The 56,462-nt window shown below is 69.6% G+C and carries 54 protein-coding genes (2 of these 54 running past the window's edge); 39 read left to right on the top strand and 15 right to left on the bottom strand.

The genetic code is table 11. The features are described 5' to 3' along the window. Positions 1–599: the 5' portion of a pyroglutamyl-peptidase I gene (locus F6A08_RS09725; protein WP_151459352.1), read on the bottom strand. Its footprint begins 28 nt before the window's first position; the window shows 599 of its 627 coding nt (coding positions 1–599); the start codon lies at positions 597–599; the stop codon falls past the left edge of the window. Between the two features lie 77 nt (positions 600–676). Here F6A08_RS09725 and ispG point away from each other — a divergent pair, with 77 nt between their 5' ends. From ispG to F6A08_RS09740, 3 genes are read left to right on the top strand one after another with little or no spacing between them, the layout of a single operon-like run. Continuing rightward, on the top strand, positions 677–1,807 hold the full coding sequence (gene ispG / locus F6A08_RS09730; protein ID WP_017203108.1) for a flavodoxin-dependent (E)-4-hydroxy-3-methylbut-2-enyl-diphosphate synthase: 1,131 nt from the start codon (positions 677–679) through the stop codon (positions 1,805–1,807). Positions 1,808–1,820: 13 nt separating this feature from the next. Then, positions 1,821–2,153, top strand: a complete 333-nt coding sequence (locus F6A08_RS09735) for a nuclear transport factor 2 family protein (RefSeq protein WP_017203107.1) — start codon at positions 1,821–1,823, stop codon at positions 2,151–2,153. Positions 2,154–2,203: 50 nt separating this feature from the next. Then, positions 2,204–3,067: an alanyl-tRNA editing protein gene (locus tag F6A08_RS09740; protein WP_151459353.1), complete on the top strand. Its 864-nt coding sequence runs from the start codon at positions 2,204–2,206 to the stop codon at positions 3,065–3,067. 173 nt (positions 3,068–3,240) lie between these two features. Here the strand turns inward: F6A08_RS09740 and F6A08_RS09745 are convergent, their stop codons facing one another. Continuing rightward, on the bottom strand, positions 3,241–4,656 hold the full coding sequence (locus F6A08_RS09745; protein ID WP_151459354.1) for an RNB domain-containing ribonuclease: 1,416 nt from the start codon (positions 4,654–4,656) through the stop codon (positions 3,241–3,243). On the opposite strand from F6A08_RS09745, the gene F6A08_RS17670 reads away from it, so the two are divergent. From F6A08_RS17670 to F6A08_RS09755, 3 genes are read left to right on the top strand one after another with little or no spacing between them, the layout of a single operon-like run. Further along, complete coding sequence (locus tag F6A08_RS17670; RefSeq protein ID WP_164479503.1) at positions 4,636–4,797, top strand: hypothetical protein; 162 nt, start codon at positions 4,636–4,638, stop codon at positions 4,795–4,797. The genes F6A08_RS09745 and F6A08_RS17670 overlap by 21 nt on opposite strands. A 48-nt stretch (positions 4,798–4,845) precedes the next feature. Next, positions 4,846–5,616 (top strand): isocitrate lyase/PEP mutase family protein, encoded by a 771-nt coding sequence (locus tag F6A08_RS09750; RefSeq protein ID WP_124895350.1) that lies wholly within the window; start codon positions 4,846–4,848, stop codon positions 5,614–5,616. 40 nt (positions 5,617–5,656) lie between these two features. Next, positions 5,657–7,417, top strand: a complete 1,761-nt coding sequence (locus tag F6A08_RS09755; RefSeq protein WP_151459355.1) for a proline--tRNA ligase — start codon at positions 5,657–5,659, stop codon at positions 7,415–7,417. 19 nt (positions 7,418–7,436) lie between these two features. Here the strand turns inward: F6A08_RS09755 and F6A08_RS09760 are convergent, their stop codons facing one another. Beyond that, entirely contained in the window at positions 7,437–7,940 is a 504-nt protein-coding gene (locus tag F6A08_RS09760) for a pyridoxamine 5'-phosphate oxidase family protein (protein ID WP_151459356.1), read from the bottom strand. Between the two features lie 114 nt (positions 7,941–8,054). Here F6A08_RS09760 and F6A08_RS09765 point away from each other — a divergent pair, with 114 nt between their 5' ends. The 6 genes from F6A08_RS09765 (at position 8,055) to F6A08_RS09790 (ending at position 16,167) form a co-directional block, all read left to right on the top strand. Next, positions 8,055–9,095 carry an LOG family protein gene (locus tag F6A08_RS09765; RefSeq protein WP_151459357.1) on the top strand — a complete coding sequence of 347 codons (1,041 nt, stop codon included), beginning with the start codon at positions 8,055–8,057 and terminating at the stop codon, positions 9,093–9,095. Between the two features lie 185 nt (positions 9,096–9,280). Then, positions 9,281–10,264 carry a transcription termination factor NusA gene (gene nusA / locus F6A08_RS09770; protein WP_151459358.1) on the top strand — a complete coding sequence of 328 codons (984 nt, stop codon included), beginning with the start codon at positions 9,281–9,283 and terminating at the stop codon, positions 10,262–10,264. A gap of 62 nt (positions 10,265–10,326) precedes the next feature. Further along, positions 10,327–10,581: a YlxR family protein gene (locus F6A08_RS09775; protein ID WP_083391685.1), complete on the top strand. Its 255-nt coding sequence runs from the start codon at positions 10,327–10,329 to the stop codon at positions 10,579–10,581. Between the two features lie 94 nt (positions 10,582–10,675). Continuing rightward, entirely contained in the window at positions 10,676–13,426 is a 2,751-nt protein-coding gene (infB, locus tag F6A08_RS09780) for a translation initiation factor IF-2 (protein ID WP_124895353.1), read from the top strand. 83 nt (positions 13,427–13,509) lie between these two features. Then, positions 13,510–13,935, top strand: coding sequence for a 30S ribosome-binding factor RbfA (gene rbfA / locus F6A08_RS09785; protein WP_017203096.1), 426 nt, complete (start codon positions 13,510–13,512; stop codon positions 13,933–13,935). A gap of 162 nt (positions 13,936–14,097) precedes the next feature. Further along, positions 14,098–16,167, top strand: a complete 2,070-nt coding sequence (locus tag F6A08_RS09790; protein ID WP_151459359.1) for a helix-turn-helix transcriptional regulator — start codon at positions 14,098–14,100, stop codon at positions 16,165–16,167. A 4-nt stretch (positions 16,168–16,171) separates the two neighbouring features. Here the strand turns inward: F6A08_RS09790 and F6A08_RS09795 are convergent, their stop codons facing one another. Next, complete coding sequence (locus F6A08_RS09795) at positions 16,172–17,068, bottom strand: HhH-GPD family protein (protein WP_017203093.1); 897 nt, start codon at positions 17,066–17,068, stop codon at positions 16,172–16,174. 96 nt (positions 17,069–17,164) lie between these two features. Between F6A08_RS09795 and truB the strand changes: the two genes are divergently transcribed. The 6 genes from truB to F6A08_RS09825 all read left to right on the top strand — a co-directional run bounded on the left by truB (position 17,165) and on the right by F6A08_RS09825 (position 23,463). Beyond that, positions 17,165–18,058 carry a tRNA pseudouridine(55) synthase TruB gene (gene truB / locus F6A08_RS09800; protein WP_017203092.1) on the top strand — a complete coding sequence of 298 codons (894 nt, stop codon included), beginning with the start codon at positions 17,165–17,167 and terminating at the stop codon, positions 18,056–18,058. Continuing rightward, positions 18,055–18,423 (top strand): hypothetical protein, encoded by a 369-nt coding sequence (locus F6A08_RS09805; RefSeq protein WP_017203091.1) that lies wholly within the window; start codon positions 18,055–18,057, stop codon positions 18,421–18,423. Before truB ends, F6A08_RS09805 begins: the two co-directional genes overlap by 4 nt. A 58-nt stretch (positions 18,424–18,481) precedes the next feature. After that, the gene (locus F6A08_RS09810) at positions 18,482–18,919 is read left to right on the top strand and encodes a hypothetical protein (RefSeq protein ID WP_225855801.1); all 438 of its coding nucleotides are present in this window, start codon (positions 18,482–18,484) and stop codon (positions 18,917–18,919) included. Then, positions 18,916–19,866: a bifunctional riboflavin kinase/FAD synthetase gene (locus tag F6A08_RS09815; protein ID WP_017203089.1), complete on the top strand. Its 951-nt coding sequence runs from the start codon at positions 18,916–18,918 to the stop codon at positions 19,864–19,866. Before F6A08_RS09810 ends, F6A08_RS09815 begins: the two co-directional genes overlap by 4 nt. Before the next feature lie 223 nt (positions 19,867–20,089). Continuing rightward, entirely contained in the window at positions 20,090–22,234 is a 2,145-nt protein-coding gene (locus F6A08_RS09820; protein WP_017203088.1) for a DEAD/DEAH box helicase, read from the top strand. 200 nt (positions 22,235–22,434) lie between these two features. Beyond that, a complete protein-coding gene (locus tag F6A08_RS09825) occupies positions 22,435–23,463 on the top strand; it encodes a 6-phosphofructokinase (RefSeq protein WP_017203087.1) in 1,029 nt (342 codons plus the stop codon). A gap of 325 nt (positions 23,464–23,788) precedes the next feature. Here the strand turns inward: F6A08_RS09825 and F6A08_RS09830 are convergent, their stop codons facing one another. Together F6A08_RS09830 and F6A08_RS09835 are read right to left on the bottom strand one after the other, a co-directional pair. After that, entirely contained in the window at positions 23,789–24,631 is an 843-nt protein-coding gene (locus F6A08_RS09830; protein WP_124895358.1) for a DUF559 domain-containing protein, read from the bottom strand. Positions 24,632–24,857: 226 nt separating this feature from the next. Beyond that, on the bottom strand, positions 24,858–26,963 hold the full coding sequence (locus tag F6A08_RS09835) for a S9 family peptidase (protein ID WP_151459360.1): 2,106 nt from the start codon (positions 26,961–26,963) through the stop codon (positions 24,858–24,860). A gap of 155 nt (positions 26,964–27,118) precedes the next feature. Here F6A08_RS09835 and F6A08_RS09840 point away from each other — a divergent pair, with 155 nt between their 5' ends. From F6A08_RS09840 to F6A08_RS09855, 4 genes are all read left to right on the top strand, one after another. Further along, positions 27,119–28,489 carry an inorganic phosphate transporter gene (locus F6A08_RS09840; protein WP_017203084.1) on the top strand — a complete coding sequence of 457 codons (1,371 nt, stop codon included), beginning with the start codon at positions 27,119–27,121 and terminating at the stop codon, positions 28,487–28,489. Next, positions 28,486–28,821, top strand: coding sequence for a hypothetical protein (locus F6A08_RS09845; protein WP_017203083.1), 336 nt, complete (start codon positions 28,486–28,488; stop codon positions 28,819–28,821). Before F6A08_RS09840 ends, F6A08_RS09845 begins: the two co-directional genes overlap by 4 nt. A gap of 79 nt (positions 28,822–28,900) precedes the next feature. Next, positions 28,901–29,821 carry a phosphodiesterase gene (locus tag F6A08_RS09850; RefSeq protein ID WP_151459361.1) on the top strand — a complete coding sequence of 307 codons (921 nt, stop codon included), beginning with the start codon at positions 28,901–28,903 and terminating at the stop codon, positions 29,819–29,821. A 61-nt stretch (positions 29,822–29,882) separates the two neighbouring features. After that, positions 29,883–31,343 carry an aspartate ammonia-lyase gene (locus tag F6A08_RS09855; protein ID WP_124895361.1) on the top strand — a complete coding sequence of 487 codons (1,461 nt, stop codon included), beginning with the start codon at positions 29,883–29,885 and terminating at the stop codon, positions 31,341–31,343. A 68-nt stretch (positions 31,344–31,411) separates the two neighbouring features. Here F6A08_RS09855 and F6A08_RS09860 read toward each other — a convergent pair whose 3' ends face one another. Next, positions 31,412–32,281, bottom strand: coding sequence for a fumarylacetoacetate hydrolase family protein (locus F6A08_RS09860; protein WP_124895362.1), 870 nt, complete (start codon positions 32,279–32,281; stop codon positions 31,412–31,414). 89 nt (positions 32,282–32,370) lie between these two features. On the opposite strand from F6A08_RS09860, the gene F6A08_RS09865 reads away from it, so the two are divergent. From F6A08_RS09865 to F6A08_RS09875, 3 genes are all read left to right on the top strand, one after another. Next, entirely contained in the window at positions 32,371–33,663 is a 1,293-nt protein-coding gene (locus F6A08_RS09865; RefSeq protein ID WP_225855802.1) for a PrsW family intramembrane metalloprotease, read from the top strand. 210 nt (positions 33,664–33,873) lie between these two features. Continuing rightward, complete coding sequence (locus F6A08_RS09870; protein WP_017203077.1) at positions 33,874–34,242, top strand: FKBP-type peptidyl-prolyl cis-trans isomerase; 369 nt, start codon at positions 33,874–33,876, stop codon at positions 34,240–34,242. Positions 34,243–34,421: 179 nt separating this feature from the next. After that, positions 34,422–34,976 (top strand): YceI family protein, encoded by a 555-nt coding sequence (locus tag F6A08_RS09875; RefSeq protein ID WP_017203076.1) that lies wholly within the window; start codon positions 34,422–34,424, stop codon positions 34,974–34,976. Between the two features lie 29 nt (positions 34,977–35,005). Here F6A08_RS09875 and F6A08_RS09880 read toward each other — a convergent pair whose 3' ends face one another. Then, on the bottom strand, positions 35,006–36,298 hold the full coding sequence (locus F6A08_RS09880; protein ID WP_124895363.1) for an MFS transporter: 1,293 nt from the start codon (positions 36,296–36,298) through the stop codon (positions 35,006–35,008). A 186-nt stretch (positions 36,299–36,484) separates the two neighbouring features. On the opposite strand from F6A08_RS09880, the gene rpsO reads away from it, so the two are divergent. From rpsO to F6A08_RS09895, 3 genes are all read left to right on the top strand, one after another. Beyond that, entirely contained in the window at positions 36,485–36,754 is a 270-nt protein-coding gene (gene rpsO / locus F6A08_RS09885; protein WP_017203073.1) for a 30S ribosomal protein S15, read from the top strand. 170 nt (positions 36,755–36,924) lie between these two features. Continuing rightward, on the top strand, positions 36,925–37,794 hold the full coding sequence (locus F6A08_RS09890; RefSeq protein WP_151459362.1) for a hypothetical protein: 870 nt from the start codon (positions 36,925–36,927) through the stop codon (positions 37,792–37,794). Beyond that, on the top strand, positions 37,778–38,116 hold the full coding sequence (locus F6A08_RS09895; RefSeq protein ID WP_124895365.1) for a transcriptional regulator: 339 nt from the start codon (positions 37,778–37,780) through the stop codon (positions 38,114–38,116). Before F6A08_RS09890 ends, F6A08_RS09895 begins: the two co-directional genes overlap by 17 nt. A 6-nt stretch (positions 38,117–38,122) precedes the next feature. On the opposite strand, the gene F6A08_RS09900 is transcribed toward F6A08_RS09895, so the two are convergent. Next, positions 38,123–39,127, bottom strand: a complete 1,005-nt coding sequence (locus F6A08_RS09900; protein ID WP_124895366.1) for an isopenicillin N synthase family dioxygenase — start codon at positions 39,125–39,127, stop codon at positions 38,123–38,125. A 150-nt stretch (positions 39,128–39,277) separates the two neighbouring features. Here F6A08_RS09900 and efeU point away from each other — a divergent pair, with 150 nt between their 5' ends. Genes efeU through efeB form a run of 3 tightly spaced genes read left to right on the top strand, consistent with a single transcriptional unit; the run spans position 39,278 to position 42,788 of the window. Further along, positions 39,278–40,219: an iron uptake transporter permease EfeU gene (gene efeU, locus F6A08_RS09905; RefSeq protein ID WP_151459363.1), complete on the top strand. Its 942-nt coding sequence runs from the start codon at positions 39,278–39,280 to the stop codon at positions 40,217–40,219. Further along, positions 40,216–41,448: an iron uptake system protein EfeO gene (efeO, locus tag F6A08_RS09910; RefSeq protein ID WP_124895368.1), complete on the top strand. Its 1,233-nt coding sequence runs from the start codon at positions 40,216–40,218 to the stop codon at positions 41,446–41,448. The genes efeU and efeO overlap by 4 nt, the downstream gene beginning before the upstream one ends. Before the next feature lie 35 nt (positions 41,449–41,483). Then, a complete protein-coding gene (gene efeB, locus F6A08_RS09915) occupies positions 41,484–42,788 on the top strand; it encodes an iron uptake transporter deferrochelatase/peroxidase subunit (protein ID WP_192576744.1) in 1,305 nt (434 codons plus the stop codon). 3 nt (positions 42,789–42,791) lie between these two features. Here the strand turns inward: efeB and F6A08_RS09920 are convergent, their stop codons facing one another. Both F6A08_RS09920 and F6A08_RS09925 read right to left on the bottom strand, forming a co-directional pair. Beyond that, on the bottom strand, positions 42,792–43,673 hold the full coding sequence (locus F6A08_RS09920; protein WP_124895369.1) for a serine hydrolase domain-containing protein: 882 nt from the start codon (positions 43,671–43,673) through the stop codon (positions 42,792–42,794). Beyond that, positions 43,670–44,818, bottom strand: a complete 1,149-nt coding sequence (locus F6A08_RS09925; protein WP_151459364.1) for an acyltransferase family protein — start codon at positions 44,816–44,818, stop codon at positions 43,670–43,672. The genes F6A08_RS09920 and F6A08_RS09925 overlap by 4 nt, the downstream gene beginning before the upstream one ends. A 113-nt stretch (positions 44,819–44,931) precedes the next feature. Here F6A08_RS09925 and F6A08_RS09930 point away from each other — a divergent pair, with 113 nt between their 5' ends. Together F6A08_RS09930 and F6A08_RS09935 are read left to right on the top strand one after the other, a co-directional pair. After that, positions 44,932–46,158, top strand: coding sequence for an LLM class flavin-dependent oxidoreductase (locus tag F6A08_RS09930; RefSeq protein WP_017203064.1), 1,227 nt, complete (start codon positions 44,932–44,934; stop codon positions 46,156–46,158). A 1-nt stretch (position 46,159) separates the two neighbouring features. Beyond that, the gene (locus F6A08_RS09935) at positions 46,160–46,804 is read left to right on the top strand and encodes an FMN reductase (protein ID WP_017203063.1); all 645 of its coding nucleotides are present in this window, start codon (positions 46,160–46,162) and stop codon (positions 46,802–46,804) included. Positions 46,805–46,869: 65 nt separating this feature from the next. Here F6A08_RS09935 and F6A08_RS09940 read toward each other — a convergent pair whose 3' ends face one another. From F6A08_RS09940 to F6A08_RS09950, 3 genes are all read right to left on the bottom strand, one after another. Further along, positions 46,870–47,535: a phosphoribosyltransferase gene (locus F6A08_RS09940; RefSeq protein ID WP_151459365.1), complete on the bottom strand. Its 666-nt coding sequence runs from the start codon at positions 47,533–47,535 to the stop codon at positions 46,870–46,872. Positions 47,536–47,607: 72 nt separating this feature from the next. After that, positions 47,608–47,784, bottom strand: a complete 177-nt coding sequence (locus F6A08_RS09945; RefSeq protein WP_017203061.1) for a DUF5302 domain-containing protein — start codon at positions 47,782–47,784, stop codon at positions 47,608–47,610. Positions 47,785–47,815: 31 nt separating this feature from the next. Beyond that, on the bottom strand, positions 47,816–48,400 hold the full coding sequence (locus F6A08_RS09950; RefSeq protein ID WP_124895372.1) for a DedA family protein: 585 nt from the start codon (positions 48,398–48,400) through the stop codon (positions 47,816–47,818). 140 nt (positions 48,401–48,540) lie between these two features. On the opposite strand from F6A08_RS09950, the gene F6A08_RS09955 reads away from it, so the two are divergent. Beyond that, positions 48,541–50,481 carry a GDSL-type esterase/lipase family protein gene (locus F6A08_RS09955; RefSeq protein WP_151459366.1) on the top strand — a complete coding sequence of 647 codons (1,941 nt, stop codon included), beginning with the start codon at positions 48,541–48,543 and terminating at the stop codon, positions 50,479–50,481. Between the two features lie 12 nt (positions 50,482–50,493). On the opposite strand, the gene F6A08_RS09960 is transcribed toward F6A08_RS09955, so the two are convergent. After that, complete coding sequence (locus F6A08_RS09960) at positions 50,494–50,958, bottom strand: hypothetical protein (protein ID WP_151459367.1); 465 nt, start codon at positions 50,956–50,958, stop codon at positions 50,494–50,496. Positions 50,959–51,316: 358 nt separating this feature from the next. Between F6A08_RS09960 and F6A08_RS09965 the strand changes: the two genes are divergently transcribed. The 5 genes from F6A08_RS09965 to F6A08_RS09985 form a co-directional block, all read left to right on the top strand. Then, positions 51,317–53,593, top strand: a complete 2,277-nt coding sequence (locus F6A08_RS09965; protein WP_124895375.1) for a polyribonucleotide nucleotidyltransferase — start codon at positions 51,317–51,319, stop codon at positions 53,591–53,593. 316 nt (positions 53,594–53,909) lie between these two features. Beyond that, positions 53,910–54,839, top strand: a complete 930-nt coding sequence (locus F6A08_RS09970) for an aldo/keto reductase (RefSeq protein WP_017204391.1) — start codon at positions 53,910–53,912, stop codon at positions 54,837–54,839. A gap of 69 nt (positions 54,840–54,908) precedes the next feature. Next, entirely contained in the window at positions 54,909–55,511 is a 603-nt protein-coding gene (locus F6A08_RS09975) for a histidine phosphatase family protein (RefSeq protein ID WP_017204392.1), read from the top strand. 116 nt (positions 55,512–55,627) lie between these two features. Then, positions 55,628–56,368, top strand: coding sequence for a 4-hydroxy-tetrahydrodipicolinate reductase (dapB, locus tag F6A08_RS09980; RefSeq protein ID WP_017204393.1), 741 nt, complete (start codon positions 55,628–55,630; stop codon positions 56,366–56,368). Further along, positions 56,368–56,462: the 5' portion of a hypothetical protein gene (locus F6A08_RS09985; RefSeq protein WP_017204394.1), read on the top strand. 340 nt of this gene lie beyond the right edge of the window; 95 of the gene's 435 nt are visible here — the first part of the coding sequence; it begins with the start codon at positions 56,368–56,370; its stop codon lies beyond the right edge, outside the window. The genes dapB and F6A08_RS09985 overlap by 1 nt, the downstream gene beginning before the upstream one ends.

The raw sequence follows: 56,462 nt of genomic DNA on the forward strand, positions 1-56,462 counted from the left end.
ACCTCGGCGTCGAAGACGTGATCCACGATGAGGCGAACGGCCAGGGCCAGCTCCTCCTCCGGCAGGTGCGGTGCGCCGTCGGGCGCGGTGCTGGTCGACCAGGGCAGGTGCACGAAGCCGGCGACGGCGTCGGTGCGGACCGCCCCCAGTGCGGTGTACAGCACGTGGTTGCAGACGTATGTGCCGGCGGAGAGGGAGACGCGCGCCGGGAGACCGGCGAGCGTGAGCTCCTTCACCAGGAGCTTGGCGGGGAGAGTGGAGAAGCGCGCGGCCGGCCCGCCCGGTTCGCTGGGCGCGTCGACGGGTCGGGCGCCGTCGTTGTCGGGGATCCGCGCGTCGATCAGATTCACCCCGAGGCGTTCGATCGCGATCTGCGCGCTTCCCCCGGCGAGGCCGGTGGCGACCACGGCATCAGGAGAGTGCTGCGCGATGAGCTCCCGCAGATGCCGCGCGGAGGTGTCGAAGGCGACCGGCAGGGTCGCGACGACGAGGTCATGGGGGCCGTCGTAGCCCTGCGCCACGGCTTCGACGGCCTCTGCCGACGGGTTGCGGTCGGAGCCGGCGAACGGTTCGAAGCCGGTGAGCAGGATGACGGGCATGCTCTCAGGCTAGGCGCTTCCAGCCCGCATGCATCCGAGCGGCGTAGGCTGAGGGGGTGCCAGCAGTGAACCTCGGAATGCCGAAGATCCCCGAAGTCCTCGCCCCGCGCCGGAAGTCTCGGCAGATCAAGGTGGGCAAGGTGCTCGTGGGTGGTGACGCCCCCGTCAGCGTGCAGTCGATGACGACGACGAAGACCACCGACATCAACGGGACTCTGCAGCAGATCGCCGAGCTGACGGCGTCGGGCTGCGAGATCGTGCGCGTGGCGGTTCCGTCGCAGGACGATGCCGACGTGCTGCACATCATCGCCAAGAAGAGCCAGATCCCGGTGATCGCCGACATCCACTTCCAGCCGAAGTACGTCTTCCAGGCGATCGACGCGGGCTGTGCTGCCGTGCGGGTCAATCCCGGCAACATCCGCAAGTTCGACGACCAGGTCGGAGAGATCGCGAAGGCTGCCAAGGACGCCGGTGTCTCGCTGCGCATCGGCGTGAATGCGGGCTCGCTCGACCGCCGTCTGCTCGAGAAGTACGGCAAGGCGACCCCGGAGGCCCTCGTGGAGAGCGCCGTCTGGGAGGCGTCGCTGTTCGAGGAGCACGATTTCCACGATTTCAAGATCTCCGTCAAGCACAACGACCCCGTCGTGATGGTCAAGGCGTACCGCCAGCTGGCCGAGCGCGGCGACTGGCCGCTGCACCTCGGCGTCACCGAGGCAGGACCGGCGTTCCAGGGCACGATCAAGAGCGCCACGGCGTTCGGCATCCTGCTCGGTGAGGGAATCGGCGACACCATCCGCGTGTCCCTGTCGGCGCCGCCCGCCGAGGAGGTCAAGGTCGGACATCAGATCCTGCAGTCGCTCAATCTGCGCGAGCGCAAGCTCGAGATCGTGTCCTGCCCCTCGTGCGGACGCGCCCAGGTCGACGTGTACACGCTCGCCGAAGACGTGACCGAGGGACTCAAGGACATGACCGTGCCGCTGCGCGTCGCCGTCATGGGCTGCGTCGTGAACGGACCCGGTGAAGCCCGTGAGGCCGACCTCGGCGTGGCATCGGGCAACGGCAAGGGGCAGATCTTCGTCAAGGGCGAGGTCATCAAGACGGTGCCGGAGGCCGACATCGTCGCGACCCTGATCGAAGAGGCCAACCGGATCGCCGCCGAGATGGGCCCGGAGGCGCCGCTCGGCACAGCCCAGGTCGTCACCGCCTGAGCGGAGGAGCACCGTGTCCGACTTCCTCCTGCCAGCGCCGGTCCAGACGATGATCGATGCGATCAACGCCGGGGACACCGCGGCCTTCGTCGACGCATTCACCGCGGACGGTTTCGTGAACGACTGGGGCACCGTCAAGGCGGGTGCTGACGGCGTGCGCAGCTGGGCGGACACCGACGCGATCGGCGCGGGGGCACGGATGACGGTGCTCTCCGCCGCGACGGACGGCGACACGACGCGCATCCGATTCGGATGGTCCAGTCGCGTCTTCAACGGAGAGTCCGACGGGATCTTCGTCGTCGAGGGCGCCAAGCTCGCCAGCTTCACGATCCCGCCATCGCACTGACACCGCCCACCGCATCGGCCCCGTCGAGGGAGCCCTTTCCGAGGAGACCCATGACCACGCCCACGATCGTCACCTTCCCGGACGGCACCCTCCGAGGAGACGCCGTCGTGACCCGCGTGGCCGACGACCCCGAGGGGGCGGTGGTCGTCGTCGACGCCACGCCGTTCCACCCGGTCGACCACACCTGGCCCGACCAGCCCGGTGATGTCGGTGTGCTGACGGCCGGCGGCGGATCCGTCCGCGTGACCGAGGCGCTCATGGCGGCTGTGTCGGACGAGGGCGAGTTCGCGGTCGGAAGCGTCATCCCCGTCAAGCGCGGAGCCGAGGGATGGACCTGGCTGGTCGGCCATCGACTCGACGGCGCTGCACCGGCCTGGCTCACGCAGGGTGCGGGAGTGTCTCTCGCGGTCGACGAGGGTCACCGTGCCGGGCTGAGCCGCGGCCACACCGCATGTCACCTCGCTTCTCTCGCCCTGGATCTCGCAGTCGCGGACCTCTGGCGCAAGGACCCGGGGGAGGATGCGCTGGGCAATCCCGACTTCGAGGGGCGCGCGAACCAGTCCAGCCGCATCCATGAGGACGGCGCGGTCGACGAGTACCGACTCGGCAAGAGTCTGCGTCGTGCCGGGTTCGACACCGAGACGTTCGCTGCCACGCTCTCCGATCGGGAGCAGCGCATCAATGCTCAGCTCGCGGCCTGGGTCGCCTCCGGCGCGGCGAGCCTCATCGAGGTCGAGGGCCCGACGATCGTGGACCGTCGACGCTGGCGCTGCGACCTCCCTGAGGGGGAGGCCGTGATCCTGTGCGGCGGGACGCACGTCGCCTCGCTCGACGAGTTCGCCTCGATCTCGGTCTCGCTCGACCTCAGCGACCCTCAGCTACTCGTCATGACCACGACCGCGACCCGCGCCTGACCCCGTGACACCCGGAGGCTTCCTCGGGTGACGGCCCACCCGCATCAGGCAACCCTGCGGAATCAGGCGCTTCTGGCGGGAAACTGCCTGACCCGGCGGGATCGCCTGATCCGGCGAGGTCGCTCGGCGAGTCCCGCGTGATCCATCCGGTCAGCGTAGCGGCCGGGGAGGGCTCAGACGGCGAACTCGACCACTCCCTCGGAGATGTCCGCGCGGACGACGCGCAGCCGGAGGATGTCACCCGGCTTCGCGTCGGCGGGCACGGGCGCGGTGGCTGTGACGGCGGGGTCTGCGATCTGGATGGCTGCCCGGTCGCCCCGCAGCTCGATCACGGTCGCCTCGAGGCTTCGCCCGACCAGAGGCGTCAGGAGCGCCGCCTCGACCCGATTGATCGTGGCCGCGTCCAGTTGCGAGGCGCGCTGTCCGGATTGCTGCATCAGGGCGGGGAGATCGCCGAGGGAGGAGCGCACCCACGGCGGCACGGGTTCTCCTGCCGATGCGGCGAGGCAGATCGCGAGGGCCCACCGGTCGACGAGGCGGCGCAGGGGAGCGGTCGCGTGCGCGTACGGGGCTGCGATGGCGGCTTGAACGGCGTCTTTCGGCGCCTCCCCGTCGAACACCATGTATCCGGCGCCGCGGAACAGGGACGCCGCCGCCTCGAGCACGGGCAGGGTCATCGGGTCGGCACGGTCGAGACCACGAAGGTACTCTCCGTAGGTCCCGCCGACCCAGGGACGGCCGAGCGCCGCCGTCTGATGCCGGAACGCCTCGAAGGCCGCCTCATCCGGCTCCGGCATCGTTCGGATGATGCCCACACCCGCGTCGAGCATGAGCGATGCGGCCGCCATGCCCGTCATGAGCGAGAGCTGCGCGTTCCATTCCTCGACCGGCAGGGGGCTGCGCCGCTCGATCGCGTACCCGCCGTCGGGCGTGCGCACCACCTCCTCGTCCGGCAGATTCAGACTGGCGCCCCCGCGTCGACGCTCCTGTTCGAGACGCAGGGCGCCGATCTCCGGCAGCAGGGCAGCGGGACCGCCTTCTCCGGCGTCCAGGGCCCGTTGCGTCGTCGCGTAGTCCAGTTGCGCCCGGGACCGGATGAGCGCGCGCTGCAACCGGAAATCGGTCACGGCGCCGTCGGAGTCGAGGGTGAACGTCCACACGAGCGCAGGGCGGTCGACGTCGGGCAGCAGCGAGGCGCGATCCTCGCTCAGTGTCGGCGGATGCAGCGGGATGGTGCCGTCCGCCGCGTACAGGGTCTGTCCGCGGCGACGCGCCTCGGCGTCCACCGCGCCTCCCGGCACGACGAAGCCGGGGACATCCGCGATCGCGTAGCGCACCAGGTAGCCGTCGCCGTCACGCTCCAGGTGGAACGCCTGATCCAGGTCGCGTGCGCCCGCAGGGTCGAGCGTCGCGAACGGGAGATCCCGGAGATCGAGCTCCGGCGCCGGAGCCGTCAGCGTCTCCGCCTCGGCGAGCACCTCCACGGGGAAGTCCGTCGGAGCCTCCAGGGTCTCCCGCAGGGCGGCGAGGGCCGCGGCGAGCTCGGTCTGGGCGGCGGAGGGGGCGACGTGGGATCGGCGCTGCGGCATGGCTCCACCCTAGGCGGCCGGCCTCCGGCACCGGTCGCGCTGAGCGGGCACCGCTTCGCGCTCGATGACATCCAGGACGCGTACGACACCTTCAGCCGCGCCGCCGAGACCAAGGCGCTCAAGGTGGTGCTCAAGGCCTGACCCGTCGAACACGGCCCCGTCGAGGACAACCCGCGTTAGCGTGGAGGCATGACCACTGCAGCCAAGGCACAGACCCTCGTCGGACTCTATGACGCACCGGAGATCCTCCGCGTCGTGAACGTGTGGGACGTGGTGTCCGCTCGCGCGGTCGCCGCTCTTCCCGAGACGAAGGCGATCGCGACCGCGGGCCACGGGGTCGCGGCGTCCTTCGGCTTCGAGGACGGAACGACGCCGCGCGAGATCATGATCGACATGGTCGGGCGCATCGCCGCCGCCGTGCCCGTGCCCGTCACCGCCGATCTGGATGACGGGTACGGCGACGCGGGGGAGACCACGCGGCTCGCGATCGGAGCCGGTGTCGTCGGGGCGAACGTCGAGGACCGGCTCAAGCCGCTCGCCGAGTCCGTCGCCGCCGTCGAAGCCATCGTGAAGGCGGCGGAGGCCGAGGGCGTGCCGTTCGCGCTGAACGCCAGGACGGATGCCTTCGTCCGTGCGGGCCATCGTCCGGTCGAGGAGAGCATCGCCGATGCGATCCAGCGCGGACGCGCCTTCCTCGACGCCGGAGCCACCGCGGTCTTCGTTCCCGGCATCCTCGACATGAACGTGACCCGTCAGCTCGTGGAGGGCATCGGCGAACGCAAGGTCAGCGTGATCGGGATCCCGGGTGCGCTCGCGGCGTCCGAGTATGAGAAGCTCGGCGTCGCGCGCATCTCGTACGGCCCTCTTCCTCAGCGGGTGGCTCTGACCGCGCTGCAGGAGCTCGCCGCCGACCTCTACGCGGGCGGCGTCGTCCCGGCGAACCTCCCCGCGCTCAACTGAGCGTCCGGGACGGGTGGCCGCGGTTCACTAGACTTGCTCCGTGGTCACTCGTCTCTCGAACTTCTTCCTCCGCACGCTCCGCGAAGACCCTGCCGGCGCAGAGGTCGCCAGCCACAAGCTGCTGATCCGCGCCGGTTACATCCGACCGCAGGCGGCCGGCATCTTCGCGTGGCTCCCGCTGGGCCTGCGAGTGAAGTCGCGGATCGAGACGATCGTCCGCGAGGAGATGGCCGCGGCAGGCGCGCAGGAGGTCCATTTCCCTGCCCTCATGCCCCGCGAGGCCTATGCGGCGACGGGGCGGTGGGACGAGTACGGCGACCTGCTGTTCCGCCTGCAGGATCGCAAGGGCGGCGACTACCTTCTCGCGCCCACGCACGAGGAGGCGTTCACGCTGCTGGTGAAGGACCTGTACTCCTCGTACAAGGACCTGCCCCTGACGATCTACCAGATCCAGGACAAGTACCGAGACGAGGCTCGTCCGCGGGCGGGGCTGCTCCGCGGGCGCGAGTTCACGATGAAGGACGCCTACTCCTTCGACTCCTCGGACGAGGGGCTGGACGCGAGCTACCAGGCGCAGCGCGACGCGTACGAGCGGATCTTCCAGCGCCTCGGACTCGAGTACGCGATCGTCCAGGCCGACGCCGGGGCGATGGGCGGATCCCGCAGCGAGGAGTTCCTGCACCCGACGCCGGTCGGCGAGGACACGTTCGTGCGCAGCGCCGGCGGTTATGCGGCCAACGTCGAGGCGTTCACGACCGCTGTACCCGAGCCTGTCGCGTTCGACGCCGACGCGTCGCCCGTGATCTTCGACTCCCCGGACACGCCCACGATCGAGACGCTCGTCGCGCATGCCAACCGCGTCCTCGACGGCGAGTTCACCGCGGCAGACACCCTCAAGAACGTCGTGCTGGCGCTGAAGCACCTCGACGGCACGCGGGAGCTCGTGATCGTCGGCATCCCCGGAGACCGCGAGGTCGACGAGAAGCGTGCCGAGGTGGCCTTCGCGCCGGCCGAGGTCGAGACCGCCACCGCCGAGGACTTCGAACGGAACCCCCTGCTCGTCAAGGGATACATCGGGCCCTGGTCGCCGACGGGAGCCGTCCTCGGTGAGGAGTCGGCGACCGGCATCCGCTATCTCGTCGACCCCCGCGTGAGCGAGGGCACCAGCTGGATCACGGGTGCGAACGTCGATCAGAAGCACGCGCACTCGGTGGTGGCCGGCCGTGACTTCGAGGCGGACGGGATCGTCGAGATCGCGAACGTCCGCGCCGGTGACCCCGCGCCCGACGGGAGCGGTCCCGTGGAGCTGGCACGCGGTATGGAGATCGGTCATGTCTTCCAGCTCGGCCGCAAGTACGCCGAGGCTCTGGGCCTCAAGGTGCTCGATGAGAACGGCAAGCTCGTCACCGTGACGATGGGCTCCTACGGGATCGGCGTCACCCGCATCCTGGCGATCATCGCGGAGCTGAACAACGACGACAAGGGCCTGATCTGGCCGTCGTCGGTCGCGCCCTTCGACGTGCAGGTGGTCGCTGCCGGTCGCGATCAGGTCGCCTTCGACGTCGCCGAGGACCTCTCCGCCCAGCTCGAAGCCGCAGGACTCGACGTGCTCTACGACGACCGTCCGAAGGTGTCCCCGGGTGTCAAGTTCGGCGATGCGGAGCTCGTCGGCGTGCCGAAGATCGTGATCGTCGGCCGGGGAGCCGCCGACGGCCAGGTCGAGTTCTGGGATCGTCGCACGGGCGAGCGCGAGGCCGTCTCGGTCGCCGACGCGGTGGAGCGGCTCAGCTCCACTCGCTGACGCCCGCTGTGCCTGCCGCTCAGCAGGTGATGCGGCCGTGGTTCATGGTGTCGTCGTCCGGGGTGTCTCGGGTCACCAGCGCCTTGAGCGCCCCGGCGGCCATCGCGACCTTCCCCTTCGCGGGCTCCCAGAACTCGGCGACGACCGGTGTCACCTTGAGCAGCGCGATTCCGGGCGTGTCCAGCCCGTCCTCGAACCAGATGTCGAGCGAGGGGGAGTAGAGCTCCTGCATCTTCGCGCGATCGTGCACGATCTCGGCGGTACCGGCGACCGACACGTAGCGCATGCCCTTCGCGTCGCAGTAGGCCAGCCCGACGTCATGATGACGGCGAGCCTCTTCGACCTTCTCGGTGTCCTCGGCAGTGAAGAACCAGATGGCGCCCGCGTCGTCCATCTGTCGTGTCGACATCGGACGGCTGACGAGGTTGCCCTCCGGGTCGGTGGTCGTGAGCATCGTGAAGTCGATGTCCTCCACGAGCTCGGCGACGCGGGCGAGGGCTTCGGGTCGGGTGATCTCTGTCATGCCGCCATGATGCCGCGTGCGGACGCGTCGGGCACGGGCGTTGACACCGCTCATCGCGCGTGCTCCCTCGGCGTTGCGCGTCGCCCACTGCACGCCCCATGGGACGCTGGGATCATGACCGAGGAAATGCTGCCGGCAGCTCTGAGCGACGAGATCAACCATGTGCTGGACGAGGCCGGCGTGTCCACCGACCGTCGGCTCGTGATGCGGATGCTGCGGACCGCGCTGCTCCTCGGGGAGGACGGCACCGACCGCCTCGATCTCAAGATCGCCTCCGCCGCTCTGGCCGAGATGCGCGATGCCTTCCGTCTGTTCGCGCCCTTCCGGGGTGTGCCCAAGGTGACCGTGTTCGGCTCCGCGCGCACCCGCCCCGACGACCCCCTCTTCCGGCAGGCACGCGACGTCGCCGCGGCGCTCGCGAGCGACGGCTGGATGGTCGTCACGGGTGCAGGGCCCGGGATCATGCAGGCGGCGGCCGAGGGCGCTGGCCCCGCGCTGTCGCTCGGCGTCTCGATCCGGCTGCCCTTCGAGGAGAAGGCGAACAGTCTCGTCGCGGGGAGCGATCAGGTCGTCGCGATGAAGTACTTCTTCACCCGCAAGCTCATGCTCATCAAGGAGTCGAGCGGCTTCATCTGCCTCCCCGGCGGGTTCGGCACCCTCGACGAGATGTTCGAGCTGCTCACCCTCCAGCAGACGGGCAAGGCCGAGCCGACGCCCATCGTGCTGCTCGACGAGAAGGGCGGATCGTTCTGGGAGGGGATGCGGCGGTTCGTCGACGAGCACCTCGCCCCGATGGGGGTGATCTCCCCGGGGGACTTCGATCGGGTGGTCATCACCGACTCCGTCGAGGCGGCGCGCGCCGAGATCACCGGTTTCTGGCGCAACTACGACTCGCTGCGCTGGGTCGGGGACACGCTGGTGCTGCGTCTCAAGGCCGAGCCGACGGATGAGGAGATCGAAGAGCTGAACACGGAGTTCGCAGCGATTCTCTCGACCGGCCGCATCGAGCGGACCGTGCCCCGGTCGCCCGAGGTCGCCGACGACGATCGCCTCGACCTGCCGCGCCTCGCCCTGCACCTGGATCAGCGCCAGGTCGGCAACCTCTTCCGCCTGATCGGCGCGATCAACGCCCTCTCCTCCGCACCGAAGGACTGACCCCGCGCCGGTTCAGGCGTTCCCGCCGGTTCAGGCGGTTTCTGCGTCCGCACGCCTGATGCGGCGCGTCAGCCTGCGTGCGCGGGTGAGGCGGCGGCGTGGCAGTGCCGCCGGGACGCAGGGTATCGTTGTACGGATGTCGCGCGTGCGAACAGGCGCGACGAGAGCTGAATAGGGAGGCCGTCATGGACATCGAACTGAGTCTGCTGCGAGGGATCGAGAAGGAGAAGGCGATCCCCTTCGACGAACTCGTCGCGATCATCGAGCAGGCGATCCTGACCGCGTACTCCAAGCACGTCTCCGCAGACGGCGCCACCCCTGAAGGCGTCCGGGTGCACCTCGATCGCAAGACCGGCCACGTCGCCGTGCTGCAGGTCGTCCGTGACGAGGAGGACGCGATCATCGGCGAGGAGGACGCGACCCCGGACGACTTCGGACGCATCGCCGCCTTCGCCGCGAAGCAGGTCATCAGCCAGCGTCTGCGCGACATCGCGGACGACGCCGTGCTGGGCGAGTTCAAGGGCAAAGAGGGCGACATCGTCGCCGGCGTGATCCAACAGGGTCCGAACCCGCGCATGATCCACGTGGATCTGGGCTCGGTCGAGGCGATCCTGCCCCCGGAGGAGCAGGTGCCCGGCGAGGAGTACGCGCACGGATCGCGTCTGCGCGTCTACGTCACGAGCGTGGCCAAGGGCCTCAAGGGTCCGCAGATCACCGTCTCGCGCACGCACCCCGGTCTCGTCCGCAAGCTCTTCGCCCTCGAGGTGCCGGAGATCGCCGCAGGGCTGGTCGAGATCGTCGCGCTGGCTCGCGAGGCGGGCCACCGCACCAAGATCGCGGTGAAGGCGAACGACCCGTCCATCAACGCCAAGGGCGCCTGCATCGGCGAGCTCGGCCGTCGCGTGCGCGCGGTGACCGAGGAACTCGCGGGGGAGAAGATCGACATCGTCGACTACGACGCCGATCTGCCGACCTTCGTGGCCCACGCCCTCTCGCCCGCCAAGGTGACGAGCGCGTTCGTGCTCGATGCCGGCACCAAGGCCGTGCGCGCCCTGGTGCCGGACTATCAGCTGTCGCTCGCCATCGGCAAGGAGGGCCAGAACGCCCGACTCGCCGCCAAGCTGACGGGCGCGAAGATCGACATCCAGCCCGACAGCGTCCTCGACTGACCGGGCTCCGGCCTCCCGCCACGCCCGTCCGCGGACGAGGCGGGGTGAAACGCAGGTGTAAGATGGAACCCGTACGAACGTGCGTCGGTTGCCGCACGCGTGCTCCCCGCTCCACTCTGCTCAGGGTGGTTGCCCAGAACGACACCCTCATCCCCGATGAGCGTGCTGTCCTGCCGGGGCGCGGCGCGTGGGTGCATCCGACACCCGAATGCATGGAGGCCGCTCTGCGGCGACGGGCTTTCGGACGAGCACTGCGTGTGACCACTCAGCTGGACACACGGACCTTCGAACAGCACCCACCAAGAAACAAAGGCTGAACAGCTATGGAAACAAAGTGAACGGCTCGAAATGAGACCCGTCCGCGACTAGTGGTCTGCCCTGTCTGGGTGGACCGACTCAGACAGGAGAATTGTGGCTGGTAAACCACGCGTACATGAGATCGCCGCCGAACTCGGCGTCGACAGCAAGGTCGCTCTTGCGAAGCTGAAGGAACTCGGCGAGTTCGTGAAGAGCCCGTCCTCGACCATCGAGCCGCCGGTGGCGCGCAAGCTGCGTGCGGCGATCGAGGCCGACGGTTCGCTCAAGGGTTCGGCGGAGTCCGCTCCCGCCGGCAAGCCCGCTGCGGCGAAGCCCGCACCGAAGCCCGGCGCGAAGCCTGCGCCGACCCCTGGCCCCAAGCCCGGACCGAAGCCCGCCCCGGAGGCGGCTGCTCCGGCAGCACCGGCGCCTGCCGCTCCCGCTCCCGCGGCACCGGCTCCCTCCGCGCAGGCCCCGGCGGCTCCGGCTCCCGGTGCCCCGAAGCCCGCAGAAGGCGGCGCACCGACGCCCGGCGCCCCCCGCCCCGGGAACAACCCGTTCTCCTCGGCACAGGGTATGGGCCAGCGCCCGGCCGGCCCCCGTCCGGGTAACAACCCCTTCGCCTCGGCGCAGGGCATGGGCCAGCGCCCGACGCCCGGCAACATCCCGCGTCCGCAGGCTCCTCGTCCCGGCGCCCCGCGTCCGGGTGCGCCTCGTCCCGGCTCGCCTCGTCCCGGAGCGCCTCGTGGCGGTCAGGGCGGTCGTCCCGGTGCTCCGTTCCAGCAGCGTCCCGGCGGCCCCGGTCGTCCCGGCGGTGCCGGTGGACCCGGTGCCGGTGGACCCGGTGCTCGTCCTGGCGGCGGCTTCGCCGGTCGCCCCGGCGGTGGCGGCGGCCGTGGTCGTGGTCCCGGCGGTGGTACCGCTGGTGCCTTCGGCAAGGGCGGCGGCAAGAGCAAGCAGCGCAAGTCGCGGCGGGCGAAGCGGCAAGAGTTCGAGATGCGGAGTGCTCCGGTCGTCGGTGGCGTCAACGTCACCCGCGGCAACGGAGAGATCATCCGCATGCGTCGCGGCGCATCCATCGCGGACTTCGCCGACAAGATCGAGACGCTGACCGGTTACACGGTCCAGCCCGGAACCCTCGTGACGATCCTCTTCAACCTCGGCGAGATGGCCACGGCCACCGAGTCGCTGGACGAGGCGACGTTCGAGGTCCTCGGCGAGGAGCTCGGCTACAAGATCCAGATGGTCTCTCCCGAGGATGAGGACAAGGAGCTCCTCGAGGGCTTCGGTCTCGACCTGGAGAAGGAGCTGGAGGAGGAGAGCGAGGACGACCTCGAGATCCGTCCTCCGGTGGTCACCGTCATGGGTCACGTCGACCACGGTAAGACGCGACTGCTCGACGCGATCCGTCAGACCAACGTCATCGAGGGCGAAGCCGGCGGCATCACCCAGCACATCGGTGCGTACCAGGTGTGGACCGAGCACGAGGGCATCGAGCGAGCGATCACGTTCATCGACACCCCCGGTCACGAGGCCTTCACCGCCATGCGTGCCCGTGGAGCGCAGGTCACCGACCTCGCGATCCTCGTGGTCGCGGCCGACGACGGCATCATGCCGCAGACGGTCGAGGCGCTGAACCACGCCCAGGCGGCGAACGTGCCGATCGTGGTCGCGGTGAACAAGGTCGACAAGCCCGACGCCAATCCGTCGAAGGTCCGTCAGCAGCTCACCGAGTACGGTCTGGTCGCTGAGGAGTTCGGTGGCGACGTGATGTTCGTCGACGTCTCCGCTCGCGCCGGCACGGGTATCCAGGAGCTCCTGGACGCCGTGCTGCTCACCGCGGACGCCGGCCTCGATCTGACCGCGAACCCGAACAAGGCCGCTCGCGGTGTCGCCATCGAGGCGAAGCTCGACAAGGGTCGTGGTTCGGTCGCAACGGTGCTCATCCAGTCCGGAACGCTCCGGGTCGGAGACGCGATCGTCGCGGGTACGGCGTACGGCCGTGTGCGTGCGATGGCGGACGAGAACGGCGAGCAGGTCCTCGAGGCCTACCCGTCGCGTCCGGTCCAGGTGCAGGGTCTGAACTCCGTGCCCCGCGCAGGCGACGTCTTCATCGTCACCGAGGAAGACCGCATGGCCCGCCAGATCGCCGAGAAGCGTGAAGCGGTCGAGCGCAACGCCCAGCTGGCCAAGGCCCGCAAGCGCATCTCGCTCGAGGACTTCACCCGTGCTCTCGAAGAGGGCAAGGTCGAGTCGCTCAACCTCATCATCAAGGGTGACGTCTCCGGTGCCGTCGAGGCGCTCGAGGAGTCGCTGCTCAAGATCGAGGTCGACGACTCGGTGCAGCTGCGCATCATCCACCGCGGTGTCGGTGCGATCACCGAGTCCGACGTGAACCTGGCGACGATCGACAACGCGATCATCGTGGGCTTCAACGTCCGTCCTGACACGAAGGCGCGCGAGCGTGCCGCTCGTGAGGGCGTGGACATCCGCTTCTACTCCGTCATCTACAACGCGATCGACGAGATCGAGAGCTCGCTCAAGGGCATGCTCAAGCCGGAGTACGAAGAGGTCCAGTCGGGCGTCGCCGAGATCCGCGAGGTGTTCCGCTCCTCGAAGTTCGGCAACATCGCCGGTGTCATCGTGCGGTCGGGAACGATCACGCGCAACGCCAAGGCCCGCGTCATCCGCGACGGCGTCGTCATCGCCGATGGTCTCGCCATCGAGTCGCTGCGTCGCTTCAAGGACGACGTCACGGAGGTCCGTACGGACTACGAGGCCGGTATCGGACTCGGCAAGTACAACGACATCCAGATCGGCGACGAGATCGAGACGACCGAGCTCGTCGAGAAGCCGCGCGGCTGATCTATTCGAATCACCCCTCGGGCGTCCTCTGCTCCGGTCCGGAGCGGGGGACGCCCTGAGGGTTCCTGGACAGGGAGAGAAAAATGGCAGGCGAACGACAGGCTCGGCTTGCGGACCGTATCCGCGTGATCCTCGCGGAGCGGCTCGAGAAGGGGCTCCGCGACCCGCGGCTCGGGTTCGTCACGATCACCGACGTGCGCGTGAGCGGAGATCTCCAGCATGCGTCCGTGTTCTACACGGTCCTCGGCACGGAGGAGGAGCGGATCGCCAGCGGCGCCGCGCTCACCTCGGCGACCGGGATGCTGCGTAGCGAGGTCGGGCGTCAGCTCAGCACGCGACTGGTCCCGACGCTCGAGTTCATCCCCGACGCGCTCCCGGAGAACGCGGACCACATCGGCGCGCTTCTGCGCCAGGCGCAGGAGCGGGACGCCGAGGTGGCCAAGCTCGCCTCCTCGGCCTCGCACGCGGGCGACGCGGATCCGTACCGCGCCGAGGACGACTCGGAGTGATCCGCTTTTGATACGCTCGGCCTCGCGGGATCGCCTCCCGCGAAGCTGAGGGGGATCGGCATCGACGGTACGACTGCGTCGCGGGCGTCTTTCGTCGCGCCCGCAGCGGTCGGGCTGCTCCTCGACGAACTCCTCGACCGGGGTCTGGGCTGCGCCCCGCACGTGCTGGCAGGGCTTGCCGCACGACTCGACGGGGACGGCACCACGATCATCGAGGTCGTCACGCAGTTGACGTCCGAGCAGAGGCACGGTCTGCGGCCCCTTCCGGTCCCGCTCCCGCTCGTGCCGGCCATCGCCGAGCGATTCCACGGGACCGAGCTCGATGCCCGGGACCGCCGGCTCCTGCTGGCCGTCGCGGTGGGTCTCGACGACGCCCTCGATCCGCTGCTCGTGTTCGACGGGCGGACGGCAGCGGATCTCGCCGCCGACCCCGTCGGAGAGCACCTCACGATCCACGCCGGTCGTGTGCGCCTGGTCGATGCGCGGTTGGGGATCTGGGTGGCGGCGACCACCGGCACGGCGGAGACAGCAGCGGTGCACGCCAGATTGAGCGAGATCTTCCGGCGCTGCGGCGATGCCGTGGGCGCCGACTGGCACCGAGCGGGGGCCGCGCTCGAGAGGGCTCCGGAGGCCGCGCCCGACCTCGCACTCCTCGCCAGTCAGCTGGCCCGGGCAGGGCACCCGGAGCGGGCGCTGCTTCTCGCGCGGGAGGCCGAGCAGCACGCGATCGGTGAGGATCGGGAGGGCGTCGAGCTGGTCGCCGGAAGGTCGGCGCTCGACGCGGGACTCGCCGTCGAGGCCGTCGAGCGATTGAGCCGCCTGTTCCCGCATGCCGCCGAGAGTCGTCGTCTCGAGGCCCTCGGCGACCTCATCGTCGCTCAGACATTCGTGCACGGCGCCGTGCCGGAGCTCGATCCCGGCGCGCTGCGCCCGACCACGGACGCCCTCGGCGACTGGCGTCACTGGACCAGGGCTGCGGCCATCGGCGCGGTGCTGTGCGCTGAACGGGGAGACCGGCGCGGAATGCGCGGCTGGCTCGACGCGCTGCGCGAGGGCGCGGCGAGGACCGGCGCAGATCAGGAGCTGCGTGACGCGGTCGTCGCGTTGAGCTGGCTCCTCGTCGGAGAGCCGGAGGCGCTGGGGCGCGCGGATCGGCGGGTGTCCGACGGGGGTCTGCTCCGGATCCTGGACGCCGCCGTGACCGGCGACATCGACGTGGCGCTGCGACTGCTGGCGGGCGACGAGGGGATGGCGTCCGGTACGCGGTCCTCGTTCGTGCCGGGTTACCGGCACAGCCCGATCGTCCGTGCCTGTCAGGCCGTCGTGGAGGTGCTGCTGCTCGTCTGGCGCGGCGACATCGGCCGCGCACGCGACCGGCTGATCCAGTCGTCGCTCTCCCTGCCGGTCGCGCTCCCGCTGGCCGGACTCGGTGTTGTGCTCGCACGACGGCTCGATCTGGCGGTCCTCGGCGAACTCGGCCCGTACGCTCGCGCGCTGACCGAACTCTCGTCGGTCGGGACCGACGGCCTCGTCGATCACGGCATCCGATCATTCCTGTCCGGTGACTTCGATGAAGCCTCCGCGGCGATCCGCTTGTGGACCGAACTCGGGTCGCCGGCGACGGCGATCGCCGTTCCCGGTCTGGACGAGCTCGCCGCGGCGTCCGGGCAACCGTCGGCACGGACGTCGATCGCGCCGCCGGACGTCGCGCTCGCGCGGTGTCTGCGGGCCCGCGTCGCCCTCGTCGCCGAAGGACGCTGGCGTTCCGAGTACGAAGAGGTCAGCGAGACGGCGCGGAGTCTGCGGTCTCCGTTCGCGCGAGCACGCGTGGAGACGATGCTGGGCACCCGGCAGGCGATACGCCAGGAGCATGCCTCCGCCAGGGTGCACCTGCAGTACGCGGAGCGCCTCTTCGAACTGTCCGGCGCCACGGCCTGGGCGCGGGCCGTCCGGGATCGTCTCGATCGCCTCGACGCGAGAGAGGGGAGCATCGTGCCCTCGGTCGACCCGCTCATGGCCTGCCGCCGCGCCTGGTCGCTGCGCCTCACCGCGCGCGAGGTGGAGGTCGCGATGCGCGCGGTGCACGGTGCCGCCAACCGCGACATCGCCGCCGCGCTGAACGTGTCCGTGCGCACGGTCGAGGTGCATCTCGGGCGGGTGTTCGCGAAGCTCGATGTCCGCAGCAGGGTCGAGCTCACGGTGCTGGCGCACCGCTTCGAGCAGCACCTGTGAGTGGTCAGCGAGGCAGAGAGAGCCACTCGCCGTCGGCCTCCGCGAGACCATCCGCGATGAGGGAGTCGATCGCCCGGTCGCGCTGACGCGGGTCCGGCCAATCCGGCAGCACGGCGTGCAGGGCCGCAGCCTCGGGGGAGAGCTCCCGCAGAAGGCGCAGGACGGCTCCGCGTGCCTGACGGTCCGACCCCTCATACGTGGCTTGACGCCGCCGCTCGTCCCGGCTCTCCGGTCGTCCTGCCGCCAGCCAGGCGCACGAACCGGCGAGCGGACACAGCTCGCAGCGAGGAGCCCGCGACGTGCATACGGTCGCGCCGAGCTCCATCGCCGCGGCGTTGAACACGGCGGACTCCGCCACCGAGGTCGGGAGCAGCGACGCCATGAGCTCGAGATCGCGTCGAGAGGGGGGACCGGGCTGCGCCTGACCGCCGATGGCCCGCGCGAGCACCCGCCGCGTGTTCGTGTCGACGACCGGATGGCGGTCGCCGTACGCGAACACCGCGACGGCACGAGCGGTGTAGTCGCCGATGCCGGAGAGGGCGAGCAGTGCCTCCACGTCACGGGGGACCGTTCCGCCGTGACGCTCGGTGATCTCGACGGCGGCACGGTGCAGCCAGAGCGCCCGACGCGGGTAGCCGAGGTTCGCCCACTGCCGCACCACGTCGGCGGTGGTCGCCGCGGCCATCGACGCCGGAGTCGGCCAGCGCGAGAGCCAGGCCTCGAGATGGGGGATGACGCGTGTCACCGGAGTCTGCTGCAGCATGAACTCGCTCACGAGCACGCCCCAGGCGCCGAACTCGTCGTGGAACCCGGGCCGTCGCCAGGGCAGATCCCTGGCCGACGCCCGGTACCACTCCGACAGAGGTGTCGTCACGTCGCGAGCGGCCTGCGGTCCGGGCATCCTTCCAGCCTACGGGAGCGGTCGCCGCGCCTCCGCCCGCGCCGAACGCCCCGGCGCAGGAACAGGGGAGCCTCCGGCCCTCGGTAGGCTGGAGGAATGGTCTCGCCCGGCATCCTCCTCGTCGACAAGCCCACGGGGCCGACCAGTCACGACGTCGTCGCGCGGACACGGCGGGCGTTCGGTACCCGGAAGGTGGGACACGCCGGAACGCTCGACCCGATGGCGACCGGACTCCTCGTCCTCGGCATCGAGGGCGCCACGCGGCTGCTCACCTACATCGTGGGGGCAGACAAGACGTACGAGGCCACGATCCGCCTCGGACAGACCACGAGCACCGACGATGCCGACGGCGAGATCCTCACGACGGCGGACGCATCCGCCTGGGAGGCTGTCGGCGATGAGGCGATCGCGGCCGGGATCCGGGAGCTCACGGGCGAGATCTCCCAGGTGCCCAGCGCCGTCTCCGCGATCAAGGTCGACGGTCGGCGGGCTTACGACCGTGTGCGGGCGGGGGAGGAGGTCGTCCTCGCCGCACGGGAGGTGGTGGTCTCGCGATTCGACATGCTCGAGAAGCGGCAGAGCGATGGACACCTCGACCTCGATGTCGTGGTCGACTGCTCGTCCGGGACGTACATCCGCTCCCTCGCCCGCGACCTCGGCGCGGCGCTCGGCGTCGGCGGCCACCTCACGGCGCTGCGTCGCACCAGAGTCGGTCCGTTCGAGGTGGCTGACGCGGTCGGGATCGACGACCTGGAGGGCGCGGAGACCCTCACTCCGGCCGAGGCCGCAGCACGCATCCTCCCGGTGCTCCCGATGTCCGCCGAGGAGGCCCGCGATCTGCGCCACGGCAAGCGACTCGCGGGGCAGGCCGTGCGTCTGGAAGGCGCGATCGCCGCTGCGGTCGACCCCGAGGGCGGTCTCATCGGGATCGTCGAGAGGCGCGGGAGCGATCTGAAGAGCACCATGAACATGCCGGAGGCGGCCCGATGATCCTGTGGTTCACGATCGTGCAGATCGCGGTCGCCGTGGCCGCGGGGCTGTTCTGCCTCGTGGCGGGTCTGGCCGGTCGTCGGCCGAGCGACTACACGGTCGGCGCCCTGGCGCTGGTGGAGGCGCTCCTCGTCGCCCAGGTGGTCGTCGCGATCATCGCGCCGCTGGCGGGCAACCCGCCGACGGGCGACCTGCTCGAGTACTGGGTCTATCTCGTCTCCGCTCTGCTCCTGCCGATCGGGGCGGTGCTCTGGGCGCTCATGGAGCGAAGCCGCTGGAGCACGGTCATCCTCGGCGTGGCGGCCGTGGCGATCGCGATCATGCTGTGGCGCATGCAGGTCATCTGGTCCGTGCAGATCGCGTGACGCCGGGGGACGACGGCGGAGTCCGGCCCGCTCCCGCGGCTCTAGGATGGAATGCGCTATGAGCTCCACCGCCCCCACCACTCGGATGACCGGAATCGGTCGCGTCCTCGTGATCGTCTACGCCGTCATGGCGCTGGCCGCCACGGGGCGCAGCTTCGTGCAGATCGTCCGCCGATTCGACGAGGCGCCGCTGGCGTACTCGCTGTCCGCACTCGCCGCCGTCGTGTACATCCTCGCGACGCTCGCGCTGGTGCTCGCCCGCCGCCGCGGCTGGTACACGGTGGCCTGGGTGGCGATCGTCTTCGAGCTCACGGGTGTCCTCGTCGTGGGGGTGCTCAGCATCGTGCTGCCGGCGCTGTTCCAGCACGAGACCGTGTGGTCCCTGTTCGGCCGCGGATACCTGTTCATCCCGCTCGTCCTCCCGGTGTTCGGCATCTGGTGGCTCCGCACGCATCGTCCTGTCGGCGCCGGGCGTCCCGTCGAGGTCGCCGCGTGATCGTCTTCCGCAGCCCGGAGGAGGTCCCGTCCGACTTCGGACCCAGCGCCGTCGCGATCGGGAAGTTCGACGGTGTGCACATCGGCCACCGCGCCGTGATCGACCGTCTCAATGAGGCGGCGGCCGCGAGCGGGAGCCGTTCGGTGGTGGTCACGTTCGACCGCAACCCGCTGGCTGTCCTGCGACCGGATCGCTGCCCCGAGAACGTCGTGACCGTCGACCGCAAGCTCGAGCTGCTGAGCGAGCTCGGGATCGACGCGACGCTCGTGCTCACCTTCGACGAACAGCTCGCCGCCCGCAGCGCCGACGACTTCGTGACCGACATCCTCGTCGACGCGCTCCAGGTGTCGACGGTGCTGGTCGGCGAGGACTTCCGTTTCGGCAACAGGGGAGCGGGAACGCCGGAGCTCCTGCGAGAACTCGGGCCCCGTGACGGCTTCACGGTGGAGGTCGTCGACGACGTGTACCTGCCGGGTTCGACGCGCCGCGTCTCGTCGAGCTGGATCCGCGAACTGCTCATGCACGGCGACGTCACGGCGGCCGCCAGGGTCCTCGGACGGAACCCGGACGTGCGCGGCGAAGTCGTGCACGGGCTCAAGCGCGGTCGGGAGCTCGGCTTCCCGACGGCGAACCTGTCGACCATCGTCGACGCGTTCGTCCCCGCAGACGGGGTGTACGCGGGCTGGCTCGTCGACCACGACACCGGCATCCGGCACCCATCGGCGATCTCCGTCGGCACGAACCCCACCTTCGACGACGTGCTCGTCCGGCAGGTGGAGGCGCACGTGCTGGGCGAGACCGGGCTGGATCTGTACGGCCACGATGTGACGGTCGAGTTCGTGGAGCGGCTGCGCGGGATGGTCGCGTTCGAGGGCATCGAGAAGCTCATGGAGCAGATGGCCGCGGACGTCACCGACGCTGCGCGCGTGCTCGGGCTCTCGTCCTAGGCACCTCTTCCGCAGAGCCGAACCGCGGCACGGCGCGATGATCCGCAGGAAGCCGGCGCGATGACATAGAATGGGTATCGGCTTCCGCCGTTCCTCGCGCGTCCCGCGCGCCGCGGCGGAAGACGATCCACTGTTCGTACGGTCCTGGCTCACGCCACACGCGGACAACGAGAACGGCTCGCGGTTTCATGGGGAAACCAGGGCCTTCACGCTCAGGAGGAGCATGCCGACCACGGCAACCGCCGCCACGCGGCGCAAGAAGACGTCCCGACGTGACGATGAGGCGCCCCTCATCCCGATCCTCGCGCGCAAGGTGCGCGAGATCGAGGCGAAGTCGCAGCGAGGCAAGCTGGGCCCGACCAACCGGGTCAAGTTCCAGGTGATCGCGTTCCTGGTGCGCGAGGAGCGCGCCAGGGTGAAGGCCGACGCGGAGATCGGCGATCCCGCACGCGCCGAGCTGCTGAAGCGTCTGGACGGTGTCGCGACGATCCTCGCGAAGACCGCGGCACGCGACACCTCGCTCATCCAGCTGCTCGAGGCCGACCAGGCGACCTCGCCCGTCGCGAAGCGCATGCGCCGCGACTGGCTGCTCGAATCGGGGGCGGAGCTGCCTCCCGAGGAGCTCATCATCGCCGACGCCGCTCCCGTGCAGATATCGGTCGTGCCTGCCGCGATCGCGGAACGTCAGGTCACCCCGCCCTCCGTCGAGGCGCGACAGCTCGCGAATCCGTTCCTCGCGCCCGACCTCACCCCGCGTCCTGCGGCCACTCCGCGCCGCCGGCTCGACGGGTGGGAGCTCATGGGGCCGCTGTACAAGGCGTTCGAGACGGGCGCCGGTGGATCCGCCGCGTCCATGGAGCTGCCCCCGGCGCCCGAGTTCGACCACATCTCGCCCAAGGGTCTCGATGTCATGGTGCATCAGTCGCGCTTCCTCGAGGCCGTGCGCGCCGGGCACCGCAGCTTCCTCCTGGCGGACGAGCCCGGACTCGGCAAGACCGCGCAGTCCGTGCTCGCCGCGTCCGTCGCCGGGGCCTACCCGCTGCTGGCCGTCGTGCCGAACGTCGTGAAGATGAACTGGGCACGCGAGGTCGAGCGGTGGACGCCGCAGCGGCGGGCGACCGTGATCCAGGGCGATGGTGCCGACATCGACGCCTTCGCGGACGTCTTCATCGTCAACTACGAGATCCTCGACCGTCACCTCTCCTGGCTGGCCTCGATCGGTCTACGCGGCATGGTCGTCGACGAGGCGCACTTCATCAAGAACCTCTCCTCGCAGCGGTCCCAGAACGTGCTCTCCCTCGCCGCCCAGGTGCGCGAGCGCACACCGGGACACGATCCGCTCATGCTGGCCCTCACCGGGACACCGCTGATCAACGACGTCGAGGACTTCGACGCCATCTGGCGCTTCCTCGGCTGGACCAACGGAGAGAAGCCGGGCCCTGAGCTCATGGAGAAGCTCGACGCCACGGGCTTCACGCCCGCGGACAAGGCGTTCTACCCGGAAGCGAGGGACGCCGTCATCTCGATGGGCATCGTCCGGCGCAAGAAGAAGGACGTCGCGGCCGACCTGCCCGACAAGCTGATCGCCGACCTGCCCGTGCAGCTCGACGACGAGTTCGGACGCAGCATCCGTGAGGCGGAGCGGGAACTGGGCGAGCGACTCGCCGCCCGTTACCGGCGGATCATCGAGGCCCGCGGCGACCGCGGACTCGCACCGGGGGAGATCGACGACGACATCGTGCGCCTCGTCGCGCAGAACGAGCTCGAGGAGTCGAAGGCGGCCGGCACCGGGGGAGACAACGTCTTCACGATGGTCCGACGCATCGGCCAGGCGAAGGCTCAGCTCGCCGCGGACTACGCCGCACAGCTGCAGCGCTCGGTCGGCAAGGTGGTGTTCTTCGCGAAGCACATCGACGTGATGGACAAGGCGGAGGAGCACTTCGCCGCCGCCGGCATCCGTGCGGTCTCGATCCGCGGCGACCAGACGACCACCGCGCGGCAGCAGGCGATCGACGACTTCAACGGCGACCCCGACGTCGGAATCGCCGTCTGCTCGCTGACCGCGGCAGGTGTGGGGCTGAATCTGCAGGCGGCGTCGAACGTCGTCCTCGCGGAGCTTTCCTGGACGGCCGCGGAGCAGACCCAGGCGATCGACCGCGTCCACCGCATCGGACAGGGCGAGCCGGTGACCGCGTGGCGGATCATCGCGGCGCACACGATCGACACCAAGATCGCGGAGCTCATCGACCAGAAGCAGGGTCTCGCGGCGCGGGCACTCGACGGCGAGGCCGTCGAGGAGTCGGCAGGTGAGCCGGTCCAGCTGGCGGCTCTGATGCACCTGCTGCGTCAGGCGCTCGGGTCGGCCTGAGCGTCAAGAACGACGTTTCTTAACGTCCGTTCTGCGGCAAGATCGGCCGGGACCGCCAACTTCGTCGATTCGGTGGCCGGCGGCTGTCAAGATCGACGGTTTTCTCCGACGTCGAATAGCGCCGGGCGCGCCGGAGCGCTAGTGTCGATCGAAGGCAGCGTCGCCTTTCCCCCATCTCCTGAACGTCTGAAGGCACCAGCATGAAGATCGGCATCCTGACGAGCGGCGGCGACTGCCCCGGCCTCAACGCGGTCATCCGCGGCATCGTGCTCAAGGGCACGACTACGTACGATCTGGAGTTCGTCGGCATCCGAGACGGCTGGCGGGGCCTCGTCGACGGCGACTTCATGCCGCTGACGCGACACGAGGTGAAGGGCCTGTCGAAGGTCGGCGGCACGATCCTCGGCACGAGCCGCACGAACCCCTACGAGGGTGAGCGGGGCGGCGCGGAGAACATCGCCAAGACCCTGTACGGGCACAAGATCGACGGCGTCATCGCGATCGGCGGCGAAGGCACTTTGGCTGCCGCCGACCGCCTCGCCAAGGATGGGATCAAGGTCATCGGCGTCCCCAAGACGATCGACAACGACCTGCAGGCGACCGATTATTCGTTCGGCTTCGACACGGCCGTCAACATCGCCACCGATGCCATGGATCGCCTGCGCACCACGGGCGACTCGCACCAGCGCTGCATGGTCGCCGAGGTCATGGGCCGCCACGTGGGATGGATCGCGCTGCACGCCGGGATGGCCGCCGGCGCCCACGTGATCTGCATCCCCGAGGTGCCGATGTCCATCGAAGACATCACCGAGCTCGTCACCAGCGCCCACGACCGCGGACGTGCCCCGCTCGTCGTGGTCTCCGAGGGGTTCAAGCTTCTCGGAATGGAAGAGGCCTACAGCGACAAGGGCCTCGACGCCTTCAACCGGCCCCGGCTGGGCGGCATCGGCGATCTGCTCGCCCCGGAGATCGAGCGCATCACGGGCATCGAGACCCGCGCGACGATCCTCGGACACATCCAGCGCGGCGGATCGCCGTCCGCGTTCGACCGTGTGCTCGCCACGCGGCTCGGTCTGCATGCGGCTGACGCGATCGTCGACGGCGCCTGGGGACAGATGGTCGCGATGCAGGGCACCGACATCGTCCGTGTGCCCTTCGCCGACGCGCTGGGCGAGCTCAACACGGTGCCGCGCTACCGCTACGACGAGGCTGCCGCGCTCTTCGGCTGAGCTCTCGGCTGCGCGCACGTTCAGGCGTTCGGCCGCGCCGGGCCGCGCCGCTTCAGGCGTTCCGCTCGGTTCAGGCCGCGAGTTCAGGCGTTCCGCCCGGTTCAGGCCGTTCGTGCGGGAGAGTGCCTGATCTCGCTCGTCCGCCTGTTTCCGCGCGGCGGCGCCCTCCGCATTCTGCGCACCTGCGTGCCAGGGTTCAGGCCCGCGAGTTCAGGCGTTCCGCTCGGTTCAGGCCGTTCGCGCTGGAGAGTGCCTGATCTCGCTCGTCCGCCTGTTCATGCCGTGCTGGCAGGGGAGTGGAAGCACGGCGCGAAAGCGGGGCAAGTCAGCGCTTGCGGTGAAGACCCTGCGCCATCGCCGTCAGGATGGTGCGTTCGACATGGGGTGCGTCGTACATCACCTGCTGCGTATCGAACCGGAGGACCGTGTAGCCGCGCAGCGCGAGGCGGGCGTCTGCTCGCATGTCGCGCCTTCGGTCCGCGGCGGAGCTGTGATGGGCGTAGCCGTCGATCTGCACGCCGAGGCGGTCGCCGATCATGGCGTCGAGGGGATGCCCGTCGACCCAGACCTGCTGCCGCACCTCGACGCCGATCCCGCGCATGAGCGAGACGAACGTCGACTCCGGACCCGAGTCCGAGCGATCTCCGACGAGCGCGGAGATGCGGGACGCGGCGGACGAGCGCCACTTCACCTGCTCGAGGACGTCGAGGTCGACGGCTCCTCGACGCACCGCGGACTCCCAGATCGCCAGAGCATCCGGCAGGGGCAGACACCGCGCGACGTGGAAGAGCACGTTCAGGACCGGCTCGTCGGGGGATCGCGGGTGCACGGGGACAGGACCGCGGCCGCGGTGGACGATCACTCCGGAGGGGTCGAACCGCGATGCGCTGTGCGGGAGCGCGACGTGGACCTCATCCGTCCGGACCTCCCACAGCCCTTGCAACGCCGCGGCACTGACGCACGTCGCGCGGCCTCCGACGGAGGCTGCGGCCACACGCCGCGGATCGCAGTCGGGGGTGACGAGCCACGATCGGCGTACACGATGGAGTGCGCCCGCATCGACCGCGCGTCGGACCGCGTGATCACTGAAGCCCGAGAGGCGAGCGGCGGAGGAGTGGGCGGAGCCGCCTCGCGCGCGCACCCAGTCCTCGACCGTCGGCTTCGTCATCCGTCCAGCCTGCGCCCCGCGGGGATGTCGCCCGGGCGCCCCGCACGGGGTCTGGGGAAGCAATCACCGTCGACTGCACCGTGTAGGAGAGGTCGTGCCCACGCGACGCGCGCGTGGATCAGGCGAACACCCCGGATCAGGCGAACTGAGGCGAAAACTGCCTGATTCTGCGTGATCGCCTGATCCGGGGAGGGTGGGTGCAGGCGCGGGTCAGCGGGTGCAGGGGTCAGGCGTCGGCGAGGCCGAGCGTGTCGAGCAGCCAGGCCAGCTCGAACGCGCGCTCCTTCCAGGAGTTGTACCGTCCGCTCACGCCGCCGTGGCCCGCGACCATCTCGCACTTCAGCAGCACGTCCGAAGCCCCGGCCTCCCGCAGTCGAGCGACCCACTTGGCCGGCTCCACGTACAGCACGCGCGTGTCGTTGAGCGACGTCACCGCCAGGATGCGCGGATACGCGACGCCGTCCCGCACGTTCTCGTACGGCGTGTACGACTTCATGTACGCGTACACCTCCGCGTCGTGGAGCGGGTCGCCCCACTCGTCCCACTCGATCACGGTCAACGGGAGCGAGGGATCGAGGATCGTCGTCAGCGCATCCACGAACGGCACACCCGCCAGGATCCCGGCGAAGAGCTCGGGGGCGAGGTTGGCGACCGCCCCCATCAGCAGCCCGCCGGCGCTGCCGCCCTCAGCGACCATCCGGTCCGGCGCGGTGATCCCCGCCTCGACCAGGTGCTCGGCGCAGGCGACGAAGTCCGTGAAGGTGTTGCGCTTGTGGAGGAGCTTGCCGTCTTCGTACCACTGCCGCCCCATCTCGCCGCCTCCGCGCACATGCGCGACGGCGAACACGACGCCCCGGTCCAGCTCGGAGAGTCGTGCGACGGAGAACGCCGGATCGATGGAGTGCTCGTACGAGCCGTAGCCGTACAGGTGCAGGGGCCGCGCCTCGGAGCCGGGCTCTCCGAAGGAGCGCTTCCAGACGAGGGAGATCGGCACGCGCACGCCGTCGGATGCCACGGCCCAGTCGCGGCGCTGTCCGTACTCGGCGGGGTCGTAGCCGCCGAGCACGGGCACCTGCTTGCGCAGCACGAGCTCTCGCGTCGCGAGGTCGAGGTCGAGGTCGTACACGGTGCCCGGGGTGACGAACGAGGCGTAACCCAGGCGCAGGAAGGGGGAGTGCCACTCGGGGTTGCCGCTCACGCCCGCGGAGTACAGCGGCTCGTCGAACCGGAGTTCATCGACCGTGTCGGTGGAGTAGTCGAGCAGCCCGACGCGTTCGAGACCCTCGCTGCGGTACTCGACCGTCGCGTAGTCGCGGAAGGCGTCCACTCCGAGCAGGCGACGCCCCTGCTCGTGCGGGACGACCACATGCCGCTCGCCCTGCGGATCGGAGACGGATACCGAGACGAGCTCGAAGTCCAGGGCCTGGTCGTTGTGCAGGATCAGCAGGCGGTCCTCGCCGTCCACCACGGCATGATCGACCGCGTACTCGACGCCTTCCCGCCGTGGCCAGACGAGTCGCGGCTCGGCGGTCAGCTCGCCCGCCAGGTCGACGAGGTACTCCTCGCTCGTGATACTCGACCCGACCCCGATGACCAGGAACCGACGGCTGCGGGTGATCCCCGCCCCGAGCCAGAACTTCTCGTCCGGCTCATGGAAGAGCTTCACGTCGGAGGAGACCGGAGTGCCGAGCCGGTGCAGCCACAGCGTGTCCGGTCGCCACGCCTCATCGCGTGTCGTGTAGAGGACGCCGGTGCCGTCCGGCGTGAAGAACGCCCCGCCGGTGTTCGGGATCTCGTCGTCGAGGGTGGCGCCCGTGGTCAGGTCGCGTACGCGCACGGTGTACAGCTCGTCGCCCTCGAAGTCGGTCGACCACAGGAGCTTGGTCGCGTCGTCGGAGGTGTCGAAGGCGCCCAGCGAGAAGAACTCGTGCCCCTCGGCTTCGACGTTGCCGTCGAGGAGGATCTCCTCACCCGCGACGGGAACGTCCGGCTCGAGCCGCGGGGGTGTCCAGTCGTCCGCATCGGCGGCGGCGCGGCAGTGGATGCCGTATTGCGCGCCTTCCTCGGTGCGGCTGTAGTACCACCAGTCACCGCGGCGGGTCGGGACGGACAGGTCGGTCTCCTGCACGCGTCCTCTGATCTCCTGGAACAGCCGTTCCCTGAGGTCGGCGAGATGCGCGGTCTCGGCGTCGGTGTGGGCGTTCTCGGCCTCGAGGTGGGCGATGACCTCGTCCGAGTCCTTGGCCCTGAGCCACTCGTAGGGATCGTCGAAGGTGTCGCCGTGGTGCGTGCGGAGGGTGGAGCGGCGGTCTGCCGTGGGTGCGTCAGTCACCGTCTCACGCTATCCCAGGTCGAGTTGACCGGCACGGGGGAGGGTGGGAGGATTTACCGGGGCCGGTTAACGGAAGTCAAACCCACGGTGAACTCTTCGTTCAGCACGTCGACCACGTCGACACGTCCTTCGTCCTCAACGACCGAAAGCGAACGGTGGAAACCGCAGCCCTCATCGTCGTGCTTGTCATCGCGCTGGCACTCTTCTTCGACTTCACCAACGGCTTCCACGACACGGCGAACGCCATGGCGACGCCGATCGCGACGGGCGCCCTGAAGCCCAAGACCGCCGTCCTGCTCGCCGCGGTCCTGAACCTCGTCGGCGCGTTCCTGTCCACGGAGGTCTCGAAGACCATCTCCGGCGGCATCATCCGCGAGGACGCGATCCTCGACGCGGGGGCCGATCTGTTCCTGTCGCTGATCTTCGCGGGACTCATCGGCGCGATCACCTGGAACATGCTGACCTGGCTGCTCGGGCTTCCCTCGAGCTCCTCGCACGCCCTGTTCGGCGGCCTCATCGGTGCCACGCTCGTCGGTGCCGGGATGGGTGGGATCGACTTCGGGGCCGTGCTGTCCAAGATCGTGCTGCCCGCGCTCATCGCGCCCGTCACCGCGGGGATCATCGCGTTCGCGGCGACCAAGATCGCGTACTCGGTGACCCGTCGCTATGACGGCAAGCCCGACGGTCGCGACGGGTTCCGCTGGGGACAGATCTTCACCTCCTCGCTCGTCGCGCTCGCACACGGCACGAACGACGCGCAGAAGACGATGGGCGTGATCACCCTCGCGATGATCACGATCGGCTGGCAGTCGGGTGCTCACCACGAGCCCGAGCTGTGGGTCATCATCGCCTGTGCGTTCACGATCGCGCTCGGCACCTACCTCGGCGGATGGCGCATCATCCGCACCCTCGGCAAGGGCCTGACCGATGTCAAGCCCGCTCAGGGTTTCGCGGCGGAGAGCTCCACGGCAGCGACGATCCTCGCGTCGAGCGCTCTCGGCTTCGCCCTCTCGACGACGCAGGTCGCCTCCGGCTCGGTCATCGGCTCCGGTCTGGGGCGCCGCGGTTCCACGGTGCGCTGGCGGACCGCCGGCCGCATCGGCGTCGGCTGGCTGCTCACCCTTCCGGCGGCGGGCGGCGTCGGTGCGCTGGCTGCACTGCTGGTCGTGTGGCTCGGGAACTGGGGCGTGGCGATCGACGCCGTGCTGGCCCTGGCGATCATCCTCGGCCTCTTCATGCGCTCGCGCCGGAATGCCGTGACGCCGGCGAACGCCATGAGCGACGTCGCCGCGTCGGGCAGGGCGATCGAGCTTCCGGACACGCCCCCGCCCACGCGCCGACAGCTGCGCATCGAGCAGGCGAAGGCGGAGGCCAAAGCCCGCGCCGAGGCCCGCGAGAAGGTGAAGGCCCAGGCCAAGAAGGACGCGAAGGCGAAGGCCGAGAAGAAGGCTCAGGCCAAGGCGGGAGCCAAGGCGTCGAAGTCGTCGACGGGCGTGCCCGCTGAGCGGAACGGGGACTCGGAATGAACGTCGTGATCGACTGGCTCGCCTTCCTCCAGGTCTTCGTCGCGGCTCTCGTCGGAGCTGCTGCGATCGTCACGTTCTACGCCCTCGGGCTCCGACTGCTCGTGCGCAGCGGACATGCCCCCGTGGTGAGTCCGGCGGAGTTCACGGACGCGATCACCGTGATCACCGAGAAGGAGCTCAAGCGCGCCGAGAAGCAGGCGGCGAAGGCGGCTCGCAAGAGCCCGCTCACCGAGGGGCAGAAGAAGCTCGCCCTCGTGGGTGCGTACGCGTGCTTCGCGCTGTGCGCGGCGGCGGTCGTCGCCGGCATCCTGATGCTCGTGGTGGGGCACTGACGACGGCATCGTCCGCCGACGCCTGAGTCGGATGCGCAGCCCCCGGCGGAACGTCGCGGCGGACGCCTAGGCTGATGCCATGTCCGCAGGAAACGCTCCCTCGTACGTCTTCGGTCGTCATCGGCCCGCCTCGCACGTGCTCATCCATGTGAGCGACCCGCACTTCCTCGCGGGCGGCGCGCTCCTGGGCGGTCACTACGACGTCGAGGAGAACTTCTCCCGGACGCTGGAGGCGATCCGCGCGGTGCACCCGCATCCGGCGGCGATCGTGATCACGGGCGACCTCGCCGACCTGGGGGAGCCGGACGCCTATCGTCGGCTCCGCGCCGCGGTCGAGCCGGTCGCCGAAGAACTCGGGGCACCGGTGGTGTGGGTCGCCGGGAATCACGATGAGCGCCCGGCGCTGCGCGCCGAGCTGTGGGACCTGGCTCCGACGGAGGAACCCGTCACCGGGGTCTGGGACCTCGACGGCCTCCGACTCGTCGCCCTGGACACGAGCGTGCCCGGCTGGCACCACGGCGATCTCGACGACGGGCAGTTGACATGGCTGGCCGGCATCCTGTCCGAGCCGGCGCCGCACGGCACCCTCCTCGCGATGCATCACCCGCCGCTGCCCAGTCATCTCCCGCTCTTCGACATCCTGGAGCTGCGCCATCAGGATGAGCTCGCCGAGGTGATCCGCGGGACCGATGTCCGCGGGATCCTCGCGGGTCACCTGCACTACTCCTCGAACGGCACGTTCGCCGGAGTGCCGGTGAGCGTCGCGTCGGCCACCTGCTACACGATGAACGTCGCGCGGCCCTCCGCGGAGGTGAACGGCATGGACGCTGCTCAGGCCTTCCAGCTGGTGCACGTCTACCCTGACACGATCACGCACACGGTGGTTCCGGTGGTCGACGCCCCCACCGGCGACTTCTTCTCGGAGGAGTGGCTGGAGCGCATGGCGATGCTCACCCCGGAGGCGCGACTCGAGGCCTTCTCCCGCAAACCCGGACGGTGACCGGCGTAGACTGGGGACATCCCCCACCCTTCTCACCCGCCACGACCCACGAGGATGTGACATGGCTTCTGCCGCGCCTACCCTGACCCGCACCGAGACCGATTCGCTCGGGAGCATGGAGATTCCCGCCGACGCGTACTGGGGGATCCACACCGCCCGCGCCGATGCGAACTTCCCGATCACGAAGCGGCCCATCTCGGTGTATCCCGACCTCGTCGTGGGCCTCGCGATGGTCAAGCAGGCGAGCGCCAGGGCGAACCGCGAGATCGGCGTGCTGGACCCGGAACGGGCCGACCTGATCGACCGTGCCGCGCAACGCGTCATCGACGGCGAGTTCCACGAGCAGTTCACGGTCGGCGTCATCCAGGGTGGGGCCGGAACCTCGACCAACATGAACGCGAACGAGGTCATCACCAACATCGCGCTCGAGATGGCCGGCCGCGAGAAGGGCGACTACGCCTTCCTCTCGCCGATCGACCACACCAACCGCAGCCAGTCGACGAACGACGTCTATCCGACCGCAGTGAAGATCGGTCTGTCCCTGACGCTGCGTTCGCTGCTCGAGGAGCTCGATCTGCTGCGTCTGTCGTTCCTCGGCAAGTCGCGCGAGTTCCACGACGTGCTCAAGGTCGGACGCACCCAGCTGCAGGACGCCGTGCCGATGACGCTCGGGCAGGAGTTCAACGGCTTCGCCACGACCCTCGGCTACGACCACACGCGCCTCACCGAGAACGCCTCGCTGATGTTCGAGATCAACATGGGCGCCACGGCGATCGGCACGGGCATCACCACGCACCCCGGCTATGCTCCCGCCGTGCTCAAGCACCTGCGCGAGATCACCGGACTCGACCTGCGCACGGCGGGAGACCTCGTCGAGGCGACCAGCGACACCGGATCGTTCATGTCGTTCTCCTCGACGCTCAAGCGCAACGCGATGAAGCTGTCGAAGATCTGCAACGACCTCCGGCTGCTGTCGTCCGGTCCGCAGGCGGGTCTCGGCGAGATCAACCTCCCGGCTATGCAGGCGGGGTCGAGCATCATGCCGGGCAAGGTCAACCCGGTCATCCCGGAGGTCGTGAACCAGGTGGCGTTCGCCGTCGCCGGCGCCGACATGACCGTGACGATGGCGGCAGAGGCCGGTCAGCTGCAGCTGAACGCCTTCGAGCCGGTCATCGCGCACTCGATCTTCCAGTCGATCACCTGGATGCGTCAGGCGATGTGGACCCTGCGCGTCAACTGCGTCGACGGCATCACCGCCAACCGTGACCGCCTCGGGGCGATGGTGGGCGCATCCGTCGGCGTGATCACCGCGCTGACGCCGTTCATCGGCTACGCGGCCGCCGCCGCTCTCGCCAAGACGGCTCTGCTCACGAACCGGAGCGTCGCCGACCTCGTGGTCGAGGCGGGGCTGATGTCGCGCGACGAGGTCACCAAGCAGCTGTCGCCGGCGCGCCTGTCCGGGCTGGAGACCATCACCGCCGCCATCCCCGTGGTCACGCCCGAGGACCTCATCGAGATCTGACCGGGGGAGACGAGAAGGGGGGGACGGATGCTTCGGCATCCGTCCCCCCCTTCTGTCTGCGTCGTGCGTCAGTCCGTGATCCGGCAGTGCGTGGTGAGCTCGCCGATCCCGTCGATGCCGACCGTGACGGTCGAGTGATCGCGGAGGAAGATCTGCGGATCGCGTGAGTAGCCGGCACCGCCCGGGCTCCCGGTCGAGATGAGCGTGCCGGGCAGCAGGGTGAGCGACTGCGACAGGTGCGCGATCAGCTTGGCGACTGAGCGCACCATCTGGTCCGTGCTCGCGTCCTGAACGGTGTGACCGTCGACGACCGCCCAGATGTGCAGATCCTGCGGGTCGGCGATCTCATCCGCGGTCACGGCGAAGGGACCGGTGGGTGTGAAGCCGTCGAAGGACTTGCAGCGCGACCACTGCGCCTCGGAGAACTGGATGTTCCGCGCGGTGATGTCGTTGACGACGGTGTAGCCCCAGACATGCGAGAGGGCATCCGCCTCGGCGACGTCCTTGGCCGGCGTGCCGATGAGGACGCCGAGCTCGGCCTCGTAGTCGACGGCTTCGCTGAGGCTGCGCGGCCAGGACGTGGTCTGTTCGTGACCCGTCAGCGAGTTCGGCCAGAGGGTGAACACCGTCGGGGCTGCATCGGTCTTGAGCCCGAGCTCGCTCGAGTGCGCGGCGTAGTTGAGCCCGACGGCGAGAACCGCCGGGGGAGCGATCACGGCGGAAGCGAAGGACCAGTCGCCGAGCGGGTGCCGGTCCGCGGCGCCCTCGGCCACGGCGGAGCGGAGGCGCTCGAGCAGGGCGTCGCCTCCTTCGATGAGCTGCTGCAGCGTGGCAGGAGCATCGGTCACGAGGTCGGAGACGAGGATGGCGTCCGAGTCCTGCACCACGGCGAGAACCGCATGAGGGGAGTCAGGACGGCGCAGATGAGCGAACCGCATGCTTCTACGCTACCGGGTGGCGGGCGGTGAGCGGTTGGAGGACTCGGCCATACCCGTGCGGGCTCTGTTGTGCCGCCTAAGCTGTGGCTATGACTTTCGGAGGACCGCCCCCGCAGCAGCCGTCGCCGTACACGCCGCCGCCCGCGTCGCTTCAGGCCTCCCCGCCCGCGTACACGGCCGCGCCGTCGCCGACGTTCCCGACGGCACCGGCCCCCGCGACGGGCTACGCCTCCTCGCTCGCGCAGCCGACGCCGTACACACCGCCGGCACCGGTGGCTCCGGCCCCGGCGCCCTCGCTGCCCGCGCTGCCTGTCCCGACCAGGAAGGGCCGAACGGTCTCGCTGTGGCTGTTCGGGGTGCTGGGGTTCCTGCTGATCGCCCTCGTCGGCTATTTCGTGTGGGCACTCGGATCGGTGGCCTCGATCGTGGGACTGGTGCTCGCCCTGATCCCGCTGACTATCGTCTTCCTGGGCGTCCGCCTGATCGACCGCTGGGAACCGGAACCCAAGCGGCTCATCGCCTTCGCCATCGCATGGGGCGCGGTCGCCGCGGTGGGGCTCACCCTACTCGTGGACACCGCGCTGACCCTGCTGTTCGACATCCGCTCGGAGGAGTTCAGCGCCGTCGTGCAGGCCCCGATCGTGGAGGAGTTCTGGAAGGGGCTCGGCGTCTTCCTCATCTTCCTGCTCGCACGGCGGGCTTTCGACGGTCCGGTCGACGGCATCGTGTACGGAGCACTCGTGGGCGCGGGGTTCGCCTTCACCGAGAACATCCAGTACTTCGGCCTGAGTCTGATCGAGGGCGGCGGGGAGCAGCTCACGGTCACGTTCGTCGTCCGGGGGCTCCTGTCGCCGTTCGCGCACGCCATGTTCACGGCGATGACGGGTTTCGCGATCGGGCTCGTCGCCCGGCGGCACGGTTCTGCGGGGTCGGCTTTCGGGGCCGGGGCCGTGGGACTGATCGGGGCGATCCTGCTGCACGCGCTGTGGAACGGATCCGCCACGTTCGCGGACTTCTTCGGGCTCTATTTCACACTGCAGGTGCCGCTCTTCGTCGGATTCATCCTCGGCATCGTCGCCCTGCGACGGGAAGAGGCGAGACTCACCAGGGCACGACTGAGCGACTACGCGGCCGCCGGCTGGTTCACACCGGAGGAGGTCACGATGCTCGCGACTCCGGCGGGACGCAAGGTGGGCCTGGCGTGGGCCGCGCAGCTCCGGGGCGACCGGCGCCGGCTGATGCGTGCGTTCATCAAGGACGCGACGGAGCTCGCGTCCGTCCGACAGCGCGCGATCACCGGGCGTGACCCGCTGGCGGTGGACGACGAGCGGGCGCTGCTGATCCGCACGCGCGCTACGAGAGCGGCGCTGCTGGCCTACTGAGAGGTCCGTCCGGCAAGACTCAGCGCCCGGTGCTGCGGCGATGCCTGCGAGTCTCCCGGGCGCTGAGTTGATCTGTAATCAGGGTGCACCCGCCCGCTCGTGGGTGTCAAGAGCTTCTTCGACGGCGCAGGCCGGCGGTCGCCGGGGTGTTCGCTGTGAGCAGGTGCGTTCGCGTTGACCCGTTCCGGCGTGCTCGGGTTTGATGGAGGCATGACTGATCGCACAAAGCCTGAGTTCGATGCCCCCAGCGGCCCCGCTCCCGAGGAGCTCGTCATCCGCGACATCATCGAGGGTGATGGCGCCGAGGCGAAGCCCGGCGACACCGTCACCGTCCACTACGCCGGTGTCGAGTTCGACTCCGGCGAGGAGTTCGATTCGTCGTGGGGACGCGGCGAGACGATCCAGTTCCCGCTGCGCGGACTGATCCAGGGCTGGCAGGACGGCATCCCTGGCATGAAGGTCGGCGGCCGTCGTGAGCTCACCATCCCGCCGCACCTCGCATACGGACCCGCCGGCGGCGGACACTTCCTCTCCGGCAAGACGCTGATCTTCATCATCGATCTGGTGGCTGTCGGCTGAACCGAACCCCATCACGAGGCGCTCCTCTTCCCGTGAGAGGGGCGCCTCTGTCGTCCCGCGCAGAATATTGCTCGGCGCGGGAATACATGCGAATGAATGTAAGTTGTCACAGGGGTCGCGACCTTCGCGGCCCCTGTCCCTTTGCCGCCGCAGCGGCTGATCTCTCCGAAGGAGAACCCATGACCAGCATCGACATCCCCGGCTACCGTCCCGGCACCTGGGTCCTCGACCCTGCGCACAGCGAGGTCACGTTCAGCGTCCGTCACATGATGATCTCGAAGGTGCGCGGCACGTTCGGCGTGAAGAGCGCGACGCTGATCGCCCCCGAGAACCCGCTCGACGCCAAGGTCGAGGCGAGCGTCGACGTGACCTCGGTCGACACCAAGGACGAGGGGCGCGATGCCCACCTGCGCTCGGCCGACTTCTTCGACACCGAGAACTTCCCCACGATGGAGTTCGTCTCCACGGGAGCGCGCGCCGAGAAGGGCGAGCTCTTCGTCGACGGCGACCTGACGATCCGCGGCATCACGAAGCCAGTGACCTTCGAACTCGACTTCGGCGGCTTCGGCAGCGACCCGTGGGGCAACTACAAGGCCGGCGCCTCGGCGAAGACCGTGATCAACCGTGAGGACTTCGGCCTCACCTGGAACGCGGCGCTCGAGACCGGCGGCGTGCTCGTGGGCAAGGACGTCACGATCAGCCTCGACCTGCAGGGCGCCCTGCAGCAGGACTGAGCGGCAGGATCCCTCGAACCCCGGGCCCGTCAGGGCTCGGGGTTCTCTGCGTCGTAGTCGCGGAAGCGCCGGTTGCGCCGCGCGAGCAGGGCGACCAGGGAGATCACGAGGATGCCCCCGAGCAGCGGCGGGAACCACAGGGCGGTGAGGGTGGCGAGCGTGCCGGCGTAGAGTGCACCGACGCGAGGGCCGCCCGTCACCACGACGACGAAGAGTCCTTGCAGGCGACCGCGCATCGCGTCGGGCACCGCTGCCTGCATCATCGTGTTGCGGTAGATGGAGCTGACGTTGTCGGACGCCCCGGAGAGCGCGAGCGCGATGCACGCGGCGACGATCAGTCCGATGTTCGGGTCCTTCTCGCTCGCCGGTGTCGAGAACGCGCCGACCAGGAGCACCAGGCCGAACAGCAGGATGGCGGCTCCGTACGCCTCTACGGCGCGCGCGATGCCGCGCCCGTGCCAGCGGTACTGCACCACGCGCCCGGAGAGCAGGCTCGATGAGAAGGTGCCGACGGCGACCGCGGCCGTGAGGATCCCGGTGGTGAATGCGCCTCCGCCGAGGATCACGGTGCCGAGAGCAGGGAAGAGCACCAGGGGCTGGCCGAAGGTCATCGCGATGATGTCGATGATGTACTGCATCCGGATGTTGCCGGCTCGGCGCAGGAACCGCCAGCCGTCGACGAGAGAGGCGAACCCCGGCCGAACGACCTCGCCCTCGGGGCGGAGCGCGGGAAGCGTCCACAGCCCGAGGAACATCGACAGCATCAGTACGACATCGATCGTGTAGGTCCAGCCGTACCCCGTGAGCGCCACGAGGAGACCGGCGAGTGCCGGACCGGCCATGACGGTGAGGCCGAATGCCACACCGTTGAGGGCGGATGCGGCGGCGAGCATGCGGCGGGGGATGAGCCGGGGCACGATGGCGGTGCGCGTGGCCATGCCGACGGAGTTCGCTGCCGAGTTGACGATGCTCAGCGCGTAGAGCCACCAGATCGTCTCGGTGCCGGTCCACGTGAGGGTGGCGAGCAGGGCCGTCGAGGCGAACGTCACGGTCGCGGCGATCAGGGCGACGCGTCTGCGATCGAAGGCGTCGGCGAGCATGCCGCCGTAGAGCCCGGCGAGGATCATCGGGAGAAGGCCGGCGACCGCGATCATCGAGACGGCGAACGTGCTCCCGGTGAGCACGAACACGTGGAGCATGACGGTGACGATCGTCAGCTGGCCGCCGATGCCGGCGAGCGTGGAGCCGATCCACATGCGAGCGAAGGCGGGACTCGCCTTCAGCGGAGTGAGGTCGATCAGATGGCCGCGTCGGGTGCTCACCGGTCGATCTTCTTCTGCACATCCCGAGCCTAGTCGACCCATGCGAGGGCGAGACGGCACTGGTGTCCCGCCACGCGCGATTCGGCTGGTAGACTCGTCAGGTTGCCGTTCGATCGGCCGCGGATAAAGAGAGCTCACGCATCAGGCGTCGGGCGCCGCGCAACAAGCAGAGAGGGGATCGAATCTATGGCACTGGAAGCAGACGTCAAGAAGGCGATCATCGAAGAGTACGCGACGCACCCCGGTGACACCGGATCCCCCGAGGTGCAGGCCGCGATGCTGACGCAGCGCATCAAGGACCTCACCGAGCACCTGAAGGAGCACAAGCACGACCACCACTCGCGTCGTGGTCTGTTCCTGCTCGTGGGTCAGCGCCGTCGTCTGCTCGGCTACCTCCAGAGCGTCGACATCGAGCGTTACCGCTCGCTGATCGCACGCCTTGGTCTTCGCCGATAAGGCACCACGGACCCAGCGTTCAATCGCGCAGAACATTCTTGAGAAGGCCGCCCCACGGTGTGGGGCGGCCTTCGTCGTACCCGAGCGGGTAGCGATGCTGGTTGCCACCTGCCCGACTTTCCGATAGGAAAGTCGTAGGGCTTTCCACCTGGAAAGTGAGGGAGGTCGTCATGGAGCAGAAGCCGATCGAAGGTCAGGACGCTCTGGTGCCCCCGGACCCGGAGACCGCCCGGCGCTATCTCGAGACGGTGGAGGCGGTGGTGGACCGCCGCGACCGTGCCGTCGACCGACGCGCTCTCGCGCGACTGCAGATCGGCAACGCCGTGGTCATGGCGGCGTACTTCGTCGCCTTCGCGCTCGTCCTCCGGCAGGACGACGTGCTGGCGTCGCAGATCGTGCTGTTCACCCTCCTGGTCTGGGGGCAGCTGTCCACCGGGATGGCGCAGCGCACGGGCATGCAGTGGCGGATGACGCGTTCGCGGTGGCCGCTGCTGGTCGGCGGCGCAGCGATCGTCGTCGGGGCGCTCGTGGTGTTCGGGTTCGCGGCTCTGGATACGAGACTCCCCGTCGGGGTGGTGCTCATCCCGGCAGCCTTGGTGCTCGCCGGAGTGGGAGGGCACGGCGTCGTGCAGCTCAGACGGGCTGCGGGTGACCCGCGTCGTCCGCGTCCGGCTCCCCGTCCGTTGCCGCGCCGGCTTCGTTGGGGCACCGTCCTCGTCGGCGTCGCGTTCGCCGTGCTGACGATGCTCGCGGGATCGCCGGACGACGTGCTGAGGAGTGTCGTCACCCTGCTCGTGATGCTGTGCCTCGTGGCGTGGATCGCGGCCTCCGCCTCCGACCTCGGTCTCCCCGCTGTCGGCGCGTCCTGGCGTTGGCCGCACCTCACTGTCTTCTTCGTCGCCGCCTGCATACCCGTGGGCATCGTCCTGGGATCCGGAGCACTCGACAACGCGGGACTCGCCGGCGTGTGCGCCGGAGTCGGCGTGATCGCGTCCTTCATGGCTGTCTCCTTCGTCGCGGGGCATGGCGAACGTGCGTGAGTCCGCCTCCGCCCCACACCCGCGCACCCGGCTGGACGACAACTTCGCCTCGCCGATCCGGTTCTCCCTCATGGCCGGACTTGGCGACGGGATGGAGCTCGACTTCTCAGCCCTGCGCGAGATGCTGCAGTGCGGCGATTCCCCCCTGAGCAAGGCGATCGCGCACCTGCAGGCCGCCGGGTATGTGGTCGCGCGCAAGGGCACGGTCGGGGGGCGCTCGCGCACCTGGGTGCGTCCGACGAAGACGGGAAGTGATGCCTTCGCCGCGCACCTTCAGGCACTCCGCGAGATCGTCGCCCTCAGCGGCGGGGCGGAACTGTGACGTCCCTCAAGCGGTCGCGCTGACGAGGTCGGGGTGATGGATCGCGGCGACATCGGGGTGCGCACGAAGCCGAGACTTGAGCGCGTTCTCGCCGTAGGTCGCATGGATCGGGTTGCCGGGATCCTCGGTGACTCCGGTCGCCTGGGCAGCGAGGTCGGCGGGGAGCTCGAGTAGCGGCAGCTGCTGATCGAGCGCGGGGTTGAAGAAGAACGGGATCGAGATGCGCTCCTCCGGTGCCCGCGGTGAGATCACACGGTGGTTCGTGGCCTTGAGGTATCCGCCGGTGGCGTATTCCAGCAGCTCGCCGATGTTGACGACGAAGGCGCCGGGCACCGGGGGAGCAGAGACCCACTCGCCGTCACGCTCGACCTGGAGTCCGCCCTTGCCGGGCTCGACCCACAGCAGCGTCAGCACACCGGAATCCTTGTGCGCTCCGACGCCCTGCTGCGGTTCCGGCTCGTCCGTGCCCGGGTACCGCACGATCTTGATCAGAGTCGACGGATCGCGGAACGGCTCGTCGAAGTAGGTCTCGTCTGCGCCGAGCGTGACAGCCCAGGCGCGAAGAAGCTTGTGCGCGATCTCGGTCAGGGTGTCGTGCCATTCCGTGACGATCTCCTTCAGCTCCGGCTGGGCTGCAGGCCAGAGGTTGGGGCCGGTGAGCCGGTTGAAGGCGGGGCCGCCGTCGACGGGTTCGCGCTCGGGGCCGATGTCGATCTGCTCGCGCCAGTCGACCTTCCCCTGCGTCCGCTCGCCACCCACTCGCGTGTACCCGCGGAAGTGCGGACTGTTCACGTTCTCGATCGCGAGCTTGTCCTCTTCGGGCAGGGCGAAGAAGTCGAGCGCCGCCTGGTGCAGGCGCGCTTCGAGGTCGGGGGAGATCCCCGTGCCGGTGAGGTAGAAGAAGCCCACGTCGTGCGTCGCGGCGCGGAGGTCGTCGCGGAAACGAGCCGCGGCGTCGGGGCCTTCGTCGAGCTGGGACAGATCCAGGATGGGGAGCGAGAGTTCAGCCATGGACCGAGGCTACGTCGGAGGAGCGACCCGGTCATGCTCTGTTGCGCTCCATTACTTCCGGTCACGGTGTTCGAGACGGAGCGATCCCGATGCTAGAGTCTCGTGAGTAAGGGCTGCCTTACCTCAGTCGCCATCAGAGAGTGTTCTTCCGTGCTCGCCACCTTCCTCATCGGGCTCCGCGAGGGTCTCGAAGCCGCGCTCGTCGTCGGCATCCTCGTCGCCTACCTGCGTCGTCTCGGGCGTCGCGACGCTCTTCCGAAGATGTGGGCCGGGGTCGGGCTCGCGATCGCCCTGGCTCTCGCCATCGGGGCCGTGCTCACGTTCGGGGCGTACGAGCTCACGTTCCAGGCGCAGGAGCTGATCGGCGGAGGGCTGTCGCTGGTCGCCGTCGCGATGGTCACCTGGATGATCTTCTGGATGCAACGGGCCGGCCGCACGATGAAGTCGACGCTGGAGAGCGGGATCGATCGCGCCCTCACGGCCGGCGGTCTCTGGGCGCTCATCGCGATCGGGTTCGTCTCGGTCGCCCGCGAGGGGATCGAGACGACGCTGCTGCTGTGGTCGATGGTGCAGTCCTTCGGCGACGCGCCCTCCGCTCTGCTGGGAGCGTTGCTCGGCCTCACCGTCGCGGTCCTGCTCGGCTGGCTGATCTCGCGCGGGGCCCTGCGCCTCGACCTCCGCCGCTTCTTCGCCTGGACCGGAGGCTTCCTCGTGATCGTCGCCGCCGGTGTCCTCGCGTACGCTCTGATGGACCTTCAGGAGGCCGGCGCGCTGCCGGGGCCGTTCACGGCCGCCGCGCCTCTCGACCCGGTCACGGGGGCGGTCGCCGTGGGGTGGGCGGCCTTCCCGTTCGGCTGGGCCTTCGACGTCTCCTCGGCGATCGCGCCCGGCGGCGCCCTCGCCTCGATCCTCCAGGCCACGGTCGGATTCATGCCGGCGATGACCTGGTTGCAGGTCGTCGCATGGGTCGTCTACATCGCCGTCGTCGGATGGCTCTACGTCCGCGGACTCCGCTCGGCGCGCTCGTCGCGGCGCGAGCAGAGGACCGCGTCCTCCTCCTCTCCCTCACTCTCACAGCAAGGAGCAGCATGATCACCTCGCACCGGGTCCTGACAGCGGTGGTGGCCGCTGGTGCCGCCGCCGTCCTCCTCAGCGGCTGCGTCGCGAAGAGCGATGCGAAAGCCGCGGCCGCCTTCGAGGTCTCCTCCACGGACGGCGACTGCGCCGTGTCCGGGTCCACCGCGAAGAGCGGGACCCTGACCTTCGACGTGACGAACGACACCGACCAGGTGTCCGAGTTCTACCTGCTCGCCGAGGACGGCCTGCGCATCGTCGGCGAGGTCGAGAACATCGCCCCTGCGGCGTCGCGCACGCTCACCGTGGTGGCGCAGCCGGGGGAGTACTTCACGCTCTGCAAGCCGGGCATGGTCGGCGAGGGCGTCGGCCGGGCCTCCTTCACCGTCACGGGCGACCGCGTCGCCGTCGACGGACCCGACGCGGAGCAGAAGCAGAAGGCTGTCGACCTCTACGGCGCGTTCGTGAAGGATCAGGTCGGACAGCTCGTCCCTGCGGTGGAGGACCTGGTCGCCGCCTACGAGTCCGGAGACGATGAGACCGCCCGCACGCTGTTCCCGCAGACCCGGGCATTCTACGAGCGCATCGAGCCGGTCGCCGAGGCGCTGGGCGACCTCGACCCTCGTATCGACTACCGCGAAGTCGATGCGGTCGCGGAGGGACTCGACTGGACCGGGTTCCACCGCATCGAGAAGGACCTCTGGGTTCCTGCGCAGGACGCCCTGAACGCCGACGGCGAGACCCCGGCCTGGCAGGACTGGGCGCCCTCGACGCCGGCAGAGCGTGCGGACTTCGGCGATCTGCTGCTCGCGGACGTGCAGGAGCTGTACGACTACGTGCACTCCGACGACTTCACGACAGCGCTCGACGACCAGGGCATCGGCGGCATCTCCAACGGCGCGATCGCGCTCCTCGACGAGGTCGCCACGGGCAAGATCTCCGGTGAGGAGGACTGGTGGTCCGGCACCGATCTGTACGACTTCGCGGCCAACGTCGAAGGCTCGAAGATGGCGTTCTCGCTCGTCCAGGACTTCGCGGCCGCCCAGGGCGACGACGGCGAGAAGCTGGTCTCCGAGATCGAGTCGGGCTACTCGGCGCTGGAAGCGTCGCTGGCGGCCCACGGCTCGCTGACCGAGGGCTTCGTCGGATATGCGGAGCTGACCGACGCGGACAAGCGCGAGTTCACGGACCTCATCAACGCGCTGGCCGAGCCGCTCTCGCAGCTCACGGGCACGGTGCTCGACTGACGGTCCGGTCACGGCGCACAGGAACGGTCGCAGAAGTGAACGAGTCGGAGGCCGACACCGCAGACGCGTCGGCGGCATCGGAGGCGGCGTCCGCCGGGGGCGGGCTGAGCAGGCGAGGGCTGCTCGGACTCGCCGTCGGTGGGGGTGTCGCCGGCCTCGCCGTCGGCATGGGGGCGGGGCTCACGGGCGGCGTCGCGCTCGGGCGGGCTCGGGCCGGCGAGGGCGCGAACCCCGTGTACGAGTTCTTCGGCGAGCACCAGGCGGGCATCACCACCCCGGTGCAGGACCATCTGCACTTCGCGAGCTTCGACATGATGCCCCGCACGGATCGCGACGACCTGATCTCCCTCCTGCAGGACTGGTCGTACGCGGCCGCGCGGATGACGCAGGGGCTCGAGGTGAGCGCGAGCGGCGCGGTGAACGGTCCCGCCGAGGCGCCTCCCGACGACACGGGGGAGGCATTGGGACTTCCCGCCGCCGGTCTGACCCTCACCATCGGGTTCGGCCCCGGACTCTTCGAGAACGAGGACGGCGACCGCTACGGCATCGCATCCAGGCGTCCGGCCGGCCTCGAACGCCTCCCGGCGTTCCTGGGAGACGACCTCGACCCGCAGGCCTCGCACGGCGACCTCTGCATCCAGGCCTGCGCCGACGATCCCCAGGTCGCTGTGCACGCGATCCGCAACCTCAGCCGTATCGCCTTCGGGCGCGCCCGGCTGCGGTGGTCTCAGCTCGGATTCGGCAAGACCTCGCGCACGACGGCGACGCAGGCCACACCCAGGAACCTCTTCGGCTTCAAGGACGGCACGGCGAACATCCTGGCCGATGACGCCGCAGCCCTCGCTGATCACGTCTGGGTGGCGGCCGACGACGAGCCCGCCTGGATGACGGGCGGCTCCTACCTCGTCGCGCGGAAGATCGCGATGCTGATCGAGACCTGGGACCGCGTGCGGCTGTCGGAGCAGGACACGATCATCGGCAGGGACAAGGGAGAGGGCGCACCGCTCTCCGGCGGAGACGAGTTCACCGCCCCGGACTTCCACGGCTCGGAGATCGACGCGAACAGTCACGTGCGTCTCGCCCATCCGGAGCAGAACGGGGGCGTGCGGATCCTCCGTCGCGGCTACAACTACGTCGACGGGAACAACGCGCTCGGACGGCTCGACGCGGGTCTGTTCTTCCTGTCCTATCAGCGCGACCCCGCGCAGTTCATCGCGCTGCAGCGACGCCTGTCGACGGACCGCATGAACGAGTACATCCGGCATGTCGGATCCGGGATCTGGGCGATCCCCGCCGGAGCCGCCCCCGGGTCGTATGTGGGAGCGGAACTCTTCGCCTGACCGTCAGGCGGCCGTCTCGTCGGCGTCTTCGAGGATGTCGACGACCGCGGCGGCGAAGGCGTCGGCGCCGAAGTGGTCGGCCGCGGTGACGGTCACCACGGCGTCGTCGAGGAGGATCAGCAGCTGGCCGTGTGCTCCGTGCAGTCGCCAGGCGCGCCCGGGGCCGCCCCAGCCTGCGAGCGCATACCGGGAGTAGCCGGGGTTCTCTCCGGCGATCACGCCGTTCCGGTGCATGCCGTCGATCCACTCTGGCGACACGAGCTGTCGACCTTCCCACATCCCTCGGTCTCGGAGGAGGAGTCCGATGCGCGCGATCTCGGTGGTGCGGAGATGCAGTCCGCCGCCTGCCTCGATGCGCCCGAGGGGGCAGCGTTCCCAGTGCGCCCCGTCGATGCCGAGCGGTCGGAAGAGACGGCGCTCGACATAGTCGCCGACGTCGCCCACGTGCGCCGCGAGGGCCGTCATGGCCGTGTAGGTGCTCGCGTTCGAGTACTGGAAGACCCGCCCCCTGGACGGGCGGCGCAGGAACTCGACAGCGAGGTCGGGCCAGTCGGTCATGAGCGTCTCCGACCACGGCAGGTCGATGCCGCTGGACATCGTCAGCAGATGGCGCAGCGTCACCTCGTCGACCCCCTCGCCGTACGCGACAGCGGGAAGCGAGGAGATCACCGGATCGTCGAACGAGATCGCACCCTCATCCGCGGCGATGGCTGCGGCCAGCACGCACACGCCCTTCGCGACCGAGTGCACATCCTCGCGCACATCCGGAGCCCAGCGGTGCTCGGCCTCGTCGGCGCCGATGCGCACGTGCAGTCCGTGGGCGTCGAATCCCGAAGCGGCCACGGTGCTGACGATGCGATCGCGCACGGCCTCGGCCGCGTTCACGACGCACGCGATTCCGGTCGCGGACGGCGCGAACCGGTCGGATCGTTCCGGCGCCCCTCGCGCGACGCGAGCTCCGGGTCCCGGAACAGCCACCGCGGTCGCGGCTCGACGAGCGGCCGGAAGAGCCACCGGACGGGCTTCGTCGCGAGCAGCAGGGCGACGACGACGGACAGGAGGGTCACCAGGGGGAGCCAGATCCAGGTGGGTTCGAGGTCCCGCAGAACGCCGCTCTCCCGGAACGGATACAGCACGAAGGAGTGCAGGAGATAGACGTACATCGTGTACTGGCCGAACGTGGTCCACCAGTACGAGCCGCGGGGGATCAGCGCGAAGAACGCGGCGCACAGCACCACGGCGAGCAGCATCAGCGCGACACGGATCGCTCCCGCCCACCACTGCTCGCCGACCAGGTCGGAGTAGGAGTCCTCATAGAAGAGCCAGTGCCGCAGATCGACGGCCTGCCATACCGGCAGCCAGTTCCACGCCGCCCAGCCGGTCGCGGCGAAGACGGCGAGCGCGCACGCGCGGATCCACCACGGACGGAAGTCCAGCAGCCTCAGCCGGTCGACGATGCCCCGCTCGCGCAGCCACCAGCCGAGGGCGAAGAACGGCAGCAGGCCGAGCGTGCGGGAGAGCGAGAAGGTGCTGTCGACGTTGGGGAGGTACCCGGATCCGATCGAGATGATCACGGTCCACAGCAGCGGCCAGCGCAGCAGCGCGAGATAGGGCAGGACGAGCCGGAAGATGCCGAGGGCGAGCAGGAACCACAGCGTCCAGCTGGGCTGGGTGAAGTTGGGTGTGGCTTCTCCCTCGATGAGCCACTTCGTGAGGGTCCACAGCGTCTCGAAGATCACGTAGGGGAGGATGATGTCGGTGATGACCCGCGCCATCTGGGTGCGTGTGGGCGAGGCGGATTTCGAGAAGTATCCGGAGATGATCGCGAATGCCGGCATGTGGAAGGCGTACAGCGCCAGGTAGAACGCGAACGCGATGTCCGAGTCGTAGATGAGGCGCTGGATCGCATGGCCGAGGACCACCAGCACGATGCACGCGTAGCGGGCGTTGTCCCAGAAGGGCACGCGTCGTCGCCTGCGCTGAACGGATCCTGTCGTGGGCCCTGCGATGTCCGCCCCGGCACTGCTCATCGTTCGAGATTACAGGCCGGGAATAAAGTTGCTCTGAGCGCGTTGACCCATATACATTCAAATGAATAGAAACGGATGCCGAGTCATCCGGTTCGGAGAAACACGGAGCAATCATGAGCGAGCAGTCCAGCGCGCAGGCGATGCAGTTCGGCATCATGTCGGTCAGCGACATCACCCGCGACCCCACGACGGGGATCACCCCCAGCGAGCAGGAGCGCATCAAGGCGACGACGGCCATCGCCGTGCACGCGGAGGAGGTCGGCCTCGACGTCTTCGCGATCGGCGAGCACCACAACCCGCCCTTCTGGTCCTCGAGCCCCACGACCTTCCTCGCCGCCCTCGCGGCCCAGACCGAGCGTCTCATCGTCTCCACGTCGACCACCCTCATCACGACGAACGACCCCGTGCGCATCGCCGAGGAGTATGCGATGCTGCAGCACGTCTCCGACGGACGCATGGACCTCATGCTCGGCCGCGGCAACACCGGCCCCGTCTACCCGTGGTTCGGCCAGGACATCCGCCAGGGGCTTCCGCTGGCGATCGAGAACTACGCGCTCCTGCACAAGCTGTGGCGCGAAGACGTCGTGGACTGGGAGGGCAAGTTCCGCACCCCGCTCCAGGGCTTCACCTCGACCCCGCGTCCGCTCGACGGCATCGCGCCGTTCGTGTGGCACGGCTCCATCCGCACGCCCGAGATCGCCGAGCAGGCGGCCTACTACGGTGACGGGTTCTTCGCGAACAACATCTTCTGGCCGAAGGAGCACTACCAGCGCCTGATCGAGCTGTACCGGCAGCGCTTCGAGCACTACGGGCACGGCACCCGCGAGCAGGCGATCGTCGGCCTCGGCGGCCAGGTGTTCATGGCCGCGAAGTCGCAGGACGCCGTGAACCAGTTCCGCCCGTACTTCGACAACGCGCCCGTCTACGGTCACGGTCCGAGCATGGAGGACTTCACCGAGATGACCCCGCTGACGGTGGGCTCGCCGCAGCAGGTCATCGACCGGTACGCCGCGATGCGCGAGCACTACGGCGACTACCAGCGCCAGCTGTTCCTCATCGACCACGCCGGGCTGCCGCTGAAGACCGTGCTCGAGCAGCTCGACATCCTCGGCTCCGAGGTGGTGCCCGTGCTGCGCAAGGAGCTCGCGAAGGACCGGCCGGCCGCCGTGCCGGATGCCCCGACCCACGCGTCGCGTGTCAAGGCCCAGTACGGCGACGGACCCACCCGTCAGGCGCGTCCCGGTGCGAACCGGGGCGACAACCTGACCGGCGACTCGCCGTACCAGGACACGCCCGCACCGGCGGGCGCCGCATTCGGACTCGGCCGGAAGGAGGCCTGAGATGACCACGCGTCGCATCGCCGTCGTCGCGGCGGGACTGTCGAACCCCTCATCCACGAGGATGCTCGCGGATCGGCTCGCCGCGGAGACCGTCAAGGCGCTCGGCGAACACGACATCGAGGCCACCGTCGACGTGATCGAACTGCGCGACTACGCGCACGACATCACGAACAACATGCTGACCGGTTTCGCGCCGCCGGCGCTGGAGACCGCGATCAACACGGTGGTCTCGGCCGACGCCCTCATCGCCGTGACGCCGATCTTCTCGACGAGCTACTCGGGACTGTTCAAGTCGTTCATCGACGTGCTCGACCCCGACGCCCTCACCGGCAAGCCCGTGCTCATCGGTGCGAACGCGGGGACGGCTCGGCACTCGCTCGCCATCGACTATGCGATCCGGCCCCTGTTCGCCTACCTGCACGCGGAGGCCGTGTCGACCGGTGTGTTCGCGGCCTCCAGCGACTGGGGAGGCTCCGGAGACGACGTCGCCCCGCTCGCCAAGCGCGTGGAGAAGGGCGCCAGGGAGCTGGCGGACGCGATCGCCCGCCGGGAGGTCACCGCCGTCGCCGATCCGTACGACCCGGCGACCTACCTCGGCGAAGGGCGATCCTTCGGCCACATGCTGGGTGGCCTCGCGGGGGAGTGACCCGCGCAGCACGATCGGAAGTGCCCCGCTCCTGACCCGGAGCGGGGCACTTCGTCGTCTCGCGGTCAGGCGTCGTCACCCGCGGCGGCTCCACCGGCGAGGGCGGCCGTGACCTCGTCGTCCGCGACCTCGTCGAAGCGCCGGTAGTACTGCCCCACCGCGACGAAACCGGCGGGCTGCCGCACGCACACGACCGAGTCAGCCGCCGTGATCCGTGATGCCGCATCCGGGGCACCGACGGGCGCCGCGACGACGACCGTGCCGGCGCCGAGGGATCGGGCGACGAGGCACGCCGCCTGCGCGGTCGCTCCCGTCGCGATGCCGTCATCCACGATCAACGCGGTGCGTCCGCCCAGGGGCCGGAGCGCGTGGCCGCGTCGGAGCATCTGCACTCGGGCGTCGAGCACGGCACGCTCCCGCTCCTCCACGGCGGCGACCTCGGACGCAGGGATCCGCAGGGAGTGCACCAGGCGATCGTCGAGGATGCGGACGCCCGCTTCGCCGATCGCACCCATGGCCACCTCCGGCTGCCACGGGACGCCGAGCTTGCGGACGACGATGACGTCGAGGGGCGCCCCGAGGCGCCGGGCGATCACGGCCGCGACAGGCACGCCACCGCGCGGGAGCCCGAGGACCACGGGTTCCGGCAGGACGGAGCCGGACAGCAGCTCTGCGAGCTGTGCCGCCGCGTCGTCGCGGTCCTCGAAGACCGCTTCAGGGCTCGTGGTCATCGCTGCGTCGTGTCGTCGGATGACGGAGGGGGATACGGGAGCCCGAAGAAGCGGGCTCCCGCATCCGAGTGGTCAACCGCTCTTGCGTCGGAACTCGCGCCGCGTCTGCGGAGCGGCCGCACCGTGCACGGCGGAGTCGCCGTCGAGGTGGGCTTCGCCCTGCCGGTGGTGCGCGTTCTTCTTCTCGAGCGCTTCCTTGAACTTGCGCTTCATCTCCTCGGAGGAGCTGGCGCCTTCTTCGGTGCTCATGCCCCGAGCCTAGAGCACGCGTTGCGGCTGGTCACCCTCTCCTGCGGCGCACGCACAGGTCGATCAGCAGGCCCAGGCCGACAGCGCACACGATCGACACGGGCACGGCGACCAGCGGACCTCCGGGGACGACACTCGCGACGACCGCGCCCACGGCCGCCTGGTACAGCGCCCAGCCGGTCGCGGCGAGCGCGACGAGTCCGAGGTAGCGCGGCGGGTGGATGCGTGAGGCGCCAGCGACGAGATTGATGGCCAGCCGCGCGAACGGAACGAAACGGGCGGTGAACAGCACCGTGGCCGTCCCGCCGTCCAGCCGCTTCGCCGCCCAGCCGAGGGCCTGCCGCACCCGCGGGGTCCGCATCCACCGCCAGCGCTCGAGGCCGACCCGTCGTCCGATGACGTAGCAGCACGCGTCGCCGACGGACGCGGCCAGCGCCGCGCACATCACGACGCTCCACAACGGCGGCGATCCGGACGTCACGGCGAGCGCTCCGAGCGCCGTCACCGCGATCTCGCCGGGCACGACCACGAAGAAGGCGTCTCCGACGACGAGAAGGCTCATCAGACCCAGACTCCATGGAGACGTGAGCAGGTCGGTCAGCAGGTCCGTCGGCACGCGATCCACTGTGCCCGCCGAGGGTGAACGGCAACCAACGACGGGATAGCCGGTGACCTGCTGCCCAGCATCGGGTGAACATCCGGTGCCCTGCGTCGTTTCCGGGCGGAGGCACCGCCGATCGCCGTCATCCTGGGGCTGTGAGAGTAGCGATCGTCACGGAGTCCTTCCTTCCGCACATGAACGGCGTCACCGGCTCGGTGCTGCAGATCCTCCGCCACCTCGAACGTCTCGGACACGAGGCGCATGTCATCGCCCCCTCCGCGCTCGGCGCCCCTGGCCAGGTCTCCGGCGCTCGGATCGAGGCGATCCCCAGCCTCCCGCTTCCCGGGTACCGCCACGTCCGGGTCGGCACCTCGAGCTCGTCCCGCATCGCCGCGTCCCTGCGCCGGTTCGACCCGGACGTCGTGCACCTCGCCTCGCCGTTCGCCCTGGGGTGGCGCGGTGTCCTGGCGGCCGACTCCCTCTCCGTCGCCTCCGTGGCCGCGTACCAGACCGATGTGGCGGCCTACACCGAGCGCTACCGGATCGCGGCGACCACCGGACTGGCGCAGACGCACATCGCCCGGCTGCACCGGCGGGCGACCCTCACCCTGGCGCCGTCCGCGGAGTCGGCGGGACAGCTCGCGGAACTCGGGGTCGACCGGGTCAGACGCTGGGGCAGAGGGGTGGACGCCGAGCGCTTCCACCCCTCGCACCGTTCCCTCCCGCTCCGGGCCGGTTGGGGTGCCGAGATCGTGGTCGGCTACGTGGGAAGGCTCGCGCCCGAGAAGCAGGTCGAGGATCTGGCCGCGCTGCGCGACATCCCGGGGAGCCGGCTCGTCATCGTCGGCGACGGTCCGAGCAGACCCCGCCTGGAGCGGCTGCTGCCCGACGCCCTCTTCCTCGGTCACCTCGAGGGAGCCGAGCTCGCCACAGCGATGGCCTCGTTCGATCTGTTCGTGCACCCGGGGGAGAGCGAGACCTTCGGGCAGACGCTGCAGGAGGCGCACGCCAGCGGAGTGCCCGTGGTCGCCACAGGGCGCGGCGGCCCGTTGGACCTCGTGCGGATGGGGATCGACGGCTGGCTGTACCGCCCGGGCGACCTCGAGGACCTGCGTCTGCGCGTGGCCGACCTCGCCGGCGATCAGCGCAAACGTCACGCTTTCGGGGAAGCCGGTCGCGAGGGCGTCCAGCACCGCGGCTGGGCGAGTGTCTGCGATCAGCTCCTGGAGCACTTCGACGAGGCACGGACCCTGCACCTGTCGGACGTGCGCGCCCGCGCTCGCCGCATCGTGCGACCCGAGCCGCCACTCCCGGTCGCACCGCGGCGCTGGCATCGCTATGTCGCCCTGGGGGACTCCCTCACCGAGGGACTGTGCGACCCGGCACCCGATGGCGCGCTGCGCGGCTGGGCCGACCGTCTCGCGCTGCTCCTCGCCGCCCGAGGCGGGCTGCACTACGCGAACCTCGCCATCCGGTCGAAGCGTGTGCGAGACCTCTGCGGCGTCCAGCTCGAACGGGCGCTGGAGCTCCGCCCCGACCTGGTCTCGATCCTGATCGGAGCCAACGACCTCGTGAAGCACCGCGTCGACATCGCGGCGCTCGCCGCGGAGGTGGAGGATGCCGTCCGAAGGCTCCGGGGCACCGGCGCCGACGTCCTCCTCGTCACGCCGTTCCTCCCCGGGCGGCGGGCGGCGTCGATCTACACGCGCCGGTTCGCCGCGTTCGCCACCGCTCTCGCCGGCGTCGCCGCACGCACGGGAGCGATCCTGATCGACACCGACCTGCACCCGGAGCTGGCGGATCGACCGAACTGGGGTGAGGACCTGGTGCATCTCAGCAGCCGCGGCCACCGTTTCCTCGCGTACCGCGCGGGCGAGCTGCTCGGCGTGCCGGACGCCGACGCCCTCGGAGTGCTCGACGCCGCGCTGCACGAGCACGAGCCCGTCGGCGCCGGGGTGTGGTGGCGCCGGCACGCTCTGCCGTGGGTGTGGCGGCGGCTGCACGGTCGCACGGCCGGAGACGGACGGAACGCGAAGCACGACGATTACGTGTACCTGGGCCGATCCGCGGCGCCGCGGGGCGCGGTCGTCCGCTGAGCCGCGCCGTCGTCAGTGCGATCCCGCGCCGACGTGCTGCCACCCCGCAGCGCGCCACGCCGCCGCATCGAGAGCCCCGGAGACGTCGACGACGATGCGCCCTCGCACGAGTCCGCCCGCTCGTTCCGGCGACAGGGGAGAGCCGTCGTGGTCCCACGCGGTGACGACGAGGGCGTCCGCCTCGCGCAGGGCCTCATCGCGATCCCGCGCAGCGACGGATCTCGATGCCCCGGTGGCCGGGGCATCGACGACAGCGCCGTACACGGCCACGTCGGCTCCCAGTCCGCGGAGGCGCGTCGCCACCTCGCGGCCGAGGGGATGAGCTGGGTCATCGGACGCGTGACCCCGCGCGAGGACGGCGATCCGTCGTCCGAAGACGCGTCCGCCGAGGGCGTCGGCGGCGAGCCGGACGACGTCGTCCCGCTGTCGGAGGCCGGTCGGGTCGAGGTCCGCGGAGTCGATCGTTGACGTTCGCATCGGCCCAGCACAGCGGATGAGCGTCACGCCACGGCATCCGCAGGGTGAACGGCGCGTTGCCGCGGTCTGTCGGCTCGGTGATCCGCGTCGGGAGTCGGATTCCAGGTGGGCGCTGGTAGGGTGGACGGGGTCGACCTGCGTCGACTCCACAACTTCATATCGACTCATGGAGCGATCGGCGGAGAAGCTGGTCCCCTGTGGTGGGTTCCTCGGCAGGTGTCGGGTGGCTTTCTACTGGTGGCCAGCGCAGGCGAGATTCGCGGGAGTGCCCGCGCGCCCGAACCCTTCCGTTCCGCTCCTTTGAACACGCTCGCGCGTCATACGGACTCGCGAGTCTAAACAAAGAAGGAGAGACCTCTTGGAAGGTCCTGAAATCACCGCCACCGAGGCCGTTCTCGACAACGGCCGCTTCGGCACCCGCACCATCCGCTTCGAGACCGGCCGCCTCGCGCAGCAGGCTCAGGGCGCCGTCGCCGCGTACCTCGACGGCGAGACCATGCTCCTCTCGGCCACCAGCGCCGGCAAGCACCCGCGCGAGGGCTTCGACTTCTTCCCGCTGACGGTCGACGTCGAGGAGCGCTCGTACGCCGCGGGCAAGATCCCCGGCTCGTTCTTCCGCCGTGAGGGTCGTCCCTCGACCGAGGCGATCCTCGTCTGCCGTCTGATCGACCGTCCGCTGCGTCCGTCGTTCGTCGACGGGCTCCGCAACGAGGTCCAGATCGTCATCACCGTCCTCTCGATCGCTCCGGGCGAGTTCTACGACGCGCTCGCGATCAACGCCGCCTCGGCATCGACGCAGATCTCCGGTCTGCCGTTCTCGGGCCCCGTCGCCGGTGTGCGCCTCGCGTTCATCCCGGGTCACGGCCAGCACGAGGACCAGTGGGTCGCGTTCCCGACCGCGGAGCAGGTCTCCGAGGCCGTGTTCGACCTGATCGTCGCCGGTCGCGTCGTCACCAAGGCCGACGGCTCGGAAGACGTCGCCATCATGATGGTGGAGGCCGAGGCGACCGAGGGCAGCTGGAACCTGATCAAGGCCGGCGCCACGAAGCCGAGCGAAGAGATCGTGGCCCAGGGCCTCGAGGCCTCGAAGCCGTTCATCGCCCAGCTCGTCAAGGCTCAGGCCGAGCTCGCCTCGACCGCATCGAAGGAGCCGGGCGTCTACCCGGTCTTCCCCGCGTACAGCGACGAGGTCTACGACTTCGTCTCCGAGCGCGCGTTCGCCGAGCTCAGCGACGTGTACCAGATCGCCGACAAGACCGAGCGTCAGACGGCCGACGACGCGATCAAGGACCGCGTCAAGGCCGAGCTGATCGAGGCCACCGAGGCGGGTTCGCTCCCGGCCGCGGCTCCGCTCGAGTTCTCCGCCGCGTACAAGTCCGTCACGAAGAAGATCGTGCGCGGTCGCATCCTCACCGAGGGCGCTCGCATCGATGGTCGTGGCCTGGCGGACATCCGTCCGCTCGACGCCGAGGTGCAGGTCATCCCGCGCGTGCACGGCTCCGCGATCTTCCAGCGCGGCGAGACCCAGATCCTGGGCATCACCACGCTGAACATGCTCAAGATGGAGCAGCAGATCGACTCGCTGTCGCCCACGACGAGCAAGCGCTACATGCACCACTACAACTTCCCGCCCTACTCGACCGGCGAGACCGGCCGTGTCGGTTCGCCGAAGCGTCGCGAGATCGGGCACGGCTTCCTCGCCGAGCGCGCCCTCGTGCCGGTGCTGCCGAGCCGCGAGGAGTTCCCCTACGCGATCCGTCAGGTGTCCGAGGCGCTCAGCTCCAACGGCTCCACGTCGATGGGCTCCGTCTGCGCATCGACGCTGTCGCTGCTGAACGCGGGTGTGCCGCTGCGCGCTCCCGTCGCCGGCATCGCGATGGGTCTCGTCTCCGACGAGGTCGACGGTGAGACCCGCTACGCGGCGCTGACCGACATCCTGGGTGCGGAGGACGCGCTCGGCGACATGGACTTCAAGGTCGCCGGTACCAGCGAGTTCGTCACCGCCATCCAGCTCGACACGAAGCTCGACGGCATCCCGTCGTCGGTGCTCGCGGGTGCGCTGACCCAGGCCAAGGAGGCTCGTCTGACGATCCTCAACGTCCTGAACGCGGCGATCGACGCTCCGGACGAGATGGCGCCGACCGCGCCGCGCGTCATCAGCGTGCAGATCCCGGTCGACAAGATCGGCGAGCTGATCGGCCCGAAGGGCAAGACGATCAACGCGATCCAGGACGAGACCGGTGCGCAGATCTCCATCGAGGAGGACGGCACCGTCTACATCGGCGCGACCGACGGTCCCTCGGCCGAGGCCGCCCGTGCCCAGGTCAACGCGATCGCCAACCCCACCAACCCGGAGGTCGGGGAGCAGTTCCTCGGCACCGTCGTGAAGATCGCCACCTTCGGTGCGTTCGTCTCGCTCCTGCCGGGCAAGGACGGCCTGCTCCACGTCACCGAGGTGCGCAAGCTCGCCGGTGGCAAGCGCGTCGAGAACGTCGATGACGTCCTCTCGGTCGGCCAGAAGATCCTCGTGAAGATCACGAAGATCGACGACCGCGGCAAGCTGTCGCTCGAGCCCGTGCTCGACGATGCGCCCGCTGCGGACGCGGCTCCGGCGGAGGACGCCGCCGCCGAGTAATCGTCTCCCGGATCCGGAACCCGGGCCCGTCCTCGCGGATGGACCCGGGTTCCGTCGTCTTCGGTGTGACCGAATCGTTATCGGACGTTTCCGCGCCGTTCCCCGGATTGGTCGGGACGTTCGACGAAGTCGCTTACCCTCGAAGTACGCACCGGGGGGTGCAGAGTCAGCAGGTACGCAGGTCGGCACGCACCGACCGAGGCGGGGGTGAGAGAGTATGCGGTTGTTCGGCGTAGGCGCAGGGGCGTCCGCAGACACTGCCCTGAACGAGGCTTCGGAGCACCCGTCTGCCCCGATCCCGATCGTGGGCCCTGGCGTGGGGGAGACCATCCGCGTGCCGCTCGGTGAGACGGGGTATGAAGCGTTCCCGCTGATCCTCGGCGCCGCGGAATTCGGCTGGAACGTCGATCTCGAGACCAGCCACGGCCTTCTCGACCGCTACATGGAGTTCGGCGGAAACGCGATCCACACGGCCGACGGGTTCTCCGGAGGGCGCAGCGAGCACATCATCGGACAGTGGCTGCGGTCGAGGGGTCGCCGGGATCGCACTCTTCTCAGCGTGCGCATCGGCGCGCATGCGGACAACCCCGGCCTGGGGTCGGTCAACCTGGTCCGTGCCGTCGAGGGTTCTCTGACGCGCCTGGGCGTCGAGCGCATCGACGTCGTCTACCTCGATGCCACGCTCGATGCCACCACGAACCTCGAGGACACCCTCGCCACCGTCGAATGGCTGGCGGAGGCCGGCAAGATCGGCGCGCTCGGCGCCTACGGCTTCGCTCCGGAGCGTCTGGTCGAGGCGCGCATCCTCGCCGCTGCGGGCTACCCGCGTATCCATGTGATCGATGCGCCGTACAACCTCGTCAGACGACAGCCGTTCGAGGGGGATCTCCGGCTCGTCGCCGGTGCGCAGAACCTCGCGGTGACGCCATCCCACGCCCTCGAGCACGGGTTCCTCTCCGGCAGGCACCGCAACAAGGCGCTCACTTCGCGCGGCGTGCGGGGGGAGCAGCTGCGAGGTCACCTCAATCGACGGGGCATCAAGATCCTCCGGGCCCTCGACCAGGTGGCCGAGGAGCTCGGCGTGCCGGTGGCGGCCGTCTCGATCGCGTGGCTGCTCGCGCAGCGCACGGTCGCCGCCCCGATCGTGAACGCCTTCGCGGCCGATCACGTCGACGAGCTGATGCAGGGAGCAGGCGTCTCCCTGTCGCGGAGCCAGGTCGCCGAGCTCACCCGGGCAGGCAACTGAGGACAGTCCCGCCCGTGACGTAGGGTGGAAGAGAAGACCGGCGGATGCTGGCGATGAAGCGAGCGAGTTGTGACGCACTACATATATCTGGTCAGACATGGTGAACATCAGGATGCGGAGCATGGACTCGCAGACGGCCCCCTCTCCCCGCGGGGGCAGCGTCAGGCGGAGCTGATCGCGGACCGGCTCTCGGGCCTGCCGCTCGACGCCGTCTGGCATTCGCCGCTGCTCCGTGCGAACGAGACGGCGCGCGCGATCGCCGCTCGCCTGCCCTCGGTGGACCCCGAGCCCACCGCCCTGCTGTTCGACTGCGTGCCCACCGGGATGACCGAGGAGACCCCCGCGGTCTTCGAGCCGTTCTTCGGGTCGGTGACCGAGGCGGAGATCGAGGCGGGGCGCGCGCAGATGGCCGACGCCGTCAACGAGTTCCTGGTGCGCAAGACGGGCGACGTGCACGAGGTGCTCATCACGCACAACTTCGTCATCTCCTGGTTCGTGCGCGAGGTGCTCGCCGCGCCCGAATGGCGGTGGATGACGCTCAACCAGTCGCACTGCGGTCTGACGGTCATCGCGCAGAAGCAGGGACGGCCGTGGACGCTCCTGACGCACAACGACACCGGTCACCTGCCGGTCGAGCTCCGCACGGGCATCCCCGACGCGCTGCTGGTCTGATCGCGACGCGACGGGGCGCGAGGAGGTCCGCCCGAACGACGGCGGCACGATTGTTTCGCTCCCTCGGCCCGCGCGCCCCCGACCGGACCCCGCGGCCCGCGAAATAGACTGGACACATGACCTACCAGGTGGCACTCGTCGGCGGAACCGGGAAGCTCGGCACCATCATCAACGGGGTGATCGACGAGCTCGAGGGCTTCGAAGTGAGCCGGGTGCTGACGTCGTCCAGCGATCTGTCGGAGGTGGACGGCGCCGACCTGGTCGTCGACGCGTCGACCCCGCAGGTGAGCATCGAAGTGGTCCGCGCGGCCGTCGACCGGGGGATCAACGTCCTGGTCGCCACGTCGGGCTGGTCCTCCGAGCGGATCGCACTGGTGCGTCCGCTCGTCGAGGCCGCAGGCACCGGAGCGGTGTTCATCCCGAACTTCTCCCTCGGATCCGTGCTCGGCTCGGCACTGGCCGCGGCGGCGGCGCCGTTCTTCGGATCCGCGGAGATCGTCGAGGCGCATCGGGAGACCAAGATCGACTCGCCCAGTGGGACGGCGGTGCGCACCGCCGAGCTCATCGCCGCGGCACGTGCGGAGCAGGGCCCGGTGAGCGCGCCCCACGCGGATCAGCGCGCGCGGGGACAGCAGGTGGGCAGCGTGCCCATCCACTCGCTGCGGCGTCCCGGCGTCGTCGCGAAGCAGGAGGTCATTCTCTCCGGCCCCGGCGAGTCCCTCACGTTCACGCATGACACGACGGACTCGGCACTCGCGTACGCGCCGGGCATCCGGCTCGCCGTTCCCTACGCGCTCTCGGCCACCGGGGTGGTCGTCGGGCTCGAGCACATGATCGACATCGGCATCCGCTCGTGATGTCCCGCATCGGCGTCGGGCTGATGGCGGCGGCGCTGCTGGTCTACCTCGCGGTCGCGATCTGGCTCGCCGTCATGTTCATCTCGGTCGGCAC

The organism is Microbacterium algeriense (genome assembly GCF_008868005.1).
Taxonomy (GTDB): domain Bacteria; phylum Actinomycetota; class Actinomycetes; order Actinomycetales; family Microbacteriaceae; genus Microbacterium; species Microbacterium algeriense.

What these genes read in the sequence shown, in the direction of transcription:
- F6A08_RS09850 (WP_151459361.1), top strand. Translation starts at nt 28,901, where the DNA reads ATGTCCGCAGGAAACGCTCCCTCGTACGTCTTCGGTCGTCATCGGCCC.
- F6A08_RS09805 (WP_017203091.1), top strand. Translation starts at nt 18,055, where the DNA reads ATGATCCTGTGGTTCACGATCGTGCAGATCGCGGTCGCCGTGGCCGCG.
- F6A08_RS09940 (WP_151459365.1), bottom strand. Translation starts at nt 47,535, where the DNA reads ATGACCACGAGCCCTGAAGCGGTCTTCGAGGACCGCGACGACGCGGCG.
- F6A08_RS09855 (WP_124895361.1), top strand. Translation starts at nt 29,883, where the DNA reads ATGGCTTCTGCCGCGCCTACCCTGACCCGCACCGAGACCGATTCGCTC.
- F6A08_RS09775 (WP_083391685.1), top strand. Translation starts at nt 10,327, where the DNA reads ATGGAACCCGTACGAACGTGCGTCGGTTGCCGCACGCGTGCTCCCCGC.
- F6A08_RS09740 (WP_151459353.1), top strand. Translation starts at nt 2,204, where the DNA reads ATGACCACGCCCACGATCGTCACCTTCCCGGACGGCACCCTCCGAGGA.
- rpsO (WP_017203073.1), top strand. Translation starts at nt 36,485, where the DNA reads ATGGCACTGGAAGCAGACGTCAAGAAGGCGATCATCGAAGAGTACGCG.
- F6A08_RS09900 (WP_124895366.1), bottom strand. Translation starts at nt 39,127, where the DNA reads ATGGCTGAACTCTCGCTCCCCATCCTGGATCTGTCCCAGCTCGACGAA.
- F6A08_RS09750 (WP_124895350.1), top strand. Translation starts at nt 4,846, where the DNA reads ATGACCACTGCAGCCAAGGCACAGACCCTCGTCGGACTCTATGACGCA.
- F6A08_RS09860 (WP_124895362.1), bottom strand. Translation starts at nt 32,281, where the DNA reads ATGCGGTTCGCTCATCTGCGCCGTCCTGACTCCCCTCATGCGGTTCTC.
- F6A08_RS09945 (WP_017203061.1), bottom strand. Translation starts at nt 47,784, where the DNA reads ATGAGCACCGAAGAAGGCGCCAGCTCCTCCGAGGAGATGAAGCGCAAG.
- F6A08_RS09760 (WP_151459356.1), bottom strand. Translation starts at nt 7,940, where the DNA reads ATGACAGAGATCACCCGACCCGAAGCCCTCGCCCGCGTCGCCGAGCTC.
- F6A08_RS09890 (WP_151459362.1), top strand. Translation starts at nt 36,925, where the DNA reads ATGGAGCAGAAGCCGATCGAAGGTCAGGACGCTCTGGTGCCCCCGGAC.
- truB (WP_017203092.1), top strand. Translation starts at nt 17,165, where the DNA reads ATGGTCTCGCCCGGCATCCTCCTCGTCGACAAGCCCACGGGGCCGACC.
- F6A08_RS09825 (WP_017203087.1), top strand. Translation starts at nt 22,435, where the DNA reads ATGAAGATCGGCATCCTGACGAGCGGCGGCGACTGCCCCGGCCTCAAC.
- ispG (WP_017203108.1), top strand. Translation starts at nt 677, where the DNA reads ATGCCGAAGATCCCCGAAGTCCTCGCCCCGCGCCGGAAGTCTCGGCAG.
- F6A08_RS09765 (WP_151459357.1), top strand. Translation starts at nt 8,055, where the DNA reads ATGACCGAGGAAATGCTGCCGGCAGCTCTGAGCGACGAGATCAACCAT.
- F6A08_RS09925 (WP_151459364.1), bottom strand. Translation starts at nt 44,818, where the DNA reads ATGAGCAGTGCCGGGGCGGACATCGCAGGGCCCACGACAGGATCCGTT.
- dapB (WP_017204393.1), top strand. Translation starts at nt 55,628, where the DNA reads ATGACCTACCAGGTGGCACTCGTCGGCGGAACCGGGAAGCTCGGCACC.
- F6A08_RS09935 (WP_017203063.1), top strand. Translation starts at nt 46,160, where the DNA reads ATGACCACGCGTCGCATCGCCGTCGTCGCGGCGGGACTGTCGAACCCC.
- F6A08_RS09745 (WP_151459354.1), bottom strand. Translation starts at nt 4,656, where the DNA reads ATGCCGCAGCGCCGATCCCACGTCGCCCCCTCCGCCGCCCAGACCGAG.
- F6A08_RS09870 (WP_017203077.1), top strand. Translation starts at nt 33,874, where the DNA reads ATGACTGATCGCACAAAGCCTGAGTTCGATGCCCCCAGCGGCCCCGCT.
- efeO (WP_124895368.1), top strand. Translation starts at nt 40,216, where the DNA reads ATGATCACCTCGCACCGGGTCCTGACAGCGGTGGTGGCCGCTGGTGCC.
- F6A08_RS09930 (WP_017203064.1), top strand. Translation starts at nt 44,932, where the DNA reads ATGAGCGAGCAGTCCAGCGCGCAGGCGATGCAGTTCGGCATCATGTCG.
- F6A08_RS09845 (WP_017203083.1), top strand. Translation starts at nt 28,486, where the DNA reads ATGAACGTCGTGATCGACTGGCTCGCCTTCCTCCAGGTCTTCGTCGCG.
- F6A08_RS09820 (WP_017203088.1), top strand. Translation starts at nt 20,090, where the DNA reads ATGCCGACCACGGCAACCGCCGCCACGCGGCGCAAGAAGACGTCCCGA.
- F6A08_RS09895 (WP_124895365.1), top strand. Translation starts at nt 37,778, where the DNA reads ATGGCGAACGTGCGTGAGTCCGCCTCCGCCCCACACCCGCGCACCCGG.
- rbfA (WP_017203096.1), top strand. Translation starts at nt 13,510, where the DNA reads ATGGCAGGCGAACGACAGGCTCGGCTTGCGGACCGTATCCGCGTGATC.
- nusA (WP_151459358.1), top strand. Translation starts at nt 9,281, where the DNA reads ATGGACATCGAACTGAGTCTGCTGCGAGGGATCGAGAAGGAGAAGGCG.
- F6A08_RS09865 (WP_225855802.1), top strand. Translation starts at nt 32,371, where the DNA reads ATGACTTTCGGAGGACCGCCCCCGCAGCAGCCGTCGCCGTACACGCCG.
- F6A08_RS09875 (WP_017203076.1), top strand. Translation starts at nt 34,422, where the DNA reads ATGACCAGCATCGACATCCCCGGCTACCGTCCCGGCACCTGGGTCCTC.
- F6A08_RS09960 (WP_151459367.1), bottom strand. Translation starts at nt 50,958, where the DNA reads ATGCGAACGTCAACGATCGACTCCGCGGACCTCGACCCGACCGGCCTC.
- F6A08_RS09795 (WP_017203093.1), bottom strand. Translation starts at nt 17,068, where the DNA reads ATGCCCGGACCGCAGGCCGCTCGCGACGTGACGACACCTCTGTCGGAG.
- F6A08_RS09830 (WP_124895358.1), bottom strand. Translation starts at nt 24,631, where the DNA reads ATGACGAAGCCGACGGTCGAGGACTGGGTGCGCGCGCGAGGCGGCTCC.
- F6A08_RS09810 (WP_225855801.1), top strand. Translation starts at nt 18,482, where the DNA reads ATGAGCTCCACCGCCCCCACCACTCGGATGACCGGAATCGGTCGCGTC.